The 40,561-nt window shown below is 70.7% G+C and carries 40 protein-coding genes, 1 tRNA gene and 2 pseudogenes; 15 read left to right on the forward strand and 28 right to left on the reverse strand.

Annotation, left to right across the window (positions count from 1 at the left end):
* The 3 genes from ACFQO7_RS35225 to ACFQO7_RS35235 form a co-directional block, all read left to right on the forward strand.
* A partial coding sequence (locus tag ACFQO7_RS35225; RefSeq protein WP_417281911.1) for an LppU/SCO3897 family protein occupies nt 1-489 on the forward strand: 489 nt, incomplete at its 5' end.
* 99 nt (nt 490-588) lie between these two features.
* Complete coding sequence (locus ACFQO7_RS35230; RefSeq protein ID WP_376810458.1) at nt 589-1,872, forward strand: MFS transporter; 1,284 nt, start codon at nt 589-591, stop codon at nt 1,870-1,872.
* Between the two features lie 71 nt (nt 1,873-1,943).
* Nucleotides 1,944-3,749, forward strand: a complete 1,806-nt coding sequence (locus ACFQO7_RS35235) for an NHL domain-containing thioredoxin family protein (RefSeq protein ID WP_376810459.1) — start codon at nt 1,944-1,946, stop codon at nt 3,747-3,749.
* Nucleotides 3,750-3,825: 76 nt separating this feature from the next.
* On the opposite strand, the gene ACFQO7_RS35240 is transcribed toward ACFQO7_RS35235, so the two are convergent.
* Genes ACFQO7_RS35240 through ACFQO7_RS35250 form a run of 3 tightly spaced genes read right to left on the reverse strand, consistent with a single transcriptional unit; the run spans nt 3,826 to nt 6,101 of the window.
* Nucleotides 3,826-4,560, reverse strand: coding sequence for a LamB/YcsF family protein (locus ACFQO7_RS35240; RefSeq protein WP_376810460.1), 735 nt, complete (start codon nt 4,558-4,560; stop codon nt 3,826-3,828).
* Nucleotides 4,544-5,530: a 5-oxoprolinase subunit C family protein gene (locus tag ACFQO7_RS35245; RefSeq protein WP_376810461.1), complete on the reverse strand. Its 987-nt coding sequence runs from the start codon at nt 5,528-5,530 to the stop codon at nt 4,544-4,546. Before ACFQO7_RS35245 ends, ACFQO7_RS35240 begins: the two co-directional genes overlap by 17 nt.
* A complete protein-coding gene (locus ACFQO7_RS35250; protein ID WP_376810462.1) occupies nt 5,523-6,101 on the reverse strand; it encodes a 5-oxoprolinase subunit B family protein in 579 nt (192 codons plus the stop codon). Before ACFQO7_RS35250 ends, ACFQO7_RS35245 begins: the two co-directional genes overlap by 8 nt.
* Nucleotides 6,102-6,171: 70 nt before the next feature.
* Here ACFQO7_RS35250 and trhA point away from each other — a divergent pair, with 70 nt between their 5' ends.
* Nucleotides 6,172-6,852, forward strand: a complete 681-nt coding sequence (gene trhA / locus ACFQO7_RS35255; protein ID WP_376810463.1) for a PAQR family membrane homeostasis protein TrhA — start codon at nt 6,172-6,174, stop codon at nt 6,850-6,852.
* Nucleotides 6,853-7,003: 151 nt separating this feature from the next.
* Here trhA and ACFQO7_RS35260 read toward each other — a convergent pair whose 3' ends face one another.
* A complete protein-coding gene (locus tag ACFQO7_RS35260) occupies nt 7,004-7,516 on the reverse strand; it encodes a SixA phosphatase family protein (RefSeq protein ID WP_360524152.1) in 513 nt (170 codons plus the stop codon).
* Nucleotides 7,517-7,694: 178 nt separating this feature from the next.
* Nucleotides 7,695-9,530 carry an acyl-CoA dehydrogenase gene (locus ACFQO7_RS35265; RefSeq protein WP_376810464.1) on the reverse strand — a complete coding sequence of 612 codons (1,836 nt, stop codon included), beginning with the start codon at nt 9,528-9,530 and terminating at the stop codon, nt 7,695-7,697.
* A gap of 279 nt (nt 9,531-9,809) precedes the next feature.
* On the opposite strand from ACFQO7_RS35265, the gene ACFQO7_RS35270 reads away from it, so the two are divergent.
* A complete protein-coding gene (locus ACFQO7_RS35270) occupies nt 9,810-9,944 on the forward strand; it encodes a hypothetical protein (protein ID WP_376810465.1) in 135 nt (44 codons plus the stop codon).
* Here ACFQO7_RS35270 and ACFQO7_RS35275 read toward each other — a convergent pair.
* Nucleotides 9,941-11,068, reverse strand: coding sequence for a PP2C family protein-serine/threonine phosphatase (locus tag ACFQO7_RS35275; protein WP_360523689.1), 1,128 nt, complete (start codon nt 11,066-11,068; stop codon nt 9,941-9,943). The two genes, ACFQO7_RS35270 and ACFQO7_RS35275, sit on opposite strands and share 4 nt — an antisense overlap.
* A 161-nt stretch (nt 11,069-11,229) precedes the next feature.
* The gene (locus tag ACFQO7_RS35280; protein ID WP_376810466.1) at nt 11,230-11,406 is read right to left on the reverse strand and encodes a hypothetical protein; all 177 of its coding nucleotides are present in this window, start codon (nt 11,404-11,406) and stop codon (nt 11,230-11,232) included.
* A 72-nt stretch (nt 11,407-11,478) separates the two neighbouring features.
* Here ACFQO7_RS35280 and ACFQO7_RS35285 point away from each other — a divergent pair, with 72 nt between their 5' ends.
* Complete coding sequence (locus ACFQO7_RS35285; RefSeq protein ID WP_376810467.1) at nt 11,479-11,985, forward strand: pyridoxamine 5'-phosphate oxidase family protein; 507 nt, start codon at nt 11,479-11,481, stop codon at nt 11,983-11,985.
* 75 nt (nt 11,986-12,060) lie between these two features.
* Nucleotides 12,061-12,134, forward strand: a tRNA-Gly gene (locus tag ACFQO7_RS35290).
* 142 nt (nt 12,135-12,276) lie between these two features.
* Here the strand turns inward: ACFQO7_RS35290 and ACFQO7_RS35295 are convergent.
* A pseudogene (locus ACFQO7_RS35295) lies at nt 12,277-12,684 on the reverse strand (adenylyltransferase/cytidyltransferase family protein); the annotation flags it as partial.
* 103 nt (nt 12,685-12,787) lie between these two features.
* Here ACFQO7_RS35295 and ACFQO7_RS35300 point away from each other — a divergent pair.
* Together ACFQO7_RS35300 and ACFQO7_RS35305 are read left to right on the forward strand one after the other, a co-directional pair.
* A complete protein-coding gene (locus tag ACFQO7_RS35300) occupies nt 12,788-13,108 on the forward strand; it encodes a hypothetical protein (protein WP_376810468.1) in 321 nt (106 codons plus the stop codon).
* 128 nt (nt 13,109-13,236) lie between these two features.
* Nucleotides 13,237-13,650 (forward strand): hypothetical protein, encoded by a 414-nt coding sequence (locus ACFQO7_RS35305; protein ID WP_376810469.1) that lies wholly within the window; start codon nt 13,237-13,239, stop codon nt 13,648-13,650.
* An 18-nt stretch (nt 13,651-13,668) separates the two neighbouring features.
* On the opposite strand, the gene ACFQO7_RS35310 is transcribed toward ACFQO7_RS35305, so the two are convergent.
* The 8 genes from ACFQO7_RS35310 to ACFQO7_RS35345 form a co-directional block, all read right to left on the reverse strand.
* Nucleotides 13,669-14,340, reverse strand: coding sequence for a DNA alkylation repair protein (locus ACFQO7_RS35310; RefSeq protein ID WP_376810470.1), 672 nt, complete (start codon nt 14,338-14,340; stop codon nt 13,669-13,671).
* A gap of 114 nt (nt 14,341-14,454) precedes the next feature.
* The gene (locus ACFQO7_RS35315) at nt 14,455-14,802 is read right to left on the reverse strand and encodes a hypothetical protein (protein ID WP_376810471.1); all 348 of its coding nucleotides are present in this window, start codon (nt 14,800-14,802) and stop codon (nt 14,455-14,457) included.
* 44 nt (nt 14,803-14,846) lie between these two features.
* Nucleotides 14,847-15,212 carry a hypothetical protein gene (locus tag ACFQO7_RS35320; protein ID WP_376810472.1) on the reverse strand — a complete coding sequence of 122 codons (366 nt, stop codon included), beginning with the start codon at nt 15,210-15,212 and terminating at the stop codon, nt 14,847-14,849.
* Nucleotides 15,213-15,282: 70 nt separating this feature from the next.
* Nucleotides 15,283-16,071 carry a polysaccharide deacetylase family protein gene (locus tag ACFQO7_RS35325; RefSeq protein ID WP_376810473.1) on the reverse strand — a complete coding sequence of 263 codons (789 nt, stop codon included), beginning with the start codon at nt 16,069-16,071 and terminating at the stop codon, nt 15,283-15,285.
* Nucleotides 16,072-16,208: 137 nt separating this feature from the next.
* Nucleotides 16,209-16,646: an acyl-CoA thioesterase gene (locus ACFQO7_RS35330; RefSeq protein WP_376810474.1), complete on the reverse strand. Its 438-nt coding sequence runs from the start codon at nt 16,644-16,646 to the stop codon at nt 16,209-16,211.
* 10 nt (nt 16,647-16,656) lie between these two features.
* The gene (locus ACFQO7_RS35335) at nt 16,657-17,286 is read right to left on the reverse strand and encodes a TetR family transcriptional regulator C-terminal domain-containing protein (RefSeq protein ID WP_376810475.1); all 630 of its coding nucleotides are present in this window, start codon (nt 17,284-17,286) and stop codon (nt 16,657-16,659) included.
* A 149-nt stretch (nt 17,287-17,435) separates the two neighbouring features.
* Nucleotides 17,436-18,338 (reverse strand): diacylglycerol kinase catalytic domain-containing protein, encoded by a 903-nt coding sequence (locus ACFQO7_RS35340; protein ID WP_376810476.1) that lies wholly within the window; start codon nt 18,336-18,338, stop codon nt 17,436-17,438.
* Between the two features lie 155 nt (nt 18,339-18,493).
* On the reverse strand, nt 18,494-19,531 hold the full coding sequence (locus tag ACFQO7_RS35345; RefSeq protein ID WP_376810477.1) for an SPFH domain-containing protein: 1,038 nt from the start codon (nt 19,529-19,531) through the stop codon (nt 18,494-18,496).
* Nucleotides 19,532-19,627: 96 nt separating this feature from the next.
* Between ACFQO7_RS35345 and ACFQO7_RS35350 the strand changes: the two genes are divergently transcribed.
* Nucleotides 19,628-20,305: an NUDIX hydrolase gene (locus ACFQO7_RS35350; RefSeq protein WP_376810478.1), complete on the forward strand. Its 678-nt coding sequence runs from the start codon at nt 19,628-19,630 to the stop codon at nt 20,303-20,305.
* A 116-nt stretch (nt 20,306-20,421) separates the two neighbouring features.
* On the opposite strand, the gene ACFQO7_RS35355 is transcribed toward ACFQO7_RS35350, so the two are convergent.
* Both ACFQO7_RS35355 and ACFQO7_RS35360 read right to left on the reverse strand, forming a co-directional pair.
* Nucleotides 20,422-21,429, reverse strand: a complete 1,008-nt coding sequence (locus tag ACFQO7_RS35355; protein WP_376810479.1) for a C40 family peptidase — start codon at nt 21,427-21,429, stop codon at nt 20,422-20,424.
* A 71-nt stretch (nt 21,430-21,500) separates the two neighbouring features.
* Nucleotides 21,501-22,328: a LamG-like jellyroll fold domain-containing protein gene (locus ACFQO7_RS35360; RefSeq protein ID WP_376810480.1), complete on the reverse strand. Its 828-nt coding sequence runs from the start codon at nt 22,326-22,328 to the stop codon at nt 21,501-21,503.
* A 183-nt stretch (nt 22,329-22,511) separates the two neighbouring features.
* On the opposite strand from ACFQO7_RS35360, the gene ACFQO7_RS35365 reads away from it, so the two are divergent.
* Nucleotides 22,512-24,485, forward strand: coding sequence for an N-acetylmuramoyl-L-alanine amidase (locus ACFQO7_RS35365; RefSeq protein ID WP_376810481.1), 1,974 nt, complete (start codon nt 22,512-22,514; stop codon nt 24,483-24,485).
* Nucleotides 24,486-24,549: 64 nt separating this feature from the next.
* Here ACFQO7_RS35365 and ACFQO7_RS35370 read toward each other — a convergent pair whose 3' ends face one another.
* The 5 genes from ACFQO7_RS35370 to ACFQO7_RS35390 all read right to left on the reverse strand — a co-directional run bounded on the left by ACFQO7_RS35370 (nt 24,550) and on the right by ACFQO7_RS35390 (nt 30,950).
* Entirely contained in the window at nt 24,550-25,542 is a 993-nt protein-coding gene (locus ACFQO7_RS35370) for a C40 family peptidase (protein ID WP_376810482.1), read from the reverse strand.
* Between the two features lie 278 nt (nt 25,543-25,820).
* A complete protein-coding gene (locus tag ACFQO7_RS35375) occupies nt 25,821-26,831 on the reverse strand; it encodes a hemolysin family protein (protein ID WP_376810483.1) in 1,011 nt (336 codons plus the stop codon).
* Nucleotides 26,824-28,116, reverse strand: coding sequence for a hemolysin family protein (locus tag ACFQO7_RS35380; protein ID WP_376810490.1), 1,293 nt, complete (start codon nt 28,114-28,116; stop codon nt 26,824-26,826). Before ACFQO7_RS35380 ends, ACFQO7_RS35375 begins: the two co-directional genes overlap by 8 nt.
* 183 nt (nt 28,117-28,299) lie before the next feature.
* The gene (locus ACFQO7_RS35385) at nt 28,300-30,462 is read right to left on the reverse strand and encodes a (Fe-S)-binding protein (protein ID WP_376810484.1); all 2,163 of its coding nucleotides are present in this window, start codon (nt 30,460-30,462) and stop codon (nt 28,300-28,302) included.
* A 224-nt stretch (nt 30,463-30,686) separates the two neighbouring features.
* On the reverse strand, nt 30,687-30,950 hold the full coding sequence (locus ACFQO7_RS35390; RefSeq protein WP_360523624.1) for a cell division protein CrgA: 264 nt from the start codon (nt 30,948-30,950) through the stop codon (nt 30,687-30,689).
* Between the two features lie 115 nt (nt 30,951-31,065).
* Here ACFQO7_RS35390 and ACFQO7_RS35395 point away from each other — a divergent pair, with 115 nt between their 5' ends.
* Genes ACFQO7_RS35395 through ACFQO7_RS35410 form a run of 4 tightly spaced genes read left to right on the forward strand, consistent with a single transcriptional unit; the run spans nt 31,066 to nt 34,006 of the window.
* Complete coding sequence (locus ACFQO7_RS35395; protein WP_376810491.1) at nt 31,066-31,869, forward strand: DUF881 domain-containing protein; 804 nt, start codon at nt 31,066-31,068, stop codon at nt 31,867-31,869.
* Between the two features lie 18 nt (nt 31,870-31,887).
* Nucleotides 31,888-33,066 carry a class E sortase gene (locus tag ACFQO7_RS35400; RefSeq protein WP_376810485.1) on the forward strand — a complete coding sequence of 393 codons (1,179 nt, stop codon included), beginning with the start codon at nt 31,888-31,890 and terminating at the stop codon, nt 33,064-33,066.
* Nucleotides 33,066-33,353 (forward strand): hypothetical protein, encoded by a 288-nt coding sequence (locus tag ACFQO7_RS35405; protein WP_361046449.1) that lies wholly within the window; start codon nt 33,066-33,068, stop codon nt 33,351-33,353. The genes ACFQO7_RS35400 and ACFQO7_RS35405 overlap by 1 nt, the downstream gene beginning before the upstream one ends.
* 5 nt (nt 33,354-33,358) lie before the next feature.
* Nucleotides 33,359-34,006, forward strand: a complete 648-nt coding sequence (locus tag ACFQO7_RS35410; RefSeq protein ID WP_376810486.1) for an aminodeoxychorismate/anthranilate synthase component II — start codon at nt 33,359-33,361, stop codon at nt 34,004-34,006.
* A gap of 68 nt (nt 34,007-34,074) precedes the next feature.
* On the opposite strand, the gene pknB is transcribed toward ACFQO7_RS35410, so the two are convergent.
* From pknB to ACFQO7_RS35435, 5 genes and pseudogenes are all read right to left on the reverse strand, one after another.
* Entirely contained in the window at nt 34,075-35,778 is a 1,704-nt protein-coding gene (gene pknB / locus ACFQO7_RS35415; RefSeq protein WP_376810487.1) for a Stk1 family PASTA domain-containing Ser/Thr kinase, read from the reverse strand.
* A complete protein-coding gene (locus tag ACFQO7_RS35420; protein WP_376810488.1) occupies nt 35,775-37,061 on the reverse strand; it encodes a serine/threonine-protein kinase in 1,287 nt (428 codons plus the stop codon). Before ACFQO7_RS35420 ends, pknB begins: the two co-directional genes overlap by 4 nt.
* Complete coding sequence (locus tag ACFQO7_RS35425; protein ID WP_376810489.1) at nt 37,061-38,581, reverse strand: peptidoglycan D,D-transpeptidase FtsI family protein; 1,521 nt, start codon at nt 38,579-38,581, stop codon at nt 37,061-37,063. The genes ACFQO7_RS35420 and ACFQO7_RS35425 overlap by 1 nt, the downstream gene beginning before the upstream one ends.
* On the reverse strand, nt 38,578-39,897 hold the full coding sequence (locus tag ACFQO7_RS35430; RefSeq protein WP_360524149.1) for an FtsW/RodA/SpoVE family cell cycle protein: 1,320 nt from the start codon (nt 39,895-39,897) through the stop codon (nt 38,578-38,580). Before ACFQO7_RS35430 ends, ACFQO7_RS35425 begins: the two co-directional genes overlap by 4 nt.
* Nucleotides 39,898-40,051: 154 nt before the next feature.
* A pseudogene (locus tag ACFQO7_RS35435) lies at nt 40,052-40,561 on the reverse strand (protein phosphatase); the annotation flags it as partial.

The raw sequence follows: 40,561 nt of genomic DNA on the forward strand, positions 1-40,561 counted from the left end.
GGTCCCCCGCCCGGTGCCGGCATCGTGCCGGGGCAGCGCCCGCCGATGGACTCGCCGCCGCCGCCCGCACAGGAGCAGTCGAAGTTCGACAAGTTCAAGCCCGACGAGACCGGCACCGGTGCGCTGGAGATCAAGCCGGTCCGCACCGGCCGCGTGATCGTGATGGTGGTCGTGGGCTGCGCACTGCTGCTGGCGCTCGCCTTCGGTGTCCTGATCGGCGCGCAGAAGCTGCTCGGCGGCGATGAGGCCACCGCGACGTTCGGGGTCGGCGACTGCCTCAAGCAGTCCGGCGACGTCGCCGTCGCGGCCGCGTGCACCGAGCCGCAGACCTACAAGGTCGTCTCGGTCGCCGACAGCAAGGACCAGTGCGACAAGACGCAGCCGCACGTCACCGTCGACAGCAAGGTGCTGTGCCTGGCCCCGAACACCGCCGAGGGCGGTCAGCCGTCCACGGCTCCGTCGGAGCCCGCGGCCACGCCGACCCCGTGACGACGGCGTACCCGTAACGAGTGAAAGGCCCTGTGGCACTGACCACAGGGCCTTTTATCTCGCTCGCGTGACGTCACACCCGGGCAGCACACTGGCCGCATGTTGCGCGACGCCCTGCCCGCGAGGCCTGAAGCACGCCGGATGCTCGTCGGCACCCTCTTCTCCGCGCTGGGCCGAGGGCTGACGCTGCCGTTCCTGTTCATCTACCTGACCGAGGTGCGGCACCTGTCCGGCACCACGGTGGGCCTGCTCATCGGTTGGTTCGGCCTGCTCACCCTCGCGGTCGCGCCGCTGTCGGGCTCGCTGATCGACCGCTTCGGCGCGCGGCGGGTGGTGATGCCCGCGCTGCTCATCGAGGCGGTCGGCGTCGGCTCGCTGGCCTTGGTCGGCACCACCTGGCAGGCCGCTGTGGCGCTGACGCTGAGCGGCCTGGGCGCGTCGACGATCTGGGCCGGCATGAACACGGTCTTCACCTCGATCACCGGCGAGCAGGAGCGGCAGCGGGTCTTCGGCCTCCAGTTCGCCCTGCTCAACCTGGGCATCGGCATCGGCTCGGCGACCGCGGGCAGCATCGTGGACACCGCCCGGCCGGGCACCTTCCAACTGATCTACGTGCTGGACATGTTCTGCTACGCCGGGCCGTTCCTGATCCTGCTCTCCATGCCGAAGGTGGGCCGGCGGCTGGTCGAGACGCCGACCCTGACCGAGAGCGGCCGCAAGCGGGGATACGGCGAGGTGCTGCGCCACAAGCCGTTCCGCCGCCTGATGATCTTCAGTGTGCTGCTGACCGTGTCCGGATACGCGCAGCTGGAGGTGGGCTTCACCGGCTTCGCGACCAAGGTCGCGGGCGTCACCCCGCAGATCATCGGCTACTCGTTCACCGCCAACACCATCGTGATCGTGCTGGCGCAGTTGCTGGTCATCAAGAAGCTGCAGGGCCGCAGCCGCAGCCGGGCGCTGGCCGCGGTCGGCGGCGTGTTCGGCACGGCCTGGCTGGTGCTCGGCCTGGCCGGCTACATCGACGGCAGCAACATGGTGCTCAGCGCCGCGATCGTGATCCTGTTCGGCGCGATCTTCGCGGTCGGCGAGACGATGCTCTCCCCGGTCAGCCCCGCCCTGGTCAACGTGCTCGCGACGGACGAGCTGCGCGGTCGCTACAACGCGCTGTCCTCGATGGTGTGGGGCATGTCCGCGATCGTCGCCCCGGTCAGCGCCGGCCCGCTGCTCGGCGCAGGGCTCGGCGGCGTGTGGATCGTCCTGGTCGCCACGGGCACGCTCGCCGCGTCGCTGGTGGCCCTGTCGCTGCACAAGCTGATCACGCCGGAGCAGGACGGCCGCACCGTCGCCGCCGCGCCGGGTGTGCTGGAGCCGGCCCCGGCCTGATCGCGCGGCGGTAGGCCACGTCACCACCCCGCCCCTGCGCCGACGGTCCCATGATCGGGCAGAATGGCGGTATGCGGGTACGGGCGCCGGAGCTGCGCGGACGAGGCTGGTTGAACACCGGCGGCAAGGATCTCAAGCTGGCCGACCTGCGCGGCCGGATCGTGATCCTGGACTTCTGGACCTTCTGCTGCATCAACTGCCTGCACGTGCTCGACGAGCTGCGCCCGCTCGAGGAGAAGTACGCCGACGTGCTGGTGATCATCGGGGTGCACTCGCCGAAGTTCGAGCACGAGCGCGACGCGGCCGCGCTGGCCGCCGCGGTGGAGCGCTACGGCGTGGACCACCCGGTGCTCGACGACCCGGACATGGACATGTGGCAGCAGTACGCCGCCAAGGCCTGGCCGACGCTCTCGGTGATCGACCCCGAGGGTTACGTCGTGGCGAACATGGCCGGCGAGGGCCACGCCGAAGGGCTGCGCCGCCTGCTGGACGAGCTGATCGCCGTGCACGAGGCGAAGGGCACCCTGCACCGCGGCGACGGCCCGTTCGTGCCCCCGCCGCCGAGCGACACCCTGCTGCGTTTCCCCGGCAAGGCGCTGCCGCTGCCCGACGGCACCGTGCTCGTCTCCGACTCGGCCCGGCACAGCCTCGCCGTCCTCGACCAGGACCTGTCGGCGGTGCGCCGCCGCGTAGGCTCCGGCGGGCGCGGTCGCGCCGACGGCGGCCCGGCCGAGGCGAGCTTCTCCGAACCTCAGGGCATGTGCCTGCTGCCCGCCGACGTCGCGGCGCTCGTCGGCTACGACGTCGTCGTCGCGGACACGGTGAACCACCTGCTGCGCGGCGTACGACTGAGCGACCTGGCCGTGACGACGGTGGCCGGCACCGGCCGGCAGTGGCGGTCGAGCCTGGACGACCACGCCCACGACGCCCGGTCCATGGACCTGTCCTCGCCGTGGGACGTCGCCTGGTACGACGGCAAGGTGATCGTCGCCATGGCGGGCACGCACACGCTGTGGTGGTTCGACCCGGTGAAGCGGACCGTCGGCCTGTACGCGGGCACCACCGTCGAGGCGCTGCGCGACGGCGCGCTGGACCAGGTGTGGATGGCCCAGCCGTCCGGCCTGTCCGCCTCGCCCGACGGGCGCAGGCTGTGGCTGGCCGACTCGGAGACCAGCGCGCTGCGCTGGATCGAGGACGGGCAGATGCACACCGCGGTCGGGCAGGGCCTGTTCGACTTCGGGCACGTCGACGGACCGGCCGACCAGGCGCTGCTGCAGCACCCGCTGGGTGTGTGCGCGCTGCCGGACGGCTCGGTGCTGATCGCGGACACGTACAACGGCGCGGTCCGGCGCTGGCAGGACGGCACGGTGTCCACCGTGGACAGCGGCCTGGCCGAGCCCAGCGACGTGGTGCTCGACGCGGACGGCAGCGTGATCGTGGTCGAGTCGGCCGCGCACCGGCTGGTCCGGCTCGCCCCTGGCGCGGCCGGCGTGGTCGACGGCGGCCGGCACAAGGTCGAGCGGCCCCCGTCGCCGCTGGCCCCGGGCACGGTCACGCTGGACGTCATCTTCACCCCCGCGCCGGGCCAGAAGCTCGACCGCAGCTTCGGCGACCCGACCCGGCTGGAGGTGTCTGCCTCCCCCGCCGAGCTGCTGCTGGAGGGCGCCGGGGTGACCACGGACCTGTCCCGCACGCTGGTCCTCAACCCGGCCGTGCCGCAGGGCGTGCTCCAGGTCGTGGCGCAGGCGGCGACCTGCGACGAAGACGCCGAGTTCGCGGCCTGCCACCTCACCCGCCAGGACTGGGGCGTGCCCGTCGTCATCACCCCCGACGCCCCCGACCGCCTCCCCCTGATCCTCCGCGGCCTCGACTCCTGACCCACCCGGCGAAACTCTGAAGCAGTCGCGCCTTCGCCCGCCCGCTGTGGGCGCATCTCTTCAAAAGTTGCGGCGGTCAGGGCAGGAAGGGGCGGAGGGGGACGTCGGCGTACTGGAGGGCTTCGCGGACGGCGCGGGCCAGGGCGACCGCGCCCGGGGTGTCGCCGTGCAGGCAGATCGAGTCGACGGCGTGCGGCAGCACCGTGCCGTCGAGGGCGATGACCCGCTGGTCCACCGCCATCAGCAGGGCGCGGGCCACCACCTCCTCCTGGTCGGTGATGACCGCGCCGGGCTTGGTACGCGGCAGCAGGGTGCCGTCGGCCCGGTAGGCGCGATCGGCGAAGCCCTCCGCGTAGACGGGCACGACCGCGTCCCCGGCAGCGGTGGCCAGCGGCGAGCCGGGCGCGCACAGCACCGGCAGGCCGGTCGCCTGCGCCGCCTCGACGATGGCGTCGATGTGCGCGGTCGCGTGGTAGAGCGCGCCGTGGGGTTTGAGGTATCGCACCCGGACACCCTCGGCCGCGGCCAGCGCCTGCAGCGCCCCGACCTGGTAGATGATCTCGTCGCGGAGCTGGTCGAGGTCGTACTCGATGAATCTGCGGCCGAAGCCGGCCAGGTCGCGGTAGCCGACCTGCGCGCCCACCGCGACGCCCTGCCTGGCGGCCAGTCCGCAGGTGCGGCGCATGGTCGCCGCGTCCCCGGCGTGGAAGCCGCAGGCGACGTTGGCGCTGGTCACCAGGTCGAGCAGGGCCTCGTCGTCCCCGAGTTCCCAGCGGCCGAAACCCTCACCGAGATCAGCGTTGAGATCCATAGAGGAACACAGTAGTGCCTGGACGCGCCTGCGCGAGCAGCCCGAGATCGGCGGGGTGCACGACCCCGACGACCGGGTATCCGCCGGTGGTCGGGTGGTCGGCGAGGAACACCAGCGGCCGGCCGTCGCCGGGCACCTGGATCGCCCCGGCGAGCAGCCCTTCGCTGGGCAGTTCCCCGGTCACGGCCCGGGTCAGCGGCGGCCCGTCCAGCCGCACCCCGATCCGGTCGCCCTGCCCGGCCGTGTACGCAGTGCGCAGCAGCTCACCCGGGTCGGCGAACCAGTCGTCCCGTGGCCCGAAGCGCACCCGCAAGCGGATCTCCTCGGCGGGCGCGGACACCGGCACGAAGTCGACCCCGAGCGGTCCACCGCTGCTCCCGCCCCCGCCGCCTTGCACCGCCGGGCCCTGCCGTCCAGAACCGGCCGGACCCACGAGCACTGTCGTGTCCTGCCTTCCGGTCGCTGCCGCACGGTGGGACGGCCCGCCGGGCGGCGCCTGGGCATCGCCGATGCCCGCCTGGCCGACCGGAAGCACCTGCCCCGCGCGCAGCGGTTCAGGTCCGATGCCGGAGAGCGTGTCGGTGCTGCGCGACCCGAGCACCGGCGGGACGGCGATGCCGCCCGACACGGCGAGATAGCTGCGAATACCGTGGCGCGGCGGTCCGATCTCGACGCGCGAACCTGCGGGCAGCCCGAACGCGACCCCGTAGGGCACCGGGCGGCCGTCGACGGCCAGCGGCGCGGGCGCGCCGGTGAGCGCGCACCAGACGGACACGTGCGCCCGCAGGACCGCACCGCCGTAGGTGAGTTCGATCGCGGCGCAGCTCTCGGGGTTGCCGACAAGGCGGTTGGCCAGCCGCAGCGCCTCCGGGTCGAGCGCGCCCGACCGGGACACGCCGAGTTCGGCATAACCGAGGCGGCCCAGGTCCTGCACGGTGGCCAGCGGGCCCGGCTTCAGCACCTCAAGCATCGACAAACCTCACGACCGTCCCGGGCGCGAGCAGCGCGGGCGGGTCGCGGTCGAGGTCGAACAGGACCAGCTCGGTGCGGCCCACCAGCTGCCAGCCGCCGGGCGAGCTGCGTGGATAGATTCCGGCGTACGGCCCTGCGAGCGCCACCGAGCCCGCCGGCACCCTGGCCCGCGGGCTGGCCAGCCGGGGCAGCCACCGTCGCTCGGGCAGCCCGGTCAGGTAGCCGAATCCGGGCGCGAACCCGCAGAACGCGACCGTGAACTCGGTCTCCCGGAGCACCTGCGCCGGATCGACCCGCCACGCCGCCGCGACGGCGTCGTGGTCGGGCCCGTCCCAGTGCACCGGAACGTCCACGCGCGACGGTGGCCCGGACGGTGCGGCCTCGGGTGCGAGGTCCGCCCAGCGCGGCTCGCCCCGCACCCCGCGCAGCAGCACCGTGCGCGCCGCGGGCACGATCTCCTCGCAGGTCAGCTCGCCGCGCTCGCGGGCGGCGCGCAGCGCGCGGAACCACGCCGCCGGGTCGTCGACCTCCAGCAGCAGCGAGTCCCAGCCGTACTTCCGGACCAGCACGACGCAGATGTTACCGGCCTCACGCGCCTAGGCTACGCATGAGTAACCTACGGTGCCGTAGCCTAGGGGCATGACCGACACGGCCGCCCCGCGACGTCTGCGCCCCGTCGACATCGGCAAGCCACGGATGCGTGGCTGGCTGCACGCGTACGCCTTCTTCGTCGCCCTGGTCTGCGGCGTCGTACTGGTGTCCATCGCCGCGTTCCGGCCCGGCGGCATGCCTGTGGCCAGCGTGGCGGTCTACAGCCTCACCGTGTGCGGGCTGTTCGGCGTCAGCGGGCTCTACCACCGGCGAGTCTGGAGCGAGCGCGGCTACCAGCTCATGCGGCGGCTCGACCACGCCATGATCTTCATCTTCATCGCGGGCACGTACACCCCGTTCTGCCTGCTTCTGCTGCCGTCCGGCAAGGCCGCGCTGCTGCTGGCCCTGGTCTGGGCGGGCGCGCTGGGCGGGGCTGCCATGTCGCTGATCTGGCCGCACGCGCCGCGCTGGGTCTCCGCGCCGCTCTACCTGGCCCTGGGCTGGGTCGCCGTCGCCGTGCTGCCCGACATCCTGCACAACGGCGGCGTCACCGCTCTGGTCCTGCTGATCGTCGGCGGCCTGGCCTACAGCGTCGGCGCGGTCTTCTACGCACTCCGCCGCCCCAACCCGTGGCCCGAGGTCTTCGGCCACCACGAGTTCTTCCACGCCTGCACCCTGCTCGCCGCCATTTCCCACCACATCGCCATCTACTTCGCCCTCTTCGCCTGATCCCCACCCCGACCACCGCCCGCCCCGCCATCGCCCCTGCCGCAACTCTTGAAGAGTCGCGGCCGAAGACACGTGCGGTGGGCGCGACTCTTTAAGAGTTGCGGCAGGTGAGCGGCCCGGCGCGGCGAATGGCCGGCGCCGAGGCGTGGGGTCAGGCGCGGGCGGTGTGGGCGGCGATGAGTTTGGCGGTGGTGGTGTCGGGCCAGTCGGTTTCGGGCTGGTGGACGGCCAGGCCGCAGGTGCGCAGGCCGTCGGAGTCGACCTCGCCGCCGCCCGCGTCGAGCTGCGCGGAGAGCTGGGAGATGGTCGGGTTGTGCCCGATGACCAGGACCGTGCGGAACTCGGGTTCCACTTCCCGGATGAGGGCGAGCAGCTCGTCGGGCGAGCCTTCGTACAGCCGGCGTTCGTAGCGGACCACCGGCGACCCGGCGCCGGCCAGCGCAACCGCGACCGAGTGCCAGGTCTGGCGGGTGCGCCTGGCCGGCGAGCAGAGCACGAGGTCGGGCACGTAGCCGTGGTTGACCATCCAGGCCCCGGCCGCGGCGGCGTCGGCATGACCGCGGTCGGTCAGCGGGCGGTCGGTGTCGGCCAGCCCCGCAGGGCGGTCGGCCTTGGCGTGACGCAGCAGCACCAGGGTGCGTGGGCGCGTTCCGGCGCCGGACAGCGGGGCCATGTGCTCAGCTTGCCGCAAGCGTGACGGTTGCGCATCCCAACTTCGGTGATAACCGCCCGGCACCCGGCTGACCGGCGCAGACGGGAACGGCGCCCCCGCGTGAGGAGGGGCGCCGTTCACCTATTCGTGGGATGGGTGCGGGGCGCGGCCGGGGCCGCCCCCCGTGGGGTCAGAAGGAGGCCTCGTCCAGGTCCATCGCGTCGAGCGTGGCCAGCTCGACGATGCGCCGGTCGGAGCCCAGCCGTGGCAGCACCTCGCGCGAGAAGAAGCGCGCGGTGGCCACGACACCGGTGTAGAACGCCTGGTCGGTGCCCGGCTCGCCGGACAGCTTGCGCAGCGCGACCTCGGCGCGGCGCAGCAGCAGCCAGCCGACGACCAGGTCGCCGATGGCGAGCAGCAGGCGGCGCGAGTGCAGGCCGACCTTGTACAGCGCCCGCGGGTCGTCGCCCTGCGACTCGGCCAGCCAGCCGGTGAACGTGCCGAGCATGGCCTGCACGTCACCGAGGGCGGCGGCCAGGGACGCGCGCTCCTCCTTGAGCTGGCCGTTGCCGGCCTCGTTGGTGAGGAACTCCTGGATCTCGCCGGCGACCGACATCAGGGCCCGGCCGTTGTCCCGCACGATCTTGCGGAACACCAGGTCGAGGCTCTGGATCGCGGTGGTGCCCTCGTACAGGGAGTCGATCTTCGCGTCGCGGACGTACTGCTCCAGCGGGTAGTCCTGCAGGAAGCCCGAACCGCCGAAGGTCTGCAGCGACTCGGAGCCGAGCAGCTCGAACGCGCGCTCGGAGCCGCAGCCCTTGACCAGCGGCAGCAGGAAGTCGTTGATCTTCGAGGCCCGCTTGGCGGCCTTCTCGTCACCGGCGGCGGTGGCGATGGAGACCCGGTCCTGCCAGTACGCCGTGTACGCGACCAGCGCGCGCAGGCCCTCGGCGTACGACTTCTGCAGCAGCAGCGAGCGGCGTACGTCCGGGTGGTGGGTGATGGCGACGCGCGGCGCGGTCTTGTCCGTCATCTTCAGCAGGTCGGCGCCCTGCACGCGCTCCTTGGCGTAGGACAGCGCGTTGAGGTAACCGGTCGACAGCGTCGCGATGGCCTTGGTGCCGACCATCATCCGGGCGTTCTCGATGATCAGGAACATCTGCCGGATGCCCTCGTGCACCTCGCCGACGAGCCAGCCCTTGGCCGGGACGCCGTGGCCGCCGAAGGTGGTCTCGCAGGTCGTGGAGACCTTGATGCCCATCTTGTGCTCGACGTTGGTGACGAAGACGCCGTTGCGCTCGCCCAGCTCGCCGGTCTCGGCGTCGAAGTGGAACTTCGGCACGACGAACAGCGACAGGCCCTTGGTGCCCGCCGCGTGGCCCTCGGGCCGTGCCAGCACGTAGTGGATGATGTTGTCGGACATGTCGTGCTCGGCCGAGGTGATGAACCGCTTCACGCCCTCGATGTGCCAGGAGCCGTCGTCCTGCTTGACCGCCTTGGTGCGGCCCGCGCCCACGTCCGAGCCCGCGTCGGGCTCGGTGAGCACCATCGTCGAGCCCCACTTCTTGTCGACGAACAGCTCGGCCCACTTCTTCTGCTCGTCGGTGCCCTCCAGGAAGAGCACGTGCGCGAACGAGGGGCCGGAGCCGAACATCCAGACCGGCGCGTTCGAGCCCAGCACCAGCTCGGCGAAGGCCCAGGTCAGGGTGCGCGGGGCGGAGCTGCCGCCGAGGGCGGGCGGCAGGTCCAGGCGCCAGAACTCCGAGTCCATCCAGGTCCGGAAGGACTGCTTGAAGCTCTCCGGCATGGTCACGGTGTAGTTCGCCGGGTCGTACACCGGAGGATTGCGGTCGGCGTCGGCGTAGCTCGCGGCCAGGTCGACGCGCGCCATGCGGTCGATCTCGCTCAGCACGCTGCGCGCGGTGTCCGCGTCGACCTCGGCGAAGGGGCCCTCGCCGAAGGGCGTGTCGAAGACCTCGAACAGGTTGAACTCAAGATCCCGCAAGTTGCTCTGGTAGTGGCTCATTCTTCCCGCCCTCAGCGCATTCAGTTACCGACCAGTAAGTACGACTCTATTACTCGTCAGTAACCATCGGCAAGCGAACTGCCGAGAAGTTCACATCACAACCAGGTGAAATCCCCCACCCTTCATCGCACCGCCGCGCGAACCGCCGGGGGACATAGTGAATAAAACGGACACATGCAAGGCACCACGCCGGGGTGCCGCAACCTAACCGCATCGACGTCGTTCTTCCGGGTGACGCGCGGGCACCCTCGCCCCGCCGACCACAGGGGAGGAAGAAAGATGATCGAGAACCTGCGCAAGCTGATGTTCGAGCCGCGCTACCCGATCCGCTACATCGGCCGCCACCGCGCCCCGAGCGTGCTGCCCTCGCTGACGCTGGCCGTGCGCCGCAGCCGCACGACCTCGGTCGCCTAGTTCGTCGCGCCGAGTTCCCAGCTCGGCACCGGCGCCAGGGTCGGCTGCGACGGGCCCGCGTACTCCATCAGGATCAGCGCGATGTCGTCGTCCAGCCGGTTGTGCACCCATTCCAGCAGCGCCGACTCGACCGAGGCCAGACCGTCGCCGACGGTGCCGTGGCCGAGCAGCTTCCACGCCCGCTCGGTGATCGGGAAGAATTCGCCGTCGCGCCGCGCCTCGGCCAGACCGTCGGTCAGCAGCAGCAGCCGGTCACCGGGCTCGAGCCGCTCCACGCGGCTGCGCACCACCGGCATGAAACCCAGCGGTGGCGCCGGCGAGGGCGGATCAAGGGTGATCACCTCGCCGCGCCGGATCAGGATCGGCGCGGGGTGGCCGCAGTTGACGATCGTCAGCGTGCCGCCGCGCTCCTCGACCAGGCACGCGGTGACGAAGTCCTCGTCGCCCACACTGCGGGCCACGGCCCGGTCCAGGTCGGCGACGATCGCGCGCAGGTCGGCCCGTTCGAAGGCGACATGGCGGTACGAGCCCAGCACGATGCTCGCCGTTCGGACCGCGTCCAGGCCCTTGCCCCGCACGTCACCGATGATCATGCGGACGCCGTACGGGGTGTCCAGCGCCTCGTACAGGTCGCCGCCGATGTCGGCCGCAGCGGTCGCGGAGATGTACCGGCCGGCCACCGCCAGCGTGCCCACCTTCGGGCCGAGCGGCCGCAGCACCGCCTGCTGCGCGATGGTCGCGAGCTTGGCCAGCTCGGCGATGCGCTCGGCCTGCCGCTGCCGGACCACCGCCACCAGCGCCGCGATGCCGGTCGCCAGACCGATGCCGATGACGTTGATGAACGCGGACAGGTCGTCCTGGCTCATGCCGAAGAAGGCGAAGACGGTGCCGACCGCCGTCGCGACGCCGCCGGCGAGCAGCACCGCCTGCCACGGCGCGAACACCGCGGCAAGGAAGGGCACGGTCGCCATCAGGCCGACGAAGCGCGCCTCGCGGCCGTCTGCCAGCTCCACCGCGCTGATCAAGAAGAGCAACACGAAGGCCGCGCCGAGTCCGGCGCGGAATCCAGGGCTTAGCGGGCGGCCGCCCGACAGGACAAGTGGAATGCGTACGGCAACCAGCATGCCTGATCAACTCCGCCACACCGCTCAGATTGTCTCGTCGGCGGACCGCATTCTGTACGGTCGGACGAGACGCTCTTTCACGATTTTTCAGAAACTGTTTGGCTGGTTTTGGAAACAGGCAGCTGGCACCGGATCTCCGTCGAACGGAGGCACGACGGCCCTCAGGCGGTCGGCCAGGTGCGCCAGTCGAGATACGAGCGGGACGCCGTCGCTCCCTGATACCGCGAGCCGTTGACGCTGGAGCCGTGCTGGTGCTGCTTGCCCTTCAGCCGCCGCGGCCCACCCGAACGGCCGGAATTCTGCACTCCCGCGCAGGCCACAAGGGCTTCTTCGGACATCGATCACCCGATAGGGGACGCACCGCGTGTCTCGATGGCGCACTAGAACATGTGTTCGATAAAGTCCACCCCATGGCAACCTGGACCGAATTCGCCGCCGCCACACCGTGGCTGGCCTCGTCGATCCGTGCCCTGCTGCACCAGTACGGGCCGGGCATGGGCTACCTGGCGACCGTACGGGCCGACGGCGGGCCACGGGTGCACCCCGTCTCCCCCATCGTCACCGACGAGGGTCTCTACTGCTTCGTGATCGACTCACCGAAGCGGCGCGACCTCGAACGCGACGGGCGCTACGCCCTGCACGCCTTCCCCGCCGAGGACAGCGACGTCGAGGCGTACGTCAGCGGCCGGGCCCACCCCGTCACCAGCATCGCCACCGTCGAGCACCTCGCCCGCCGGCACCGGGCCGCGCCCACCCTCGACTGGCGGCTCTACGAGCTCACCGTCGAGTCGGCGCTGCTGCACCGGCACGAGGCGGGGGCCTACCCGAACACCTGGCGCGACCCGGCGGCGGGCAAGAACGGGCCGGCGTACGAACGCCGGCCCCGCAAACCGTTCCTGCAGCTCGTGGCCGCGTAGGCGAAGACGGCGGCGAACTGCCGCGGTTACCTACGTGCACGCGACCCGTGACGTCAGGTACAGTGGTGGCCGCTCGCGGGTGTAGTTCAATGGCAGAACATCAGCTTCCCAAGCTGACAGTGAGGGTTCGATTCCCTTCACCCGCTCCACGCGAAAGCCCAGGTCGGAAGCAATTCCGAGCCTGGGCTTTCGTTTACCCCAGCGTCCGCGATGATCCGGCGGGCCACCGAATCGTCGTGGCTCCGACGCCGCATCTCGCGAGGCAGCCGCGTCGAGCACCCGCTGGATCAGCTGGGTGGTCGAGATTCCTTCCGTACGCCGCACGTAAGTGAGTCTGCCGGCGGCTGCAGCGGGTCCGTATACGAACTCGGCCGCCTCGGGCGACAAGTCGTCGCCGTGTACCACGGTGGTGATCCCGTGCTCGGCAAGAAACCCTTCGGTCACCTGGAACGGGGCGTCCACGATGACCTCATCGACGTACCTGCACGACTCGATCACGGCGACACGCTCGGCAAGGGTCATGACGGGACGACGCTTGTAGGAGGCTGCGGTGTCGTCCGACAACACGCCGACGACCAGCCAGTCACCATGGCGGCGCGCCTCCCGGAGGAGCGAGACATGGCCCGCGTGGAACAGGTCTCCCACCATGTCGACGTAGACCCGCGATATGCCGGCCGCACGCACGTCTGGGTTCTCCACAACAATTCACCCTCTCCCACACCAGTTGCGGTCGCTTGCCGTTCTACCGGACGAAACCTGCGAGGAGCGCGCACCGGCAGGGCCACCGGACGATACTGGCCCCGTGCTTACCGACAAAGAATTCGACGTCGCCGCGTCGATGCTCACCGGCCGGCTGGAGGAAGGCGCATCCCTCAACGATGTGATCAACTTCCTGCGCAGCGAGGGTTTCGGACAGATCGACTCGATGAAGTTGCTCACGCATGCGGCCGGCCTCAGCCTGACCGAGGCAAAGCAGACCATCGACGCCAGTCCGGCGTGGCAGGACCGACGCGAGTCGAACGAAGCCCTCCGCCGTGATCTTTGGGAGGCAGCTCAGGCGGTGGTGGACACCGCGGATCCTGCCGCCACAGCCGAGCCGTCCACGGGCCATCAGCCGGTGTGAAAGCGAGGTCGTCCAGGCCATCGAGACATCCGAGGTGATCGACCATGCCCGTCCCCTGGCGTGACAGCGCCGACGCGTTCGCCGAGGTCTTACGGCGGCACCGCGTCGAGCCTGCGGCGGTTGCGGACGTGGCGGCCGCCTGGCAGGCGTTCACAGAGTTCTTGCAGATCGAAGTAAGCGGAACCGACGCCGACGGCGATGCCGATGGCTTCATCGTGCAGTGGGGCCGCTACCAGTGGACCGACAAGCTGCCGACGCTGACCTTCACTCGGCAGCTCGCGATCGCCACCGACAGAGACGATGACCCGTACCCGGTGTACTGGCAGCTCAGCCTGGAGATGTGCTTCGGCGACCACGCCGAGCTGGCCGGTGTGGAGGCGCTGAACACCCGGAACACCGGCTTCAGCTTCAGCGTCGTCGGGCCGGACCGGCTTGCCGATCTTGCTGAGGCGCGGGCCGAAGTCGACCAGTACCGACAACTGCGGGCCATGTGGCGGATGAGACCCGCCAGCAGCAGGCTGACCTTCGAAGCGGCCTGCTGATCTGCTCTCGCTGCCGCTCTACCTGTCCTGCTGCCGGCGCACCATCTCGGTGATCCAGATGGGGGCGAAGGGGGACGTGCAGTTCGGTGGGGTCGGGTAGTCCTTGAGGACCTCCAGCCGCTCGCCGATGTCGAGGGCGCGGGCGCGGTGCTCGGGGTGCTCGATCCCGAGCTGGGCCAGGCAGTGGTTCATCGCCCACTGCAGGCGGTCCGGGGCGTCCTTCATCTCCGCCTCGATGGCATCGAGCAGCCCGGCCAGGTCGAGGCCCTCGGGCTTCTTCGCCACGCGTTCGGTGGTCAGCGCCCAACCGGCGCTGGCGACCACGGGATCCGGGTCGGCGAACCAGGCGACCCGCAGCTCTTCGGCGTTCGGGTTCTTCTTCACCACATAGTTCACGAGCCAGTCGTGCACCTTCGGCGTGCGCGCGTCGCGCAGCATGGCGTCCAGGTCGGCGCGCTCGAACGCCTTCGGGCGGCAGATCAGCAACGCCAGCAGCCGCGCCGCAGTGTCGCCGGTGTCCCAGAGCCGCCGGGCGAGTTCCTGCTGCGTCTTCAGCCGCTTCGCGACCTCGCGCAGCTTGCCGAGGTTCACCCCGTGATCGTCGCCGTGCTTCTCGTTCACCTGGCGGACCTTCGGGTCCTCCAGCGCCGCCAGCTCCGCCATCACCTCGGCCACCGTCGTCTCGGCCACCTCAGTCTCCTCTCCGCCGCGGATGGGCTCCAGGCTACGAGGAAAGCACGTTCCACCAGGTGGTCGGCAAGCGCATGGGGCAGGCTGCCGCATTCGTCCTCAGGCCGGGGCTCGTCAGCCGCCTGCCGGTGTGGAGTTGTCGTGGCAGTAGGGGGTGGTGGGCACCCCGGGTGGCGCGGTGTCCGTGAGGAAGCCGAGCGCGAACATCGCCACGAGGGCGACCATGCCGAGGATCGCGCCGAGCGCGAAGTTGCGGGACTCCGCCGAGTCGGTCGTGAAGAACGTGGACACGGCACCCATGAACAGGATGGCGCAGGGAACCACGGCGAGGCACGCGGCGCTGAGATACCACGCCCGTGCGCAGTTGCCGAACTGTGCAGGTTGCAGCAGGAACATCAGCGCGGCCGGCGACAGTCCGACCAGGACACCCATACCTCTGCGCAGCCACTTCGACGCCCCCATTTCGGGGACGCTACGACATTCCGGCCGATTCGTGGGGGCGGCTGTCAGGCCACGGACGCCTCCAGGGCCGCCCGGATCCGGTGGAACTCCGCCTCGATCTGGGCGGCGGGCTTCTTGTAGGTGAACACCACGATCCCGACGACGGTGTCCGTGGCCCAGCCGCATACCGGGAAGTCGGCCCCACCGCCGTCGGCCAGGCCGCACTCGATCTCGGCGGCCGCACCGACCGCCTCGACCTTGACGGTCGAACCCATGGTCAACCCGGGATTACGTCGATCGGGGACGGGGCGCAGCGACTCGAACGCCGTGACCGCCGGTTCTGCCACTGACGGCGCGCAACCGGCACCCAGGGCAACGATCGCGCTGAGGGCTGCGGCGCGTACGCCGGTCCGGAGGATGGCGCGGGTCATGGCTGCTCCGATCACGAGAGGTGGCCGGAGCGTACGGGAGATCGATCGCCGATGTGCTCCCCCGCCCGGCTCAGCCTGCGAGCACCTCGGACAGGGTGGCCGGTTCGAGGCCGCGCTCGGCGAGCCCCTTGAGGATGTGCGGCAGGGCTTCGTCGGTGAACTGGGCGTTGGCCTCGGTGACGTGCAGGATGATCACGGAACCGGGCTTGACCTTCTTGAGCACCGCGTTCACGATCGGGCGCCAGTCCGTGGCGAAGGGGTCGCCGCTGACGACATCGCCGTCGACGACGGTGAGGCCGAGCGAGGACATGGCGCGCAGCGCCGCCCGGTCGTGGCACAGGCCGGGGAAGCGGAAGTAGCGGGTCTGGCGTCCGCCGTACCGCTCGATGATTTTGAAGGTCTTCGCGACGTCCTCAGTCATCGCGGCCGGCGGGATGCGCGGCAGGGTGTAGCAGTCGGCGGTGAATGCCTGGTGGCCGTAGGTGTGGTTGGCCAGTTCGAAGCGGGGGTTGCCGGCGAGGCGCTCGGTCAGCGCGGGGTAGCGCTGCACCCATTTGCCGGTCAGGAAGAAGGTGGCCGGGATCTTGTCGTGCTCCAGCATCTCGATGATCCGGACGTTGGCGTACGACTTGACGCGGCCGTTCTTGAGCTGGGCCAGCATGCTGTCGGTCATGTCCGCGTCGAAGGTGAGCGCGACGAGGTTGCCGGTGCGCGGCCCGTGGTTCACCACCGGCGGCAGCAGACCGGGTTTGGTCTGACCGGGCCGCCCCGGCCGGGCGCTCGGCGACGGGGATGGGTTCGGCGTCACCGACGGCACCGGCGTGGGCGATGCGGTGGCGCTGCCTGCGGGTACGGCCACGAAGGCCGGTTTATCCGTTTTTGCACCGCATGCGGTCAGTAGGAAGACTGCAGCAAGCAGTGCGGGTACAGCCGAGGGGAGGCGCACGCGGCAATGATCGCAGCAAGCGGGCCGTCCGCGCCGCCCCTCCCCGGAACTCAGCGCAGCAGGCTGCTCGCGATCTCGCGGCCCTGCGGGGTCCACGGCGCGGGGCGGCCGGTGCGGTCCATCTTGACCATGACCCGGCGGCCGTCGGCGAAGACGGTGCCGCCGTCCTCGGACAGGAAACGGAAGCCGTAGACGGCGCTGGTATCGCCCATGCTGTCCAGCCAGAAGTGGACCAGAATCGGTCCGGTGCCGCGTACCGGAGCGTGGTAGGTGATGGTGAACTCGCGCACCGCGGCGATCATGTCGGGGCTGCTCGGCACGCCGTCGCGGAAGCCGTAGCCGTGCTCGGCCCAGAACTCCGACATGGCCCGCTCCAGGATCAGGGCGTAGCGGGCGTTGTGCATGATGCCGACGATGTCGAGGTCGTCGATGTGGACGACAGCCCGGCGGACCGTGCCGGTGGTGGTGTCGAGGGTGGCGGTGGTCATGTCGGGCCTTTCAGTCGTACGGCAGCAGGTCGGGGTCGGTGGCGAGGCCGCGCAGGCGGGCGAGCACGGCCTGGCGGGCGTCGTCGAGGCTGCGCTCCAGCAGGCGCGAGTGCAGCAGCGCGGCGACACCGGCCGCGTCGACCTCGAAGGCCAGCCGCCGGGCGACCGTGTCGGCGGGCAGTTCGCCCAGCTCGACGGCCTCGGTGACGAGACGCTCCAGCAACGTGATCCACTCCGCGAGCACCACGGCGAGCCGGTCGGGCACGACGCCCGTGCGGCCGGTCGACTCGAACTCGGCGATGGCGAAGAAGCAGCCGCCGGGGAGCACCCGCTCGCTGTAGAAGGCCAGGCGCGACTCGTGCAGCGCGAACAGGCGGCGCAGCCCGCGGGGTCGGTCCAGGGCCGGGCCGACGACGCGGCGGGCCCACTGGTTGCGGGCGTGTTCGATCGCGGCGAGCTGCAGTTCCTCCTTGGAGGACCAGTGCGCGAAGAGCCCTGACTTGCTGACGTGCAACCGGTCGGCGAGCTGGCCCAGCGACAGGCCGTCGAGCCCGGCCTCGCTGGCCAGCGCCACGGCGGCGTCGAGCACCGTGGTGCGGGTGCGCTCGCCGCGGGCCAGCCGCCCGTCCGTTCCGGTCATGGAGCCAGGCTATTAAGAAGACCGATCGGTCGTACGGTTTTGTGAGGCGACTCACGGATTTGCGCTCGTCGCCGCAGCTCAGCCAGGCCGTGCTGATGGGAAGGGCACCTTCTACAACGCGGAGCGTTGTGAAGGTGCCCTTCCTTTCCTCAAGGGACGACGAGGGTGAGGTGGCGGGTGCCGGTGGCGATGGTGATGCGCTGGCCCCAGGCCAGGACCAGGTGGTCCGATTCGACGCCGTCGGCGAAGGCGACCAGGCGTTCGCTCTCGCTGGTCAGGGTCAGGCGCTGGCCGGAGCCGACGCGGCCCGCGGTGAGGCGTGCTCCGGTGGCGGGTGAGGGCCAGGCCTCGCGGACGAACCAGCACAGCTCGGACGCGTCCGGGCCGGGCAGGGTGTTCGCAAGGTCCCGCATCAGGGCCACCGACGCGCACCAGCCGGTGGCGCCCGTGCCGGTGCCGACCAGCACGCCTGAGGACGAGTGCCGTTCCTGCTCGCCCTGCGGTGTGGTGAGCAGGTAGCGGGAGGACTGGTGGGTCTGGTGGCCGATGTAGATCTCGTTGAGGCCGGCGAGCTGCTGGCCGTCGTCGAGCGTGGCCACGGCCATCGCGCGCGACTGCGTGGCGGCACGTCCGGCGAGCACCGCGGGCAGCAGGCCTGCCACGTCGCGGGCGGCGAACCGGGCCAGCACCCCGGGGTTGCGTTCGGGCTCGGGGTTCACGCCGAGCACCGGCTGCCCGGCGAGGTACTTCGCTGCGTTCGCGACCAGCCCGTCCTGCCCGACGGTGACCACGATGTCCTCCGGCGCGAACAGGAAGCGGGACAGGTCGTCGCGGTGCACCTGCCCGCGCCGCCAGTCCGCCGGCAGCGCCGCGCTGACCGTGGCCAGCGCCGCCTCCTGCGCTGCGTGCCGTGCCTCCACCTCGGCGATCTCCCTCCCCCGTTCCTTCAGGAAGTACGCCGCGGCGGCGCGCGTGCCGTGCCGACCCAGCAGCTCGTCGAGCTCACTGCGCCGGGAGACCACCACCACCCGTGGGGCCAGCGTCGCGCTCATGCCTCCTCCTCGCTCCGCTCGTCGTCAGCACGAGGACCAGCCAACATGATTCGCTCGCTTCGCTCGCTCATGCCTCCTCCTCGCTCCGCTCGTCGTCAGCACGAGGACCAGCCAACATGATTCGCTCGCTCATGGCTCCTCCTCGCTCCGACCGCTCAGCGGTCCGACGGGCCCGCGCCGAAGCGCGAGAGCAGGCCGGTGATGACGTCGGGCGTGACGGTGAGCTGGCCGATCTCCGGGAGCTGGCCGGCGAGTTCGCGCAGCGCCAGGCCCTGCAGCACCGCCGGCGGCAGGTCCCGGTACGCGGCGAGCTTGGCGGCCTCGGCCTCGCCCTGGGCGACACCGAGTGCCCGCACACCGGCGGCCTTGGCCTCGGCGAGCAACTGCTCCTTCTCCGCCTCGGCGGCGTTGAGCAGCTTCTCGCGCTCGGCCTTGCCCTGTGCCTCGACGAGCTGGGCGGCGGCGACGAGCTCGGCCTTGCGGCGGGTGTTCGCGCCGTTCTGCTCGACGAGCTGCTGCTCGCGCCGAGCCAGCTCGATCTTGTTCTGGAGTTCGTTCTCGGCGATGCCGCGCTCCTGCTCGACAGCCTGCGCCCGGCGGGCGAAGGTGGCCCGGTCGGCCTCCACCTGCACCGCTTCCCGCGTCGGGGTCTGCAGCGCGCGCTCCAGCTCCGGCTCCGGCCGGATCGCCACCACGCGGGCACTGACCACCTGGACGCCCAGGTCGGTCAGGCGCGGCTCGGCGCCCAGCGCGGCCGACACCGCCTCGCGCACCGCGGCGACCTCGCTCAGCGCCTCGGCCAGCGGCAGCCGGGTCAGCAGGTCCAGCGCGGGCTGCTGGGCCAGCTCGGCCAGCAGGGTGGCGATCTGGTCGAGCGGCCGGGCCCGCGCGGTGCCGAGGTAGGGGTCGATCGAGAAGTCCAGCCGGCCGACGGCGACGGCGGGGTCGGCCACCCGGTAGGTCACCGTGGCCTGCACGGTGACGTCGGTGAAGTCGCTGGTGCGGGCGTGGAACAGCAGCGGCAGCTCGCGGTCGTCGACCGGCACCTCGCTGAGCACGGCGGTCAGCGGCCGGTACCAGAAGGCCAGGCCGATGCCCTCCCGCTTGGCCCGGCCGCGGACGCTGTGGCGCACCCAGTTCGTCGGCGTGCTGCGCAGGTGGCGCAGGAAGAAGCGCTTGGACACGTCAGCCATCGTGATCGTTCTCCTTCGGAGGATTCCCCGGTCCCTTTTTCGTCAAGATGACGATAAGCTTCGTGATACATTCTCGTCAAGGTGGTGATAAATCAGGTGGCCGACTATCCAGCGTTCTCCGTCACAGCCGATCTGGTGGTGCTGACGGTGCAGGACAACGAGATGCGCGTCCTGCTGGTGCGCCGGGGCATCGAGCCCTACCGAGGGCAGTGGGCGCTGCCGGGCGGTTTCGTGCTGCCCGACGAGGACCTCGACGCGGCCGCCGCCCGCGAGCTGCGCGAGGAGACCGGACTGACCGCCCCGGTGGGCCACTTGGAACAGCTGGCCAGTTACGGCGCGCCCGGACGGGACCCGCGCGGCCGGGTGGTGACCGTGGCCTACCTGGCGCTGCTGCCGCACCTGCCCGCCCCGGTCGCGGGCAGCGACGCGGAGGGCGCGGCCTGGACGGCGCTACCGGTCCCGGAGCTGGCGTTCGATCACGCGCGCATCCTGGCCGACGGAGTGGAGCGCGCCCGCGCCAAGCTGGAGTACTCCCCGCTGGCGACGGCGTTCTGCCCACCGGAGTTCACCATCAGCGAGCTGCGCGAGGTCTACGAGACGGTGTGGGGCGCCCGGCTCGACCCCCGCAACTTCCACCGCAAGGTGACTGGCACGCCAGGCTTCATCGAGCCCGTCGGCCGCAGCATCGCCGCCGAACGCGGCCGCCCGGCCCAACTCTTCCGCCGCGGCCCCGCCCGCCTCCTCCACCCACCCATGCTCCGCCCCACCCCCTGACCCCCGCCGCCCCTCACGCACAACTCTTAAAAAGTCGCGGCCTCAGAGGGCGTCTGAGGCCGCGACTTTTTAAGAGTTGTGCGTGAGGCCGGGCCGGAGGGCCGGGTGGGAGGGGGTCAGGAGGAGGGGCGGCCGAAGCTGTGGATGGGGGCGGCGTCCATGCGGCGCATGGCGATGGGTTTGCCCGTCTGGGAGGCGTGGACGATCCAGCCGTTGCCGGCGTACATGCCGACGTGGTGCAGGTCGCTGTAGTAGAAGACGAGGTCGCCGGGTTTGAGGTCGGCGCGGCTGACCGATTTGACGGCGGCGCGCTGGGATCGGGCGTTGTGCGGCAGGGAGACGCCCGCCTGGGCCCAGGCGGCCTTGGTCAGGCCGGAGCAGTCGAACGTGCTCGGGCCGTCGTCGCCCCAGCCGTACATCTTGCCGATCTGGCGGCAGGCGAACTGGACCGCCTTGGCGGCCGGACCGCCTGGGTACGCCGTCGGGCAGGGCACGGGGGCGAGCGCGCCGGTGCCGGCACCGCTGCCGTACGCCTGGAGCCGCAGCTTGTTCAGCTTCGTGATCTCCGCCTCGATGGCCTTGGTCCGCGTCCCCTGCTCCGCCTCGGTCTTGGCGAGCTGCGCGATGGTCTCGTCCAGCGGCTGCTTCACCGCGTCCAATGCCGCCTTGGCGGTGAGGGTGTCGGCGATGCGTGCCTTCTTGTCGTGGGCGAGCTGGTCGAGCACGACGAGCCGCTTCGCCATGACACTGGCGTCACCGCTGCTGAGGAACGCGTTGACCTGGGCCAGGGTGCCGCCGCGGTAGAGCTGGTCGGCCAGCACGCCGATGCGCGTCCGGGTGGCCTGCACCTGCAGCTCCAGCGGCGCGAGCTGCGCCTCCAGTTCGGCGGCCTTCTTGCGCTGCTTGGCCAGCTTCGCCTTGGTGGCGTTGTGCTCCTCGATGACCGGTTCGAGCTTGGTCCACTGCTCGTCGATCTGCTTCTCGATCTCGGCGGGGGTCGGTGCCGCGTGGGCCTGTGCCGCGGGCGCGAGCAGGCCCAGCAGGACGACGCCGACCGTCAGCAGGCCGCGGCGTATTCGTGGTGCGCTGGGAAGCCCCGCGTGGGGCCGATTATGGCTACACACGGGGATTCACGTTAGGCAAGACCGTTACAAGAACGCAATTCCGTCGATGTCGTCGCGTGTCACCAGGGCGTCTATCCGATCGCGACGAACAGGTCGTCGAGCGTGCCGTGGAACTGGTCGTTGTTCGGGGCGACACCCTTGCCGCCGATCCGCAGCGGGGCGTCGTTGGAGATGTTCAGGTCGGCCGGGATGGCGGCCTCGCCCTGCGCCACGCCGTCCACGGTGATGCGCAGGACTGCCCCGTCACGTGCGCATTCGACGGTGTGCCAGTTCCCGTCGGCGATCCCCTGCCTCGCCTGCGCGACGTGGATGACGTTCTTGCCGTTCTGCGGGCCGGCCACGACACAGGAGGGCATGCCCTTGGCGCCGTCGACCTGGAGCTTGAACTGCGTGCCGAACTGCGAGTAGCCCTTCTGCAGCACGTTCGCGCCCTTGGCCGTCTCCTCGGGGGCCATCAGCACCGCCGCGCCCCAGCGGAACGCCCGCAGGCCGGGGTTGAGGGCCGGGTTCGCGCCTGCGTCGAGGATCGCGCGCGGGCACTGCTTGTCGTCCTTGCTCGCGCACGGGCCGGGGAAACGCACCGCGAAGTCGCCGTCGCGCGGCACCAGAGAGACGTCGCCGCCGGTCTGGCTCTCCTCGCGCACGGTGAGGGTCCCGGCGTCCGAGCCGACCACGCGCGCCTGCTCCAGGCCGTTCGCGAAGTCGAACACCACACCCTCGCCGATGGCCGGGGCGGACGGGCTCGGCGCGGCCGCGCTCGGGCTGGGCGCCGCGGACGGCGACGCCGGGGTCGCGGTCGGAGGCTCGGGCTCGTCACCGGTCAGTTGCACCACGAGGACCGTGGCGACCACGGCCAGTAGCACCAGTCCGGCAATGATCGCGGGCCATTTGAATCGCATTCGCTCATATTTACCAGAGCGGCGCCATCCCCGGACACCCGGTGAACAGCCGTAGCACCTGGCGGAACGGCCCACCCGAACGATGAAGGATAGTTTCATATTGGCAACGTGTATTGGTAACTATTGACTAACCGTACGGCCGAGGGCAGGGTGACCGCATCGGACACTCGAAGGGAGCCGTACGTGTCACCCCGAATCCCCTTGCGCCGGCTGGCGCTGCTCACCGCGGTGGGTCTGGGGCTCGGCGCCGGCGTAACGCCGGTGGCCGCCCAGGCCGAGTCGCCACCCACCCGGCAGGACGACTACCTGGCGGCCGCCCAGGAATACGGCGTACCCGTGGACGTGCTGCTCGGCGTCTCCTATCTGGAGTCCCGCTGGGACGCCAACGCGGGCACGCCCAGCACTTCCGGCGGCTACGGCCCGATGCACCTCACCGACGCGGCGTACGTCGCCGCGCTGGCTCCGGCCGCCGAGCCGGAGTCAGAGCCCGCTCCCGAGGAGGACTCCCGGGGCGACGACAGCCGCCCGAAGGCGGTCGGCCACCCCGACGGCACCCCGGCTCCGGCCGAGGCGGCGCTGCGCACCCTGCCGGCCGCGGCGGAGCTGACCGGCCTGTCCGCCGAGACGCTGCGCACCGACCCGGTCGCGAACATCCGCGGCGGAGCCGCGCTGCTGGCCTCGTACCAGCAGCAGCTGAACGCGCCGCATGGCGCGGACACCGACCCGGCGGCCTGGTACGGCGCGGTCGCCCGCTACTCCGGCGCGGACACCGAGCAGGCCGCGGCGGCGTTCGCCGACGAGGTGTACGCGACACTGCGCGACGGTGTCGCCCGCACCACCGACGAGGGCCACGCCATCAGCCTGACCGCCCGGTCGGTGACCCCGGTCAAGGACTGGCTGATCCGGCTCGGCCTGCGCAAGCTGGCCCGGCCCGACGGCATCGAGTGCCCGATCGACATCTCGTGCGAGTCGCGGCCCGCGCCGTACGAGGCGTTCGGGGACGGCGACTACGGCAACCACGACCTGGGCAACCGGCCGCAGTCGCAGCGCATCGAGTACATCGTCATCCACGACACCGAGGCGAGCTGGGCCACGACCCTGAAGCTGGTCGCCGACCCGACCTACGTCAGCTGGCACTACTCGCTGCGCTCGGTCGACGGGCACATCGCCCAGCATGTGTTGGCCAAGGACGTCGGCTGGCACGCGGGCAACTGGTACGTCAACGCCAAGTCCATCGGCCTGGAGCACGAGGGTTTCGCGGCGCAGGGCGGCTGGTACACCGAGGCGCTCTACCGGACCTCGGCGAAGCTGGTGCGGCACCTGGCGCTGCGGCTGGGCATCCCGCTGGACCGCAAGCACATCATCGGCCACGACAACGTGCCCGGCACCATCACCTCCACGGTCGCCGGCATGCACTGGGACCCGGGCCCGTACTGGGACTGGTCGCACTACTTCGACCTGCTCAAGGCCCCCTTCCGCGGGCTGCCGGAGCCGCTGGCGAGCCACGCCGGACTGGTCACCGTGAACCCCGACTTCGCCACCAACAAGCCGGCGTTCACCGGCTGCACCGGCGCGGCGAGCAACCCGTGCCCGCTGCGCTCCAGCTCGTCGGTCATCCTGCGCAGCGCTCCCGACCTGACCGCCCCGCTGGTCCGCGACCCGGGCCGGTGCGGCACGAAGGCGAGCACCATGGTGGTCAGCGACCACTGCGCACGGGCCTCGGCGGGCCAGACGTACGCCGTCGCCGAGCGCGCCGGCGAGTGGACCGCGATCTGGTACCTCGGCCAGAAGGCCTGGTTCCGCAACGCCGACGCCGGACCGCTGTGGAACGTCGGGTTCGTGGTCGAGCCGAAGCCGGGCCTGGCGAGCATCCCGGTGTTCGGCCGGGCCTACCCGGAGGCGGCGGCCTACCCGGCCGGCGTGCCGGTGCAGGCGGTCAGCCCGCTGGCGCAGTACACGATCACGGCCGGGCAGCGGTACGCGGCCGGCCCGGTGCTCACCGGCGAGTACTACCGCGCTGCCACGTTCGACGGGTCCGGTCCCGGTGACCGCACCGTCATCCGGGGCGAGCAGCAGTACGTGCAGATCCAGTTCGGCCAGCGCATCGCGTACGTGCTGCGCGCCGACGTGGTGCTGAAGCCGGCCGTGTCGTTCTGACCCGTCCGGCGCGACACGAAGGGCTCCCCGCTGTTTGCGGGGAGCCCTTCGTCGTGCTGAGAGGTCAGTAGGCCCGGCGGTAGCCGGCGACCGGCATGACGTCGATGTACTGCATGCGCACCACGTCGCCGGTGTGCGGCGCGTGCACCATCACCCGGCGGCCGTTGACCGTGCCGACGTACATGCCGACGTGGTGCAGGTCGCCGTAGAAGAAGACCAGATCGCCCACGGCAGGCGTGGACACCTTCGTGGTCTCGCCCCACTGGTCCTTGGTGTAGTGGGTGAGGCTGACGCCCGCCTTCGCGTACGCCCACTGGGTCAGGCCGGAGCAGTCGAAGCTGCTCGGACCGGCCGCGCCCCACACGTACGGCTTGCTGATCTGCTTGCAGGCCCACGCGGCGGCGGTCTGGCCCTTGCCGGAGCCCATCTGCGCCGGGCAGGCCGCGCCGATCTTCAGCGAGCCGCCGGAGCCGCCGGTGCCGTAAGCCTGCGTCCGCAGCTTCTGCAGGCGGCTCATCTCGCCCTCGATGACCTTCTTCTTCGCGGCCAGGTCGGCGTCCTTGAGCTTGGTGTCCGCGATGGCCTTGTCCAGCGTCGCCTTCTCGCCGTCGTACTTGGCCTTCGCCTCGGAGGTCGCCGAGATCTGCTCCTGCTTACCGTGGGCGATCTGCTGCAGCATCATCAGCTGGTCGGCGAACTGCTTCGGCGAGCCGCTGCTCAGCAGCGCGTTCACCTCGGCGTTGCGGCCGCCCTTGTAGTACTCGGCGGCGATGACGCCGACCCGGGTCCGGGTCACCTCGACGGTCAGCCGCAGCGGCTGCAGCTTCGTCTCCAGGCCCGCGGCCTTCTTCTGCAGCTTGACCAGGTCGCTGTGGACCTTGTTGTAGTCCTCGACCAGCGGTTCGAGCTTCTCCCACGTCTTGGCGATCTCGGCCTCGATCTCGCTGATCGACGGCTCGGCGTGTGCGGGCAGGGCCGGCGCGACGCCGACGAGCATGGCTGCGACCAGCACAAGCGCACGGGTGAGCGTGCGCGACGCGGTACGGAGGGGGGTCACCGGAGCTCCTTTTCCGCCGACCGCGACCGGTGGAACAGGGGGTGAACCCGGGCGCGGTGTCCGGGGCGGGGTCGCGAGGGGTCACAACCCGGCGTACGCACCAGACGGTCACCAACCCTAGAAAAGAAGGTGAGCCGGTTTCAAGCCGGAACCGAGACAACTTCGCTGAGCTGCCCTGATGTCACTCAGCGTGCCCCGGAGAGGGCGATTCGCGCCGCCACCGACAGCCGCGCTGACCTGCGCAGGTGTCGGCGGCGGTCACGCAGCGTCAGGACGCGTCATACCGCCGGGGCCATGATGGCGTTGAGCACATCGTCGAGCGTCACCACACCCACCGGCAGCTGGCCTTCGCTCACCAGCACGATGTGCCGCCGCTCGCGGCGCATCGACAGCAGCAGTTCGGCCAGTGAACGGTCCGGCGGCACGATCAGCAGCGGCCGGACGAGGTCACCCGGGATCGGCTCGCGGCGGCTCGCGCCCTCCAGGCCGATCACGTCCTTGATGTGCACGAAGCCCAGCACCCGCCGGGTGCCGCGGGCCACCACCGGGAACCGGGACCGTCCGGTGCGGGTCGCCAGCACCTCCAGCGTGGCCGGTGAGGTGTCGTCGGTGACGATGGTGACCGCCGACCACGGCCGCAGCGCGTCCGCGGCGGTGCGCTGGTGCAGCGCCAGCGCGCCCGCGATCCGGGCGTGCTGCTCCGGGTCCAGCAGTCCCTCGGTGTGCGCCTGCTGGACGAGGCCCGCCAGCTCCTCGGCGGTGAACACGGTCTTCACCGCGTCCGCGGCCTCGACCCGCCACAGCCGCAGCACCTTGCGCGACGCCCACTTCATCGCCACCAGCAGCGGTTTGGTGGCGATGCAGAACGCCAGCATCGGCGGGCCCAGCCAGAGCACACTCGCCTCCGGCCCGGCCAGCGTGATGTTCTTCGGCACCATCTCGCCGATCACGGTGTGCAGGAAGACCACGATGAGCAGCGCCAGCACGAACGCGATCGGGTGCTGCATGTTCTGCGGCAGGTTGAGCGCGTGGAACAGCGGTTCGATGAAGTGCGCCAGCGCGGGCTCCGCGATCGCGCCCAGCGCCAGCGAGCACAGCGTGATGCCCAGCTGCGCGCCCGCGATCATCAGCGGGATCTGGTTCATCGCGGACAACGCCCAGGCCGCCGGGCGCGAGTGCTGCGCCTTCGGCTCGATGACGGTACGCCGGGAGGCGATCAGCGCGAACTCCGCGCCGACGAAGAACGCGTTGCCCAGCAGCAGCGCCGCGGTGATCAGCAGTTCACTCATCGTCGTCGCCCGCCAGCCGGACCAGCCGCACCTGCTCCACCCGGTGCCGGTCCATCTCCACCACGGTGAACTCCCAGTCGTTGGCGACCAGGGCGTCGCCGACCACCGGGATCCGGCCCAGCTCCGCCATCAGGTATCCGCCCAGCGTCTCGTACGGGCCCTCGGGCAGCCGGAACCCGGTCTGCTCGTCCAGCTCGTCCTCGCGCAGCATGCCGTCGACCAGCCAGGTGCGCACCCCGCCCGGCACGGTCACCTCGATCGAGCCCGACTCCTCCTCCTCGGCGGTGTCGTGCTCGTCGGCGATCTCGCCGACCAGCTCCTCGACCAGGTCCTCGATGGTGACGACGCCGTCGGTGCCGCCGTACTCGTCGACGACGATGGCGAAGTCGGAGCGGCTCTCGCGCAGCGCGGCGACCACCTTGTCCAGATCGAGCGAGGCCGGGACCAGCACCGGCTCACGGGCCACCGCGGCGACCGTGGTCAGCGAGCGGCGGGCCGGCGGCACCGCGAGCGCGTCGTTGACCGACACGACGCCGGTGACGGTGTCCAGCGTCTGCTCGTACACCGGGAAGCGGCTGTGGCCGGTCTCCCGGGCCGCCTCGAACAGCTCCGCGACGGTGGCCGAGCCGGCCAGCCCCACCACGTCGATGCGCGGGGTCATCGCCTCGGCCGCGTGCTTGTCGCCGAAGCGCACCGTGCGCTGCAGCAGCAGGGCGGTCTCCGAGGGCAGGGCGCCGGCCTGCGCCGAGATCGCGGCCAGCAGGCCCAGCTCCTCGGGCGAGCGGGCGCTGGCCAGCTCCTCCTGCGGCTCGATGCCCATCCGGCGCACCAGCCAGTTGGCGGTGCCATTCAGCGCGAAGATCAGTGGTTTGAAGATCCGGGAGAAGACCCGCATCGGTCCGGCCGTACGCAGCGCCACCGGCATCGGGCGGGACAGCGCCGCGTTCTTCGGCACCAGTTCGCCGAAGAGCATCGAGAACAGCGTCGCGATGGCCAGCGAGATCACGTGGCTCAGCCCGGGGGGCGCGTCCAGCGGCTCGACCAGCGGGCGCAGCGCCGGCTCGGCGAGGTAACCGGTGAGCAGCGCGGTCAGCGTGATGCCCAGCTGCGCGCCGGAGAGCTGGAAGGACAGCTCGCGCAGCGCGCGGCGCACCGTGCGCGCCGGGCGCTCGCCGCGCTCGGCCCGCGTGTCGATCTCCGCCCGGTCGACCGTGACCAGCGCGAACTCAGCCGCCACGAAGAATGCCGTGCCGACCGTGAGCAGCACGAAGAACAGGATGGGCAGGATGGCAGACAGCGCGTCTATGACGAGATCACCTCGCGCCCGATTCTGCCAGAACCAGTCACGCCACCTTCTCCCACCGGCACGAGCCCACCCACCCCCTGCCGCGACTCTTAAAAAGTCGCGCCGACAGACAAGTGCTGTGGGCGCGACTTTTTAAGAGTTGCGAAACCGGGGGCGGCCCGGTCAGGCGGTGGGGGTGGGTTTGACGGAGCGGAGTAGGACCGAGGCGACGTCGATGACTTCGACCTCTTCCTGGCCCTTGGAGCGCACGCCGTCGGTGATCATCGTGGAGCAGAAGGGGCAGCCGACCGCGATCGTCTTCGCGCCGGTGGCCAGGGCCTCCTCGGTGCGCTCAACGTTGATGCGCTTGCCGATGCGCTCCTCCATCCACATCCGCGCGCCACCGGCGCCGCAGCAGAACGAGCGCTCCTCACGCCGGCCCATCTCCAGGATGCCGGTGCCCGCGGCGGGGGCGGCGCCCGCGCCGATGGCGGCGCCGAGCACCTCGCGTGGCGGGGTGAAGACCCGGTTGTGGCGGCCCAGGTAGCACGGGTCGTGGTAGGTCAGCCCACCGTCGACAGGTGCGACCGGGGTGAGCTTGCCGGTCTTGACCAGGTGCGCCAGCAGCTCGGTGTGGTGGACGACCTCGACCTCGAGACCCAGTTCCTTGTACTCGTTGCCGATGGTGTTGAAGCAGTGCGGGCAGGTTGCGACGATCTTCAGCGCGCCCGATTCCTTGATCGTCTCGACGTTCTGCTGGGCGAGCATCTGGTAGACGAACTCGTTGCCGATGCGCCGCGCCGGGTCACCGGTGCAGGTCTCGTTGTTGCCGAGGATGGCGAAGGAGACCCCGGCCTCGTTGAGCAGCGTGGCGACGGCGCGAGTGGTCTTCTTGGCCTTGTCCTCGAACGCGCCGGCGCAGCCGACCCAGAACAGGTACTCGAACTCGTCGGTCTCGCCGACCCGGGGCACGGCGAAGTCCAGCCCCTTGGTCCAGTCCTCGCGGGTGTTGGGCGGCGCGCCCCAGGGGTTGCCCTTGTTCTCCAGGTTGCGCAGCATCGCCCCGGCCTCGGACGGGAACGACGACTCGATCATCACCTGGTAACGGCGCATGTCGACGATGTGGTCGACATGCTCGATGTCGACGGGGCACTGCTCGACGCACGCGCCGCAGGTGGTGCAGGCCCACAGCGCGTCGGGGTCGATGACGCCCAGCTCGGCCGCGCCGCCGATCAGCGGCCGCTCGGCCTCCGCCAGGGCGAGCACGTTGACGCCGGCGAGCTGCTCGGCGGTGCCCTTCTCCTCGCCGGACAGGTCCTTGCCGCCGCCGGCCAGCAGATAGGGGGCCTTGGCGTAGGCGTGGTCGCGCAGGCTCAGCACGATCAGCTTCGGCGACAGCGGTTTGCCGGTGTTCCAGGCCGGGCACTGCGACTGGCAGCGGCCGCACTCGGTGCAGGTGGAGAAGTCCAGCAGGCCCTTCCACCCGAAGTGCTCGACCTGGGAGACGCCGAAGGTGTCCTTCTCGGGATCGGCCTCTTCCAGGTCGATCGGCGCGCCGTTGGAGGTCATCGGCTTGAGCGCGCCGAGGGCGGGCGCGCCGTCGGCATAACGCTTGAAGTAGATGTTGAAGAAGGCCAGGAAGCGGTGCCAGGCCACACCCATGGTGGGGTTGAGGCCGATGGTGATCGCCCAGCCCATGGACACCAGGATCTTGATCAGGGCGGTGATCGTGATCGCGGTCAGGGAGGCGGGCAGGATCGCGCCGAGCGCATGCGAGAACGGGGTGGCCCACACCGGGTGATGGAACAGCCCGGACGACACCTTGAACCCGCGGATGAGGAAGCCCAGCACCAGCACGGACAGGATGACGTACTCGACGAAGAAGGCCTGCCACATCGTCGAGCCGGCGAAGCGGGAGTTCGAGGTGCGCGACGGCAGCTGGCGCAGGCGGATCACGATCAGCACGATGATCGCCGGGATGCCGAGGATGCCGATCCACTCGGTCACGAACGCGAACACGTCCCAGCCGCCGAGGATCGGCAGCTCCCACTCGGGGTTGACGACCTCGAAGTAGGCGCCGGCGACCAGCGTCGACAGCACGATGAAGCCGATCATCACCAGCCAGTGCGCCGCGCCGACCACGGACCACTTGAACATCTTCGTGTGGCCGAAGGTCTCGGTCAGCATGGTCTTCCAGCGGGCTGCCCGCTGCCCCGAGCGCGTGGGATCGGGCTGGCCGAGCCGGATGACGGCGAGCATCTGCCGCACCGCCCGTACGACCAGCGCCACCGCGACCGCGGTCACGGCCACCGCGATGACCGTACTGACGATCTGAACGCCGCCCATACCCACGCCTCCCTGCGTCGGAACAGCCCTGTGTATAAACCCCACCGCAGCCTACGCCCTAGTTACCGTTCAGTAATGTGAGGGTTGGCACAGCGCTGCCCTCACCCTAGGCCAGCGGCAGGTCACCGGTGTCGCGGACAGCTCCGGACAGCATCCGGGGTCACGGCCTCCACGCAGGAGGCCGCGACCCCGGATCGCGAGCTATCGTGGTCGGCTGCGGAAGCTCAGCGCCACTTCGAGAGGAGGCCGAGCGCGCCGACCATGGCGCCGAAGCCGACGGCCAGGTTCCAGTACCCCCAGCCCGCCACCGGGTACAGCGTTTCGGACAGGTAGTACACAACCAGCCAGGCGATGCCGAACACGATCAGACTGACCGCGGTGATCGGCAGCCAGATCGGACTCGGCTTCTTGTCCGTGGCGGTCGACGAGGGCAGCACGTCGGTGGGCGGCGTGTAGATCTTCTTCTTGCGGACCTGCGACTTCGGCACGGTTGTCTCCTGGAGGGGCCCTGCCCACACCGGTCGATGACCTAGGGCATGGGCCTGAATAATGTTCGACAGATAGCGTAGTCAGATCGTCGCGTTTTGGCACGGAGGGGGAGTGGTGGAATACACATCCGGCACCTCGTCATGGCGGAAAGCCGTGCTCCGGGTCGGGCGCGCGTTCAATCCCCTGCCCGGCCATCGCCGCAGCGGGTGGACCCTCGGCGTGCCGCTGATCGCCGCCACCGCAGGCCTGCTGTTCACCGTGAGCGCGACCACCTCCCAGGGAACCACGCTACGCGAGGACAACAGCGTACGGCTGGATCAGCTGGTGGGAAAGAAGGAAGCCGAGGTCGGCACGTACGTCCGCGACGTGAACCAGCTGCGGGCCGACATCGACGCGCTGGCCGGCGCGCAGGCCGGCGGCGACGGCCCGCTCTCGGCCGAACGCACCCGCGGCGAGGGTTACCTGAGCGACGCCGGCCTGACCGCGATGCACGGCCCGGGTCTGACCGTACGCATGGACGACGCGCCGCCCGGCGGCAACGGCCTGTCCACCGGGGCCACGCAGGACGACCTGGTCGTGCACCAGCAGGACGTGCAGGCCGTGGTGAACGCGCTGTGGGCGGGCGGGGCCGAGGCCATGACGATCATGGGCGTACGGGTCGTCACCACCACCGCCGTGCAGTGCGTCGGCAACACCCTGCTGCTCGAAGGACGGCGCTACTCCCCCGAGTTCGTGATCTCGGCGATCGGCGACCCGGCCAAGATGCAGGCCTCGCTCGACGCCGCCCTCGGCGTACAGGCCTTCCGGGACGCTGTACGCGCGTACGGCCTGGGATATAGCGTCACCCGCGAGACCGACATCGTCGCTCCCGCGTACCAGGGATCGGTGCTGCTGCGCCATGCCTCGGTGCCGCGTTAGTAAGAGCCGGAGACACGGATGAGCAGGCATCGGGCAAACGACCCCGAGGACGACGAGACGACCACGTTCCCCCGGGTGGCCGACGCCACGCCGACGGCGGACGCCTCCTCCATCACCAGCGTGCTGCCGGTCTTCCCGGCGGACGCGACCACGGTGCTGCCGGTCATCACCTCCGCCACTGCGCCGCCGAACCAGGCCGCTCCGACCAGCCCCACGGCCCCGGTCAGCCCGGCGGCGCAGTTCGCCCCGGCGGCCGCGGACGAGACGACGCAGCTGCCCCGGATCACGGACCAGACCGTGCCGCCGCCCCGGATCGCCCGGCCCGCGCCCGCCGTCGCGAGCGGTCGAGCCGTCGCCACCGACGAGACCGGCCTGCTGGGCGCGATCCCGCCCGCGCCGCCCTCGTCACCCGAGGACGACGCCAAGCCGTCGCCCCGGCCCCGCTGGAGCGGCGAACCGCCACCGGCGCCGGTCAAGGCGATCCGGGCCGGCGAGAAGAACTACCGGAGCATCCACTCCGAGTACACCCGGACCACGGTGGGCTCGGTGATCCGGACGACGCTGCGCGGCACCGGCGAGCTCATGATCACGTTCGGCCTGGTCATCCTGCTGTTCGCCGCCTACGAGGTGTGGGGCAAGACGGCCATCGTCGACGCCCACCAGACCGAGCTGGAGCAGCAGCTGGACTGGGACGAGCCGGTCGTCGGCCCGACCCCGTCGGCGTCGGCGTCCCCGCTCGCGCCCCTGCCGGGCAACGCCGTGGCCAAGCTCTACCTGCCCACGCTGAAGAAGCATTGGGTGGTCGTGCAGGGCGTCACCCAGAAGGACATCCGGTTCGCCCCCGGCCACTACCCCAACAGCGCGATGCCGGGCCAGAAGGGCAACTTCTCGGTGGCCGGCCACCGCAACCGGGCCACCTTCTGGAACCTGGACCAGCTGAAGCCGGGCGACAAGATGGTCGTGGAGACGAAGACCACCTTCTACGTGTACGAGGTGGTCAAGCAGCGCATCGTGCTGCCGACCGCGGTGGAGGTGGTGCGCGCGGTGCCGCCGACCATGGAGGCCGGCAAGCTGATCACACTGACCACCTGCAACCCGAAGCTCGACAACTACCAGCGGCTGATCATCCACGGCAAGCTCGTCGACGAGCAGCCGCGCACCGAGGGCCGCCCGGTCGAGCTGGCGGGGATGTCCTGATGTACGCGTGGATCTGGCGCAAACTGCCCTTCGGCCTCGGCGGCAAGCTGGGCGGCTCGCTGGTGCTGCTCGGCATCCTCGGCGCGCTGCTGTGGTACGTGATCTTCCCGTGGGCCGAGCCGCTGCTGCCCTTCGACGACGTCCAGGTCGGCGACCCCGACAGCGGCTACACGCAGCTGGACGAGACGTTCCCGGAGCCGTCGGGTTCGCCCTCCGGCGAGCCGGGCGACGGCCACGACATCCCGTACGACACCGGCGAGACCCCGAAACCGAGCGCCAGCAGGTGAGTTCGATGCGCGTTCTTGTGATCGACAACTACGACTCGTTCGTCTACAACCTGGTGCAGTACCTCGGCCAGCTCGGGGTGGACTGCGAGGTGCGGCGCAACGACGAGATCAGCGTCGCCGACGTCGGACGGGTCGGGGCGGCCGGTGTGCTGCTCTCCCCCGGCCCCGGCGCTCCCGAGTCGGCCGGCATCTGCCTCGACGTGATCGCCGAGTACGCCGGGAAGATCCCGCTGTTCGGGGTGTGCCTGGGCCATCAGGCCATCGGGCAGGCCTTCGGCGGCACGGTGACCCGCGCCCCGGAACTGCTGCACGGCAAGACGTCGCTGGTCACGCACACCGGCGCGGGCGTGCTGGCGGGCCTGCCGGACCCGTTCACGGCCACCCGGTACCACTCCCTGGCCGTGCTGGAGGAGACCCTGCCGGCAGAGATCGAGGTCACCGGGCGTACCGAATCGGGTGTCGTGATGGCGATGCGGCACCGCTCGCTGCCCATCGAGGGCGTGCAGTTCCACCCGGAGTCGGTGCTCACCCAGGGCGGCCACCTGATGCTCGCGAACTGGCTGGCCTCCTGCGGCCACCCGCGGGCCCTGGACCGCGCGCCCGAGCTGGCCGAAGAGGTCGAGCAGCGCCGCCTGGCCGCCTTCCCGGCCTGAGGCCTACCGCAGACAGCAAGAAGCCCGGACAGTACGCCGCTCAGGCGCACCGTCCGGGCTTCTGTGGATCACGGCGTGGGTGTCGGGGTGGGAGACGGCGGGGGCGACTTCTCCGCCTCCCGGAACACCAGGATCGTGATGACCGAGTTGACCGCCTTGAGGGTGCCCGCGGCCGGGTCCTGGAACTCCACCGTGCCGACCTTGTTCGCGTCCTCGGTGGGGCTGCCCTGCTTCACGTTGTACCGGAAGCCGGCCTGCTCCAGGGCCGCGATCGCCTGTGCCTCGGTCTTGCCGGTCACCGGCGGCACCGGCTTGCGGTTGCCCTTGGAGACCTTGAGCGTGACCTTCGAGCCCTCGGCGACCTTCTCGCCCGCCGCCGGGTTGGTGGACAGCACGGTGCCCTCGGGCTTCTCGCTGTCCTCGGCGACCACCTCGGGCACCAGGCTCAGCTCGCGCAGCGCGTTCTCCGCGAAGGCCTGGGTCGAGTTCTCCAGCGGCGGGATCGTCTTCAGCGGCTTGCCGCCGCAGATCTGGTACTTGACCTCGGACTTCTCCCGGACCTCGGCGCCCTTCGCCGGATCCTGCTTGGCGACGGTGTTCTCCTCGCAGTTCGACTCCAGGATCGGGTCCCCGAGGGTAGGTTTGAGGCCCTTCGCGACCAGGGCGTCCCGCGCCTGGGCCTCGGTCTTGCCGAGCAGGTCCGGAACCGCGACGTCCTTGGGCTGGCTGGCCAGGATCAGGCCGGCGGTCAGCGCCACCACGGCCAGCACCCCGAGCGCGGTCAGGGTCGCGATGACCCAGCCGGAGGCGCGGCGGCGGCGGGCGTCGCCGACCCGGGCCGGAGCGTTGCGGTTGGCGCCGGTCCGCGCCGGGGCCGTCATCGGGATCGTCTGCTCCTCGCGGAGCACCGGCGTCGCCAGGACCGGGCGGCCCGCAGCGGCGCGCAGCAGGTCGGCGCGCATCTCACCGGCCGACTGGTAGCGGTTGGCCGGGTTCTTGGACAGCGCCTTGAGCACGACCGCGTCGATGTCGGGAGTGACGTCCCGGTTCGACTCGCTCGGGGCCGGCGGCTCCTCCCGCACGTGCTGGTAGGCCACCGCGACCGGGGAGTCGCCGACGAACGGCGGGTGCCCGCAGAGCAGTTCGAACAGCACACAACCGGCGGCGTACACGTCGGAGCGCGCGTCCACGGCCTCACCGCGCGCCTGCTCCGGGGAGAGGTACTGGGCGGTGCCGATGACGGCGGAGGTCTGCGTCATGGTGGTCGCACCGGACGCCAGCGCCCGTGCGATACCGAAGTCCATGACCTTGACCTGGGCGTTCGGCGTGAACATGACGTTGCCGGGCTTGATGTCCCGGTGGATGATGCCGTGCCGGTGGCTGAACTCCAGCGCGGCGCAGATGTCCGCGGTGATCTCCATGGCGCGGCGAGGCATCAGGCGACCCTCGGCGGCCAGCACCTCCTTGAGGGTGCGGCCGGCCACGAACTCCATGACGATGTAGGGCAGGACCTCGCCGGTGGGCGCGCGCTCCTCGCCGGTGTCGTAGACCGCGACGATCGCCGGGTGGTTCAGCGCCGCCGCGTTCTGCGCCTCACGGCGGAAGCGCATCTGGAACGTCGCGTCCCGGGCCAGGTCCGTGCGCAGCATCTTGATCGCGACGTCGCGCCCGAGGCGCAGGTCGCGTCCCCGGTGCACCTCGGCCATGCCGCCGTAGCCGAGCAACTCGCCGACTTGATACCTGCCACCCAGCAGGCGGGCCTGCGCGTTCATCGCGTACGTCGTCCTTCGGTCATTTGGTCCATGCTCACGTGGTCAGCCCCGTTCAGCCATCCGCCAGCCGAAAGTGTGACTTGTTCGGAATGTACGGCGCTGCCCCCGAGGGCATTGCCCTTCTTCTTCTCGTTCTCCCGGACCAGGTAGCCGATGTAGCCGGCGCACGCGAGCACCGCCAGCATCCCGAGGACCACCAGGATCACGGTCAGGGCGGTCCGCCCGCCGCCGCCGGCGGGTGCGGGAGCCTGCGGCCCGTACGGTACCCCGTGGACGGGGGTCAGCGGGGCAGGCGCAGCCGGGACGGGCGCAGATCCTCGCTGGTAGCCCCCGTTGGGGCGAACCGGAGCGGGGGTCGCGGGGCTCAGCGGGCGGGACGGGCCGGGCGAGACCGGGGTGGCCGAGACCGGGCTCGGCGATACGGGCGACACCGGCTGCACCGGCAGGGTCGGTCCGCTGCCGTGGGTCAGCGCGCCGGCGGCCTGCCGGGCGGCGTTGGCGAACGAGGCCGCCGTCGGCCACCGGTTGCCCGGCTCCTTGGACATGGCGCGCTCGACGATCTGGCGCACCACCGGCGGAATGTCGTTCGGCATCGCCTTGGGCGTGCCGGTGACGTGCTTCATCGCGATCTCGAGCGGGGTGTCGCCGTCGTAGGGCCGGTGCCCGGTCAGGCACTGGTAGGCCACCACGCCCAGCGAGTAGACGTCCGACGCGGCCGACGCGCCGACCCCGGAGGCCTGCTCCGGAGCCAGATACGAGGCGGTGCCCATGACCGCGCCGGTGGCCGTCAGCTGGCTGGCCGCCGCGGAGCGGGCGATGCCGAAGTCGGTCAGCACCAGCGTGCCGTTGGAGCGCACCAGCAGGTTGCCCGGCTTCACGTCACGGTGCACGATGCCCTTGTCGTGTGCGGCCTGCAGTGCGTCGGCGGCCTGCGCGACCAGCAGCATGGTGCGGGCCGGGGTGAGCCGGCCGACCTTGTTGAGCGTGCGCGAGAGCGGGTCGCCCTCGATCAGCTCCATGATCAGGTATGCCAGGTGCTGGTCGTTGCCGAAGTCGTAGATGCGCACGACGCCCGGGTGGTTGATGCCCGCCATGGTCTTGGCCTCGGCGTGGAAGCGCTTGACGAAGCCCGGCTCCTCCAGCAGCGCCGAGAGCATGATCTTGATGGCGACGGTGCGGTCGAGCACGTCGTCGGTGCCCTTCCACACGTCGCCCATGCCGCCGGAGGCGATCCGCGATTCGATGCGGTAGCGGCCGTTCAGCACAGTGCCAGGGGAGACCATCAGTTGCCACCCTTGTCCTTGATCACGCCGTGCATGACCAGCCCGGCGATACGGGCCGCTTCACCGCTGCCGCCCTTGCCGGCATCATCCAGGATGACTGCGACAGCGGCGACCGCTCGGCCGTCCTTCATCGCGAACCCGATGAACCAGCCGTCGGAGCCCGCGTTGGCCTCCTCGTCCGCGGTGCCGGTGCCGGTCTTGCCGCCGACCACGTAGCCGTTGATCTGCGCCTTCTTGCCGGTGCCGTTCTCGACGACGCTGACCATCATCTCCCGCAGCTGCGCGGCCTCACTCGCCGTGCAGCTGCGGCGCAGCTCCTTCGGGGCCGCGGAGTAGAGCCCGGTGGTCAGGTCCGGCCCGACCAGCCGTTCGACGAGATAGGGCCGCATCTGCGAGCAGTCGTTGGCGATCGACGCGGCGACCATCGCGTTCTGCAGCGGGGTCACCCGCACCTCATTGAGGCCGATCGACGAGATCGCGATATTCGGCTTGTCGTCGCCGCCCGAGCTGGTGGTCAGCGGGCCGAGCACGCTCTCCTCGACCCGCATGCCCCGGTCGGTCGCGGACAGGTTGCCCACCCGCAGGCTGTTGTCGTAGAAGCCGAAGGCCCGCGCGGTGTCGTTGAGCCGCTGCGAGCCCAGCTCCACGCCGAGGCGGGCGAACGCCGTGTTGCAGGAGACGGTCAGCGCCTCCTTCAGCGTCATCTGCTCCTGGGGGCAGGTCGACGACGTCGCGTTCTTGATGACGTGCGTGGTGCCGGGCGCCTGGTAGCCGGGACCGGCCTGCAGCGGCGTGTCCGGGTTCCGGTTCGCGGACAGCGCGGCTGCCGAGACCAGGACCTTGAACGTCGACGCCGGCGGGTAGGTCTCCTGCAGCGCCCGGTTCAGCAGCGGGTTGCCCGCCTGGCCTTCCAGCCGCTTGTACGCGTCGGCCGCCTTGCCGTCGTGGGAGACCAGCGGGTTAGGGTCGAAGCTCGGGAAGGACGCCATGGCGAGGATCGCGCCGGTGTTCGGGTCCAGCGCCACCACCGCGCCCGACTTCGCGCCGAGCTTGTTGTTGGCCAGCTCCTTGTACGCGGTGTCCTGGGCGGTCTTCGACAGGGTCAGCGTCACGTTGCCGCCGGCGGTGTGCGAACCGGTGAAGATGTCGCGCAGCCGGTCGGCGAAGAGCTTGTCGGAGCTGCCGGAGAGGAAGTCGTTCTCCAGCTGCTCCACACCGGTCGCCGTGCCGTTGACCGGCTTGTAGCCGATCACGTGCGCGTACGCCGCGCCGCCGGGGTAGCTGCGCAGGTACTTCAGGTTGCCCTTGGTGGCCTCGGAGAGCGCGATCGGCTTGCTGCCGGGGTTGCTCACCATGATGTAGCCGCGCTGGCGGTCGTACTCGTCGATCTGCACGCGGCCGTTGTAGGGGCTGGTCCGGTAGTCGTTGCCCTTGTACGCCTGGACCCAGTTCAGGTTGGCGAAGAGCAGGCCGAACAGCACCATCACGACCACGCCGACGCGACGCAGAGGGGCGTTCACCGGCGGACACCTCCCGTCGATGCGGGCGTGCGCGCCGCGTCAGAGATCCGCAGCAGCAGCGCGACCAGCAGCCAGTTGGCCACCAGCGACGAGCCGCCCGCGGACAGGAACGGCGTGGTCTGACCCGTCAGCGGGATCAGCTTGCTCACCCCACCGATGATCACGAACACCTGCAGCGCCAGCGTGAACGCCAGACCGCCGGCCAGCAGCTTGCCGAACGAGTCGCGCACGGCCAGCGCGGCGCGCAGGCCGCGGGAGACCACGAGCAGGTAGAGCGCCAGCATGGCGGTGAGGCCGAACAGGCCGATCTCCTCGCCCATGCCGGCGAAGATGAAGTCGTTGCGCACCTCGGGGACCAGCAGCGGGTTGCCCGCGCCGGGGCCGGTGCCGAACATGCCGCCGGTGCCCAGGCCCAGCATCGACTGCACGAGCTGGTAGCCGCGGTCGTACGGCTCGGCGAACGGGTCCAGCCAGATCTCGACCCGCTGGCCGAAGTTGGTGAACGGACCGCCCACCGCGCCGGCCAGCACGTATGCCAGCACCGCGCCGCCGAAGAACAGCACCAGACCGATGATCAGCCAGCTGACCCGCTCGGTGGCCACGTAGAGCGTCACCACGAACATGCCGAAGTACAGCAGCGAGGTGCCGAGGTCCTTCTCGAAGATGAGGACCAGGAGGCTCATCGCCCAGACCACGATGACCGGGCCCAGGTCGCGCCCGCGCGGGAAGTCGATGCCGAGGAAGCGGCGGCTGGCCAGGGCCAGCACCTCACGCTTGCGGACCAGGTAGTACGCGAAGAAGGCCAGCAGCATCAGCTTCGCGAACTCACCCGGCTGGATGGCGAAGAAGCTGCCGAACCGGATCCACAGCTTCGCGCCGTTGACCTCGGAGACGCTGCCGGGCAGCACCGCGGGCAGCAGCACCAGGACGATACCGGCCAGGCCGAGCGTCCAGGCGTACTTGGAGACCTCGCGGTGGTCGCGGACGAACCACAGCAGCACCATCGCGCCGGTCACCGCGATCAGGGTCCAGAGCAGCTGCTTGCCGCCGTCCCCCGCGAAGATCGCGAGCTCCGGCCGGTCGTCGATCTTCGCCCGGCCCAGGTCGAGCCGGCGCAGGAAGGCGACGCCCAACCCGTTGAGCAGGGCCACGGTCGGCACCAGCACCGGGTCGGCGAACGGCGCGCGCAGCCGGATGACGACGTGCAGCGCCAGGAACACGGCGGTGAGCACACCGGCCGGGTACCAGAAGTCCATCGTGACCGTGTCGAGCATGTTCGCCTCGACCGCCGCCAGGTAACCGGCGACCATGGCCATGGCCAGCAGCAGCAGCCACAGTTCGGTGCGGCGCACCCGGCGGGCCGCCGGATCCAGGCGCAGCAGCGACGGCTTCGCCGCCACGGGCGTCTCGGGGACGGCCGCAGCCGCTGCGGGAGGGGCGGTATGGGGGGTGGTCACGACGTCCTCATGCTCAATTCGACCGGCAGGGCACCGGGCTCGGCACCACCGGCTCGCTGGGCGGGCTGCTCGCGTCGGCGGCCGGCAGCGGGGTGGCCGTCGGCGTGACCCCGGGCGACGGCGTCGCCGACGGGGAGGGGCTGGCCGAGGTCGGGCAGCTGGGCAGGATGTTCATGTTCGCCGGGTCGTCGCGGATCAGGTTCTCCAGCCGGGAGACCGCGTCGGCCTCGTTGTCGGCCTGGATGCCCTTGCGCACCTGCTCCTGCGCGACGGTGGTCAGGTCGTCGAGGGTGACCTCGCTGACCTGCTCCGGCTGGGAGAGGTCGAAGCCCGCGATCTGGCCCGGCACGCCGCGGAATATCGCCACGTGCCCGGCCTCGGTCGCGCCGATGTAGTAGCGCGACTGCGAGTAGTCCCAGGCGAACCAGACGCCCGCCCCGAGCACCACGAGCAGGCCCAGCACGAGCAGCCCGGCGCGCACCGGATGCCGGCCGCGCCGCGCCGCGGGCTCCGCGGGCGGGGC

The sequence above is a fragment of the Catellatospora aurea genome, assembly GCF_042663325.1.
Classification (GTDB): domain Bacteria; phylum Actinomycetota; class Actinomycetes; order Mycobacteriales; family Micromonosporaceae; genus Catellatospora; species Catellatospora aurea.

Coding starts and splice junctions, on each gene's coding strand:
- ACFQO7_RS35230 (WP_376810458.1), top strand. CDS start 589: ATGTTGCGCGACGCCCTGCCCGCGAGGCCTGAAGCACGCCGGATGCTC.
- ACFQO7_RS35235 (WP_376810459.1), top strand. CDS start 1,944: ATGCGGGTACGGGCGCCGGAGCTGCGCGGACGAGGCTGGTTGAACACC.
- ACFQO7_RS35240 (WP_376810460.1), bottom strand. CDS start 4,560: ATGGATCTCAACGCTGATCTCGGTGAGGGTTTCGGCCGCTGGGAACTC.
- ACFQO7_RS35245 (WP_376810461.1), bottom strand. CDS start 5,530: ATGCTTGAGGTGCTGAAGCCGGGCCCGCTGGCCACCGTGCAGGACCTG.
- trhA (WP_376810463.1), top strand. CDS start 6,172: ATGACCGACACGGCCGCCCCGCGACGTCTGCGCCCCGTCGACATCGGC.
- ACFQO7_RS35265 (WP_376810464.1), bottom strand. CDS start 9,530: ATGAGCCACTACCAGAGCAACTTGCGGGATCTTGAGTTCAACCTGTTC.
- ACFQO7_RS35270 (WP_376810465.1), top strand. CDS start 9,810: ATGATCGAGAACCTGCGCAAGCTGATGTTCGAGCCGCGCTACCCGATC.
- ACFQO7_RS35275 (WP_360523689.1), bottom strand. CDS start 11,068: ATGCTGGTTGCCGTACGCATTCCACTTGTCCTGTCGGGCGGCCGCCCG.
- ACFQO7_RS35280 (WP_376810466.1), bottom strand. CDS start 11,406: ATGTCCGAAGAAGCCCTTGTGGCCTGCGCGGGAGTGCAGAATTCCGGC.
- ACFQO7_RS35285 (WP_376810467.1), top strand. CDS start 11,479: ATGGCAACCTGGACCGAATTCGCCGCCGCCACACCGTGGCTGGCCTCG.
- ACFQO7_RS35315 (WP_376810471.1), bottom strand. CDS start 14,802: ATGGGGGCGTCGAAGTGGCTGCGCAGAGGTATGGGTGTCCTGGTCGGA.
- ACFQO7_RS35320 (WP_376810472.1), bottom strand. CDS start 15,212: ATGACCCGCGCCATCCTCCGGACCGGCGTACGCGCCGCAGCCCTCAGC.
- ACFQO7_RS35330 (WP_376810474.1), bottom strand. CDS start 16,646: ATGACCACCGCCACCCTCGACACCACCACCGGCACGGTCCGCCGGGCT.
- ACFQO7_RS35335 (WP_376810475.1), bottom strand. CDS start 17,286: ATGACCGGAACGGACGGGCGGCTGGCCCGCGGCGAGCGCACCCGCACC.
- ACFQO7_RS35340 (WP_376810476.1), bottom strand. CDS start 18,338: ATGAGCGCGACGCTGGCCCCACGGGTGGTGGTGGTCTCCCGGCGCAGT.
- ACFQO7_RS35345 (WP_376810477.1), bottom strand. CDS start 19,531: ATGGCTGACGTGTCCAAGCGCTTCTTCCTGCGCCACCTGCGCAGCACG.
- ACFQO7_RS35360 (WP_376810480.1), bottom strand. CDS start 22,328: ATGCGATTCAAATGGCCCGCGATCATTGCCGGACTGGTGCTACTGGCC.
- ACFQO7_RS35375 (WP_376810483.1), bottom strand. CDS start 26,831: ATGAGTGAACTGCTGATCACCGCGGCGCTGCTGCTGGGCAACGCGTTC.
- ACFQO7_RS35385 (WP_376810484.1), bottom strand. CDS start 30,462: ATGGGCGGCGTTCAGATCGTCAGTACGGTCATCGCGGTGGCCGTGACC.
- ACFQO7_RS35400 (WP_376810485.1), top strand. CDS start 31,888: ATGAGCAGGCATCGGGCAAACGACCCCGAGGACGACGAGACGACCACG.
- ACFQO7_RS35405 (WP_361046449.1), top strand. CDS start 33,066: ATGTACGCGTGGATCTGGCGCAAACTGCCCTTCGGCCTCGGCGGCAAG.
- ACFQO7_RS35410 (WP_376810486.1), top strand. CDS start 33,359: ATGCGCGTTCTTGTGATCGACAACTACGACTCGTTCGTCTACAACCTG.
- pknB (WP_376810487.1), bottom strand. CDS start 35,778: ATGAACGCGCAGGCCCGCCTGCTGGGTGGCAGGTATCAAGTCGGCGAG.
- ACFQO7_RS35420 (WP_376810488.1), bottom strand. CDS start 37,061: ATGGTCTCCCCTGGCACTGTGCTGAACGGCCGCTACCGCATCGAATCG.
- ACFQO7_RS35430 (WP_360524149.1), bottom strand. CDS start 39,897: ATGGCCATGGTCGCCGGTTACCTGGCGGCGGTCGAGGCGAACATGCTC.